Annotated in this window: 49 protein-coding genes (2 of these 49 running past the window's edge); 22 read left to right on the top strand and 27 right to left on the bottom strand. The window is 73.6% G+C overall.

Annotation, left to right across the window (positions count from 1 at the left end):
* From ACH4J0_RS06665 to ACH4J0_RS06675, 3 genes are all read right to left on the bottom strand, one after another.
* Positions 1 to 126 carry the 5' end (the start) of an SGNH/GDSL hydrolase family protein gene (locus ACH4J0_RS06665; RefSeq protein WP_396236901.1) on the bottom strand. The gene continues 672 nt to the left of window position 1, outside the view, so only the first 126 of its 798 coding nucleotides appear in the window; the start codon lies at positions 124 to 126; the stop codon falls past the left edge of the window.
* Between the two features lie 308 nt (positions 127 to 434).
* On the bottom strand, positions 435 to 1,073 hold the full coding sequence (locus ACH4J0_RS06670) for a hypothetical protein (RefSeq protein WP_396236903.1): 639 nt from the start codon (positions 1,071 to 1,073) through the stop codon (positions 435 to 437).
* Between the two features lie 190 nt (positions 1,074 to 1,263).
* Positions 1,264 to 2,178, bottom strand: coding sequence for a hypothetical protein (locus ACH4J0_RS06675; protein ID WP_396236905.1), 915 nt, complete (start codon positions 2,176 to 2,178; stop codon positions 1,264 to 1,266).
* Positions 2,179 to 2,818: 640 nt separating this feature from the next.
* Between ACH4J0_RS06675 and ACH4J0_RS06680 the strand changes: the two genes are divergently transcribed.
* Positions 2,819 to 3,988 carry an exonuclease SbcCD subunit D gene (locus tag ACH4J0_RS06680; protein ID WP_396236907.1) on the top strand — a complete coding sequence of 390 codons (1,170 nt, stop codon included), beginning with the start codon at positions 2,819 to 2,821 and terminating at the stop codon, positions 3,986 to 3,988.
* Positions 3,985 to 7,029, top strand: coding sequence for an AAA family ATPase (locus ACH4J0_RS06685; RefSeq protein WP_396236909.1), 3,045 nt, complete (start codon positions 3,985 to 3,987; stop codon positions 7,027 to 7,029). Before ACH4J0_RS06680 ends, ACH4J0_RS06685 begins: the two co-directional genes overlap by 4 nt.
* A gap of 41 nt (positions 7,030 to 7,070) precedes the next feature.
* On the opposite strand, the gene ACH4J0_RS06690 is transcribed toward ACH4J0_RS06685, so the two are convergent.
* On the bottom strand, positions 7,071 to 7,274 hold the full coding sequence (locus ACH4J0_RS06690) for a hypothetical protein (RefSeq protein WP_396236911.1): 204 nt from the start codon (positions 7,272 to 7,274) through the stop codon (positions 7,071 to 7,073).
* 178 nt (positions 7,275 to 7,452) lie between these two features.
* Between ACH4J0_RS06690 and ACH4J0_RS06695 the strand changes: the two genes are divergently transcribed.
* Positions 7,453 to 8,010 (top strand): DUF1990 family protein, encoded by a 558-nt coding sequence (locus ACH4J0_RS06695; protein ID WP_396236913.1) that lies wholly within the window; start codon positions 7,453 to 7,455, stop codon positions 8,008 to 8,010.
* 75 nt (positions 8,011 to 8,085) lie between these two features.
* Here ACH4J0_RS06695 and ACH4J0_RS06700 read toward each other — a convergent pair whose 3' ends face one another.
* Together ACH4J0_RS06700 and ACH4J0_RS06705 are read right to left on the bottom strand one after the other, a co-directional pair.
* The gene (locus tag ACH4J0_RS06700; protein WP_396236915.1) at positions 8,086 to 8,541 is read right to left on the bottom strand and encodes a YjbQ family protein; all 456 of its coding nucleotides are present in this window, start codon (positions 8,539 to 8,541) and stop codon (positions 8,086 to 8,088) included.
* A gap of 205 nt (positions 8,542 to 8,746) precedes the next feature.
* Positions 8,747 to 9,016: a hypothetical protein gene (locus ACH4J0_RS06705; protein ID WP_380609447.1), complete on the bottom strand. Its 270-nt coding sequence runs from the start codon at positions 9,014 to 9,016 to the stop codon at positions 8,747 to 8,749.
* 810 nt (positions 9,017 to 9,826) lie between these two features.
* On the opposite strand from ACH4J0_RS06705, the gene ACH4J0_RS06710 reads away from it, so the two are divergent.
* On the top strand, positions 9,827 to 12,076 hold the full coding sequence (locus ACH4J0_RS06710; RefSeq protein WP_396236917.1) for a CDP-glycerol glycerophosphotransferase family protein: 2,250 nt from the start codon (positions 9,827 to 9,829) through the stop codon (positions 12,074 to 12,076).
* A 63-nt stretch (positions 12,077 to 12,139) separates the two neighbouring features.
* Here the strand turns inward: ACH4J0_RS06710 and ACH4J0_RS06715 are convergent, their stop codons facing one another.
* Positions 12,140 to 12,352 (bottom strand): EF-hand domain-containing protein, encoded by a 213-nt coding sequence (locus ACH4J0_RS06715; RefSeq protein WP_030283062.1) that lies wholly within the window; start codon positions 12,350 to 12,352, stop codon positions 12,140 to 12,142.
* Between the two features lie 176 nt (positions 12,353 to 12,528).
* Here ACH4J0_RS06715 and ACH4J0_RS06720 point away from each other — a divergent pair, with 176 nt between their 5' ends.
* The gene (locus tag ACH4J0_RS06720; protein WP_396236920.1) at positions 12,529 to 13,197 is read left to right on the top strand and encodes a lysophospholipid acyltransferase family protein; all 669 of its coding nucleotides are present in this window, start codon (positions 12,529 to 12,531) and stop codon (positions 13,195 to 13,197) included.
* A 66-nt stretch (positions 13,198 to 13,263) separates the two neighbouring features.
* On the opposite strand, the gene ACH4J0_RS06725 is transcribed toward ACH4J0_RS06720, so the two are convergent.
* From ACH4J0_RS06725 to ACH4J0_RS06735, 3 genes are all read right to left on the bottom strand, one after another.
* A complete protein-coding gene (locus tag ACH4J0_RS06725; protein WP_396236922.1) occupies positions 13,264 to 15,099 on the bottom strand; it encodes an ABC transporter ATP-binding protein in 1,836 nt (611 codons plus the stop codon).
* 248 nt (positions 15,100 to 15,347) lie between these two features.
* Entirely contained in the window at positions 15,348 to 16,121 is a 774-nt protein-coding gene (locus ACH4J0_RS06730) for an SDR family NAD(P)-dependent oxidoreductase (protein WP_396236924.1), read from the bottom strand.
* Between the two features lie 325 nt (positions 16,122 to 16,446).
* Positions 16,447 to 17,127: a LysE family translocator gene (locus tag ACH4J0_RS06735; RefSeq protein ID WP_396236926.1), complete on the bottom strand. Its 681-nt coding sequence runs from the start codon at positions 17,125 to 17,127 to the stop codon at positions 16,447 to 16,449.
* Positions 17,128 to 17,225: 98 nt separating this feature from the next.
* Here ACH4J0_RS06735 and ACH4J0_RS06740 point away from each other — a divergent pair, with 98 nt between their 5' ends.
* Complete coding sequence (locus ACH4J0_RS06740; protein ID WP_396236928.1) at positions 17,226 to 18,551, top strand: PLP-dependent aminotransferase family protein; 1,326 nt, start codon at positions 17,226 to 17,228, stop codon at positions 18,549 to 18,551.
* A 135-nt stretch (positions 18,552 to 18,686) separates the two neighbouring features.
* Here the strand turns inward: ACH4J0_RS06740 and ACH4J0_RS06745 are convergent, their stop codons facing one another.
* From ACH4J0_RS06745 to ACH4J0_RS06755, 3 genes are read right to left on the bottom strand one after another with little or no spacing between them, the layout of a single operon-like run.
* Positions 18,687 to 19,592, bottom strand: coding sequence for an SDR family oxidoreductase (locus ACH4J0_RS06745; protein ID WP_396236930.1), 906 nt, complete (start codon positions 19,590 to 19,592; stop codon positions 18,687 to 18,689).
* Positions 19,589 to 20,599: an alpha/beta fold hydrolase gene (locus ACH4J0_RS06750; protein WP_396236932.1), complete on the bottom strand. Its 1,011-nt coding sequence runs from the start codon at positions 20,597 to 20,599 to the stop codon at positions 19,589 to 19,591. The genes ACH4J0_RS06745 and ACH4J0_RS06750 overlap by 4 nt, the downstream gene beginning before the upstream one ends.
* Positions 20,596 to 22,257, bottom strand: a complete 1,662-nt coding sequence (locus tag ACH4J0_RS06755) for a flavin-containing monooxygenase (RefSeq protein WP_396236934.1) — start codon at positions 22,255 to 22,257, stop codon at positions 20,596 to 20,598. Before ACH4J0_RS06755 ends, ACH4J0_RS06750 begins: the two co-directional genes overlap by 4 nt.
* 225 nt (positions 22,258 to 22,482) lie before the next feature.
* Between ACH4J0_RS06755 and ACH4J0_RS06760 the strand changes: the two genes are divergently transcribed.
* Together ACH4J0_RS06760 and ACH4J0_RS06765 are read left to right on the top strand one after the other, a co-directional pair.
* On the top strand, positions 22,483 to 23,271 hold the full coding sequence (locus ACH4J0_RS06760; RefSeq protein ID WP_396236936.1) for a MerR family transcriptional regulator: 789 nt from the start codon (positions 22,483 to 22,485) through the stop codon (positions 23,269 to 23,271).
* Positions 23,272 to 23,418: 147 nt separating this feature from the next.
* Positions 23,419 to 23,901 carry an ABC transporter substrate-binding protein gene (locus tag ACH4J0_RS06765; protein WP_396236938.1) on the top strand — a complete coding sequence of 161 codons (483 nt, stop codon included), beginning with the start codon at positions 23,419 to 23,421 and terminating at the stop codon, positions 23,899 to 23,901.
* Positions 23,902 to 24,055: 154 nt separating this feature from the next.
* On the opposite strand, the gene ACH4J0_RS06770 is transcribed toward ACH4J0_RS06765, so the two are convergent.
* Positions 24,056 to 24,721 (bottom strand): NADPH-dependent F420 reductase, encoded by a 666-nt coding sequence (locus ACH4J0_RS06770; RefSeq protein ID WP_396236940.1) that lies wholly within the window; start codon positions 24,719 to 24,721, stop codon positions 24,056 to 24,058.
* Between the two features lie 98 nt (positions 24,722 to 24,819).
* Between ACH4J0_RS06770 and ACH4J0_RS06775 the strand changes: the two genes are divergently transcribed.
* Positions 24,820 to 25,224 carry a winged helix-turn-helix transcriptional regulator gene (locus ACH4J0_RS06775; protein ID WP_396236942.1) on the top strand — a complete coding sequence of 135 codons (405 nt, stop codon included), beginning with the start codon at positions 24,820 to 24,822 and terminating at the stop codon, positions 25,222 to 25,224.
* A gap of 373 nt (positions 25,225 to 25,597) precedes the next feature.
* Here ACH4J0_RS06775 and ACH4J0_RS06780 read toward each other — a convergent pair whose 3' ends face one another.
* The 5 genes from ACH4J0_RS06780 to ACH4J0_RS06800 all read right to left on the bottom strand — a co-directional run bounded on the left by ACH4J0_RS06780 (position 25,598) and on the right by ACH4J0_RS06800 (position 31,881).
* Positions 25,598 to 27,193: a M4 family metallopeptidase gene (locus tag ACH4J0_RS06780; protein ID WP_396237471.1), complete on the bottom strand. Its 1,596-nt coding sequence runs from the start codon at positions 27,191 to 27,193 to the stop codon at positions 25,598 to 25,600.
* 551 nt (positions 27,194 to 27,744) lie between these two features.
* Entirely contained in the window at positions 27,745 to 28,011 is a 267-nt protein-coding gene (locus tag ACH4J0_RS06785) for a glutaredoxin domain-containing protein (RefSeq protein ID WP_396236944.1), read from the bottom strand.
* Positions 28,008 to 29,933, bottom strand: a complete 1,926-nt coding sequence (locus ACH4J0_RS06790; RefSeq protein WP_396236946.1) for a protein kinase — start codon at positions 29,931 to 29,933, stop codon at positions 28,008 to 28,010. Before ACH4J0_RS06790 ends, ACH4J0_RS06785 begins: the two co-directional genes overlap by 4 nt.
* Positions 29,934 to 30,038: 105 nt before the next feature.
* Entirely contained in the window at positions 30,039 to 30,971 is a 933-nt protein-coding gene (locus tag ACH4J0_RS06795) for an alpha/beta fold hydrolase (RefSeq protein WP_396236948.1), read from the bottom strand.
* Between the two features lie 148 nt (positions 30,972 to 31,119).
* The gene (locus ACH4J0_RS06800; RefSeq protein ID WP_396236950.1) at positions 31,120 to 31,881 is read right to left on the bottom strand and encodes a dienelactone hydrolase family protein; all 762 of its coding nucleotides are present in this window, start codon (positions 31,879 to 31,881) and stop codon (positions 31,120 to 31,122) included.
* Positions 31,882 to 31,985: 104 nt separating this feature from the next.
* On the opposite strand from ACH4J0_RS06800, the gene ACH4J0_RS06805 reads away from it, so the two are divergent.
* Positions 31,986 to 32,294: a DUF6191 domain-containing protein gene (locus ACH4J0_RS06805; RefSeq protein WP_396236952.1), complete on the top strand. Its 309-nt coding sequence runs from the start codon at positions 31,986 to 31,988 to the stop codon at positions 32,292 to 32,294.
* A 16-nt stretch (positions 32,295 to 32,310) separates the two neighbouring features.
* Here ACH4J0_RS06805 and ACH4J0_RS06810 read toward each other — a convergent pair whose 3' ends face one another.
* Positions 32,311 to 33,141, bottom strand: a complete 831-nt coding sequence (locus ACH4J0_RS06810) for a (2Fe-2S)-binding protein (RefSeq protein WP_396236954.1) — start codon at positions 33,139 to 33,141, stop codon at positions 32,311 to 32,313.
* Between the two features lie 231 nt (positions 33,142 to 33,372).
* Here ACH4J0_RS06810 and ACH4J0_RS06815 point away from each other — a divergent pair, with 231 nt between their 5' ends.
* The 10 genes from ACH4J0_RS06815 (at position 33,373) to ACH4J0_RS06860 (ending at position 45,626) form a co-directional block, all read left to right on the top strand.
* Entirely contained in the window at positions 33,373 to 34,338 is a 966-nt protein-coding gene (locus ACH4J0_RS06815) for a FecCD family ABC transporter permease (RefSeq protein WP_396237473.1), read from the top strand.
* Between the two features lie 80 nt (positions 34,339 to 34,418).
* Complete coding sequence (locus ACH4J0_RS06820; RefSeq protein WP_396236956.1) at positions 34,419 to 35,432, top strand: FecCD family ABC transporter permease; 1,014 nt, start codon at positions 34,419 to 34,421, stop codon at positions 35,430 to 35,432.
* Positions 35,432 to 36,319 carry an ABC transporter ATP-binding protein gene (locus tag ACH4J0_RS06825; protein WP_396236958.1) on the top strand — a complete coding sequence of 296 codons (888 nt, stop codon included), beginning with the start codon at positions 35,432 to 35,434 and terminating at the stop codon, positions 36,317 to 36,319. The genes ACH4J0_RS06820 and ACH4J0_RS06825 overlap by 1 nt, the downstream gene beginning before the upstream one ends.
* A gap of 46 nt (positions 36,320 to 36,365) precedes the next feature.
* The gene (locus ACH4J0_RS06830; RefSeq protein ID WP_396236960.1) at positions 36,366 to 37,364 is read left to right on the top strand and encodes an ABC transporter substrate-binding protein; all 999 of its coding nucleotides are present in this window, start codon (positions 36,366 to 36,368) and stop codon (positions 37,362 to 37,364) included.
* A 163-nt stretch (positions 37,365 to 37,527) separates the two neighbouring features.
* Entirely contained in the window at positions 37,528 to 38,727 is a 1,200-nt protein-coding gene (locus tag ACH4J0_RS06835) for an acetyl-CoA carboxylase biotin carboxylase subunit family protein (protein ID WP_396236962.1), read from the top strand.
* Positions 38,724 to 40,448, top strand: coding sequence for an IucA/IucC family protein (locus ACH4J0_RS06840; RefSeq protein ID WP_396236964.1), 1,725 nt, complete (start codon positions 38,724 to 38,726; stop codon positions 40,446 to 40,448). Before ACH4J0_RS06835 ends, ACH4J0_RS06840 begins: the two co-directional genes overlap by 4 nt.
* Positions 40,445 to 41,632: an MFS transporter gene (locus tag ACH4J0_RS06845; RefSeq protein WP_396236966.1), complete on the top strand. Its 1,188-nt coding sequence runs from the start codon at positions 40,445 to 40,447 to the stop codon at positions 41,630 to 41,632. Before ACH4J0_RS06840 ends, ACH4J0_RS06845 begins: the two co-directional genes overlap by 4 nt.
* The gene (locus ACH4J0_RS06850; protein WP_396236968.1) at positions 41,629 to 43,383 is read left to right on the top strand and encodes an IucA/IucC family protein; all 1,755 of its coding nucleotides are present in this window, start codon (positions 41,629 to 41,631) and stop codon (positions 43,381 to 43,383) included. The genes ACH4J0_RS06845 and ACH4J0_RS06850 overlap by 4 nt, the downstream gene beginning before the upstream one ends.
* On the top strand, positions 43,380 to 44,654 hold the full coding sequence (locus ACH4J0_RS06855) for a type III PLP-dependent enzyme (RefSeq protein WP_396236970.1): 1,275 nt from the start codon (positions 43,380 to 43,382) through the stop codon (positions 44,652 to 44,654). The genes ACH4J0_RS06850 and ACH4J0_RS06855 overlap by 4 nt, the downstream gene beginning before the upstream one ends.
* Positions 44,655 to 44,807: 153 nt before the next feature.
* Entirely contained in the window at positions 44,808 to 45,626 is an 819-nt protein-coding gene (locus ACH4J0_RS06860; protein ID WP_396237475.1) for an inositol monophosphatase family protein, read from the top strand.
* 76 nt (positions 45,627 to 45,702) lie between these two features.
* Here the strand turns inward: ACH4J0_RS06860 and ACH4J0_RS06865 are convergent, their stop codons facing one another.
* The 4 genes from ACH4J0_RS06865 to ACH4J0_RS06880 all read right to left on the bottom strand — a co-directional run bounded on the left by ACH4J0_RS06865 (position 45,703) and on the right by ACH4J0_RS06880 (position 51,377).
* Positions 45,703 to 47,229, bottom strand: coding sequence for a pyridoxal phosphate-dependent decarboxylase family protein (locus tag ACH4J0_RS06865; RefSeq protein ID WP_396236972.1), 1,527 nt, complete (start codon positions 47,227 to 47,229; stop codon positions 45,703 to 45,705).
* Complete coding sequence (locus ACH4J0_RS06870; protein ID WP_396236974.1) at positions 47,226 to 48,641, bottom strand: diaminobutyrate--2-oxoglutarate transaminase; 1,416 nt, start codon at positions 48,639 to 48,641, stop codon at positions 47,226 to 47,228. Before ACH4J0_RS06870 ends, ACH4J0_RS06865 begins: the two co-directional genes overlap by 4 nt.
* A 244-nt stretch (positions 48,642 to 48,885) precedes the next feature.
* On the bottom strand, positions 48,886 to 49,605 hold the full coding sequence (locus ACH4J0_RS06875; RefSeq protein WP_396236976.1) for a response regulator: 720 nt from the start codon (positions 49,603 to 49,605) through the stop codon (positions 48,886 to 48,888).
* Positions 49,602 to 51,377: an ATP-binding protein gene (locus ACH4J0_RS06880; protein WP_396236978.1), complete on the bottom strand. Its 1,776-nt coding sequence runs from the start codon at positions 51,375 to 51,377 to the stop codon at positions 49,602 to 49,604. Before ACH4J0_RS06880 ends, ACH4J0_RS06875 begins: the two co-directional genes overlap by 4 nt.
* A 185-nt stretch (positions 51,378 to 51,562) precedes the next feature.
* On the opposite strand from ACH4J0_RS06880, the gene ACH4J0_RS06885 reads away from it, so the two are divergent.
* Positions 51,563 to 52,975 carry a cation:dicarboxylate symporter family transporter gene (locus ACH4J0_RS06885; protein ID WP_396236980.1) on the top strand — a complete coding sequence of 471 codons (1,413 nt, stop codon included), beginning with the start codon at positions 51,563 to 51,565 and terminating at the stop codon, positions 52,973 to 52,975.
* Positions 52,976 to 53,101: 126 nt separating this feature from the next.
* Here the strand turns inward: ACH4J0_RS06885 and ACH4J0_RS06890 are convergent, their stop codons facing one another.
* Entirely contained in the window at positions 53,102 to 54,067 is a 966-nt protein-coding gene (locus ACH4J0_RS06890) for a hypothetical protein (protein ID WP_396236982.1), read from the bottom strand.
* Between the two features lie 112 nt (positions 54,068 to 54,179).
* Entirely contained in the window at positions 54,180 to 54,773 is a 594-nt protein-coding gene (locus tag ACH4J0_RS06895; protein ID WP_396236984.1) for an RNA polymerase sigma factor, read from the bottom strand.
* Between the two features lie 224 nt (positions 54,774 to 54,997).
* Here ACH4J0_RS06895 and ACH4J0_RS06900 point away from each other — a divergent pair, with 224 nt between their 5' ends.
* Entirely contained in the window at positions 54,998 to 55,369 is a 372-nt protein-coding gene (locus ACH4J0_RS06900; RefSeq protein WP_396236986.1) for a hypothetical protein, read from the top strand.
* 131 nt (positions 55,370 to 55,500) lie between these two features.
* Here the strand turns inward: ACH4J0_RS06900 and ACH4J0_RS06905 are convergent, their stop codons facing one another.
* On the bottom strand, positions 55,501 to 55,937 hold the 3' portion of the coding sequence (locus ACH4J0_RS06905) for a GTP-binding protein (protein WP_396236988.1). It continues 205 nt past the right edge of the window; only the last 437 of its 642 coding nucleotides appear in the window; its start codon lies off the right edge, out of view; the stop codon is at positions 55,501 to 55,503.

A 55,937-nucleotide genomic window follows, 5' to 3' on the forward strand; every position in this document is an offset into this window, starting at 1 on the left:
ATAAGAGTCCCCGAGGGCGACGTAGTTGACGCCGGCCGCATTGGCGGCTGACGCCGCGAAGAGCGTCGTCATGGTGAGACCGGCCGCTATTGCGGCGACGGACAGGGCACGGGCATGGCGGAGCATTGCACCTCCTGGTATGACGCGGGTCACAGAAGGGATACCAGGCGGTAGCCGAACGCGGAAGCGCTCATGCCAAGACCATTGACGGTCAGTCTGATAGCGGAAAAGTGAACTGGCCCCGACGCAGCGTGAGTTAGCGCAGGTGGGTGTGGGTGTATGTCGACGCTCGTCGGTCATCGCGTGTAGACGAAAAACTTTCGAGAAGTCAGCTCGCCGTCAGCCGACGGTCAGCGTGCGGCCGCCGGCGCGTCAGTTCCGCGGCGTCGTAAGGTTCGTGCGCCGGATCCGGAACAGCCCTCCGAGGGTGCGGCTCAGCATCCCGGGGAGCGTCCGCCGCCCGGGTACACCGGGCCGGGGAAGACCGTGCACCCCTCGACCGGCAGTTCCTCGATCGTCTCGTTCGCGGCGGCGGGCACGCCGAGCCAGTGGACGGCCGTGGCGACCGCCGCCCGGGCCTGGCGCAGCCCGGGCGCGCCCCAGCCCAGCAGCTCGACCGCGAGCCCCGGCGCGACCAGCAACCGCCGGTAGTGCCGGCCCGAGGCCGGGTCGGCCTCACTCGGCCCGACCGCCCGCAGCGCCGCCGCCATCCGGACCCGCGCGCACTCGTGGCCGCCGTTCGCCGAACCGACCCGGTCGTAGAGGTAGCCGAGGTAGTACGGCCGGCCGATCACGGCCTGCGCCTCCTCGCCCGCCTCCCTGGCCAGCGCGGCGGCAGGGTCCCCGGCGTCCTCCGGCTCCAGCGAACCGCCGGGCAACGAGCAGATCCCGTCCTTGGGGTTCACCAGGGTCAGCACCCGCCCGTCCGGGGCGAACAGCCACCCCCAGGACTGTTTCGTCGGCAGCCCGTCCGGCACCTGCTCGCCCGGCCGCCATGGCCAGCCCGCCGTGGGACGCCGGCGCACCTTTCCGAGCAGCTCGGCGATCTCCGCCGTGAACTCGATCCGGCCCATGCCGCGCGTCCCCCCTCTCGCTGTCGGGCTCGCCGGACCTGCGGAGCACGGTTCGGAGCGGAGCGGCCGGAGCGGCGGCGTGGGGTACCGCACACTCCTGCTGTTGATCTTCTCCGATCTTCCCCGAACAGGCGGTCGATGAACAGTCCCCGGCGCCGCATGGTGGATGCGGAAGCCGCGAACGCCCTGATCACCCCAGCGGCCCACCTCCGCCCCCGGCCTCCGGGAAGCCCGGCAGCGGGAACCCCGGCTGCGGAACCACACCGGGCGGGAAGGGCAGCCCGCGCGCCGCGTCATCGGCCAGCTCGTCGAACACCTCGTGGGCGGTCATCGGCCGCAGCCGTCCACCGGCCAGCGCCCAGCCCCTCACCCGCGGCCCGGACCTCGCCGCGCCCGCCGACCCGCCCGCCGGGCCGCCCGGGGACCCGTCAGGCGGGCCGTCCGCGGGAGGCGTGGACGGATCGCCGTGCAGCAGCAGCGCCCCCTCGCCACCGGAGGCCACCCCCGCCGCGAGCGTGACGCAGAACGCCTCCGCGTCCCGCCCGGCGGGGCGCAGACGCCCCTCCTCCACACAGACGTCCACCGCGGAGGTGAGCTCCTCGCCGTCCTCCGGACCGTGGCAGCGCAACGTCAGCAGGTGGCAACCCTCCCCCGCGCCCTCGGCGAGCGCCAGGTAGACCGAGGTGACGTACCGCATCACCGCCGCCATCCGCCGCTGCCCCACCGGGTCGTCGCCCAGCGCGCCGAGCAGCGCCGCACAGGCGACGGACATGCGCACCCGCGCCCGGTGGTCGTCCAGCAGGACCGGGACGAGCTCGGCCAGCGGCTCCCCCGCGTAGACGAAGGGCTCCCCGGCCAGCTCCGGATCCCCCGCGTACGCGACCCGGGCGGCCGGGGCCCGGGGATCGAGCCCGAGCGCCGAGCAGTAGTCCTCGAAGTCAGCCGCCTCCAGCACGCGCAGATGCACCTCCAGCCCGTGGTCGTACAGGGCCGTCAACTGCTCCTCCGCCCGCAGCAGGTACTCCTGGTGCCCGAGCGCACCGAACAGCCCGTACTTCGCCAGCCCGGCGAAGTCGGCCGCCTCCACGGCCAGCGCGACCGCCACCGGCTGCGGTGGCGCGCCCCGGGCCCGGCCGCCGCGCCGTCGGCGCGCACCGGCTCCACCGGATCCGACGGCTGCACCGGCCCCGACGGCCCGTCCGCCCGACGGTCGGCCACCTCCGGGCGGCGCCGCCCCACCGGGCCCGCCGACCGGCAACCCGCCGGCTCCACCCCCGGGCCTGCGCCCGCCAAACAGCAACGCCCGCGGACCCCTCGGCGCCCTCGGCCCAGCGAACACCCTCGCCTCCCGCAGCGACCGTCGCCGCACCACCACGACGCCCAGCACCTCGTACACCGACTCCCGCACCGCCATGGGTTTCCTCCCTTTCACTCGGCCAGCACGAACCAGCACGAACCGGCACCGACCGCCCCGACTCCCGGGGCCGCCGACGCCACGGAACCTACACAGAGCCACTGACAATCCACTCCAAGTAATCGAACACCGGCGTCAGGAGCCCGCCAGGGGTCCACAATTAGCCCGCCACTCGCCCGAACCGCACCCTCTCCGGCCGCCTGCGGAACACCGTGCGCCCGGCCCTGCCAGCGGCCCGTCAGCGCAACCGCGGACGACCCCGCCCGCCCGGCACCCCCGTGGCCACCGGGCCCGCCGAGATTGTCAGCGGCGGGCGTTAGGGTCGGGGACCATGCGACTGCTGCATACCTCCGACTGGCATCTCGGGCGTTCGTTCCACCGGGAGAGCCTGCACGACGCCCAGCGCGCCTTCCTGGACCACCTGGTGGCGGTGGTCCGGTCCGAGGACGTGGACGCCGTGCTGGTCGCCGGGGACGTGTACGACAGGGCGCTGCCGGGCCTGGACGCGGTCGACCTCTTCGACGACGTGCTGCACCGGCTGGCCGACCTCGGCGTGCCGACGGTCTTCATCAGCGGCAACCACGACTCGGCCCGCCGCCTCGGGGTCGGCGCCGGACTGATCGGGCAGGCCGGGATCCACCTGCGGACGGACCCGGGCGAGTGCGCCGAGCCGGTGCTGCTGGCGGACGAGCACGGGCCGGTGGCGGTGTACGGGCTGCCGTACCTGGAGCCGACGCTGGTGCGCGAGCGGTTCGGGCTGGCCAAGGGTGGCCACGCGGCGGTGCTCGGCGCGGCCATGGACCAGGTCCGGACCGATCTCGCCACCCGCCCCGGGGGGACCAGGGCGGTGGTGCTGGCACACGCCTTCGTCACCGGGGGCGCGCCGAGCGACAGCGAGCGGGACATCGCGGTCGGCGGGGTCGCCGCCGTACCCGCCTCGGTGTTCGACGGGGTCCACTACGCCGCGCTCGGCCACCTGCACGGCTGCCAGACCCTCGCCCCGCACCTGCGCTACAGCGGCTCCCCGCTCGCCTACTCCTTCTCCGAGGCGCGCCAGCGCAAGACCATGTGGCTGGTCGACCTCGCGGCCGACGGTGCGGTGACGGCCCAGCGGGTCGACTGCCCGCAGCCGCGCCCGCTCGCCACCCTGCGCGGCACGCTGGAGGCGCTGCTCACGGAGGAGGAGTACGCGGAGCACGAGCAGTCCTGGGTGCAGGTCACCCTCACCGACCCGGCCCGCCCGAGCGAGCCGATGGAGAAGCTGCGCCGCCGCTTCCCGCACACCCTCCAACTGCTGTTCGACCCGGAGGACGGCGGGACCGAGCCGTCCCGGTCGTACGCGGCCCGGGTCAGCGGCCGGGACGACCTGGAGATCGCCGAGGGCTTCCTGCGGCACGTCCGTCCCGGTGCCGAGCCGGAGCCGGACGAGCTCGGCTGGCTGCGCGAGGGCTTCGAGCGCGTCCGCGAGGGTGCCGACCGGAAGGCGGACCTGCCCCGATGAGGCTGCACAAGCTCACCGTCACCGCCTTCGGCCCGTTCGCGGGCAGCGAGACGGTTGACTTCGACGCGCTCGCCGCCGGCGGACTGTTCCTGCTGCGCGGCGCGACCGGCGCCGGCAAGAGCAGCGTGCTGGACGCGGTCTGCTTCGCCCTGTACGGCGAGACGCCGAACGCCCGCCGGGCCAACCGGCTGCGCAGCGACCACGCCGACCCCGGGCGGCTGACCCAGGTGGAGCTGGAGCTGACGCTGGGCGGGCGGCGACTGCAGATCACCCGACTGCCGGAGCAGCGTCGGCCGAAGAAGGTCGGCACCGGCACCACCGTCGAGCGCCCGCAGACCCTGTTGCGCGAGTGGGTCGCCGACACGGGCGACGGCACGCCCGGCTGGCGACCGGTCAGCAAGTCGCACCAGGAGGCCGGGGAGGAGATCCACCGGCTGATCGGCATGAGCCGGGAGCAGTTCTGCCAGGTGGTGCTGCTGCCCCAGGGCGACTTCGCCCGCTTCCTCAAGGGCGACTCGGAGGAGCGCGGCAAGCTGCTGCGCCGCCTGTTCGACACCGAACGCTACGGGCTGGTCGAGGCCTGGCTCGCCGAACAGCGCCGTGCCCAGGAGAGCGCCGTCCAGTCCGGCCGGCGCCGGCTGCGCGACCTCACCAGCAAGGCCGAGCAGGCGGCCGGGGCCGCCGCCGAGCCCGCCGGGGAGTGGGTGCCGACCGAGGACGGCGACGCGGACCTCACAGCCGGGGTGCTCGGCTGGGCGGCGATCCTGCGCAGCGGCGCGGCCGAGCAGCTCGCCGTGGCCGAGACCGCACTCGCGGGCGCCGAGGCGGTGCAGCGGACGGCCCAGCACGAGCGCGAGGCCGCCGAGGAGCTGGCCGGGCGGCAGCGCCGGCACCGGGAGGCGCTGGCCGAGGCCGAGCGGCTGGCCGGGTTCGAGCAGGCCGCGGCGCGGGACCGCCGGCGCCTGGCGGCCGCCCACGCGGCGGTCGGCGTGGAGTCCGCACTGCGGCTGCGGGAGAACGCGGCCGAGGCGCTCGGCCGGGCGCGCGAGGCGGAGCAGCAGCGCCGCGAGGCGCTCGCGCGGGCGGCCGACGAGGGGTGCCTGCCGGCCGGAGCCGGGGCCGGCGCCGCCGAGCTGGCCGAGGCCGAGCTGCGGCTGCGCGCCGAGGTGGTCCGGCTGGAGACGGCTCGGACGGAGGAGCGGCGCTGTACCGAACTCGCCCGTGAGCAGCGCGCCGTGGCGCAGGACCGGCGCGGCGCCGAGCAACTGGCCGAGGAGGCCGAGGACTGGCTGGCCGAGTTCGACGGTGAGCTGGGCCGGTTGGAGGAGCAGCAGTCACGGGCCCAGGCGGCGAGTGCGCGGGTCGAGCAACTGGACGGCCGGCGGACCGAGTTGGCCGCGCGCCTCGGCGCGGCCCTGGAGCGGGACGGCCTACTGGCCGAGATCGCGGCCGCCGAGCCGAGGGTCGCCGAGCTGCGAACGGCCGCGCTGGACGCCCGCGAGTTCAGCCTGGACCTACGGGACCGCCGCCTCGCGGGCATGGCCGCCGAGTTGGCCGAGCAGCTGCGCCCGCACGAGGCCTGCCGGGTCTGCGGCTCGCCGGAGCACCCGGCGCCCGCCGAGGCCGCCGAGGGCGGCCGGGTGAGCGCCGAGGACGAGGAGCGGGCCCGCCTGGCCCAGGCCGCCGCCGAGCAGGTCTGGGGCGCCGCCGACCAGGCGCTGACCGCGCTGCGAGTGCGCGAGGCGACCGCCGCCGGTGCGGCCGGGCCGGAGAGCACGGACGTGCTGGCGCGATCGCTCGCCGAGCTGGAGCACGAACACCGCACCGCGCTGCGCGAGGCCGAGGCACTCGGCCGGGTCGGGCAGGAGATCGCCCGGCTGTCCCAGGACCGTGCCCGCCGGCTGGCGGAGCTCGGTGAGGCCAGGGAGCGCGCGGCCGTGCTCACCGACCGGCTGGCGAAGCTGGACGACGAGCAGCGGGAGCTGACCGCCAGGGTCGCGGCCGCCCGGGGCGAGGCCGCCTCGGTGGCCGACCGGGCCGCGTGGCTGGCCGGGCTCGCCGAGGCGGTCGCCGCTGCGACCGCGGCCGCCCGGACGGCGTCGGAGGCGCGGGCGCGGTTGGACGGGGCGGAGGAGGAACTCGGCAAGGCCGCCGCCGCGGCCGGCTTCCCGGACGCCGGGGCGGCGCTCGCGGTGCTGCTGCCGCGCGAGGAGCGGGAACGGCTGGAGGCCCGGCTGGAGCGGCACCACGCGGAGTCCGCCGCAGTCCGGCACGAACTGGCGTTGCCCGGACTGGCCGAGGCCGCGGCCCGTCCGCCGGTCGACCTGTCCGCCGCCGCGGCCGCGCTCTCCGCCGCCACCGACCGGCTCGGCCGGGCGCACGCGGCCCGGTCGGCGGCCCGGGAGCGCTGCGCGGCGCTGGCCTCGATCGGGCGGCAGCTGGGCCACCTCGCCGCCGAGCTGGCCCCGGCGCTGGAGCGGTACGGGCGGATCAACCGGCTCGCCGCACTGGCCGCCGGGACCTCCACCGAGAACCGGCTGCGGATGCGCCTGGAGTCGTACGTCCTGGCGGCCCGGCTGGAGCAGGTCGCGGCGGCGGCCAGCGACCGGCTGGTCCGGATGTCGGGCGGCCGCTACACCCTGGTGCACAGCGACGACCGGGGCACCGGCAGCAAGCGCTCCGGCCTGGCCCTGCGGGTGGTCGACGCCTGGACGGGCACCGAGCGGGACACCGCGACGCTCTCCGGCGGCGAGAGCTTCTTCGCCTCGCTCTCCCTCGCCCTCGGCCTGGCCGACGTGGTCGCCGACGAGGCGGGCGGGATGCCACTGGACACCCTGTTCATCGACGAGGGCTTCGGCACCCTGGACGAGCAGTCCCTGGAGGAGGTGATGGACGTCCTCGACGGCCTGCGCGAGCGGGACCGCGCGGTCGGCATCGTCAGCCACGTCGCCGATCTGCGCAGCCGCATCCCCGCGCAGCTGCTCGTCCGCAAGGGCCGGCGCGGCTCCACCCTCGCCCTGGCCGGACGGGAGGACGCGTAACGGCGGCGGCCCCGCCGCCGGTTCTCCGGCTGTCGGGCCCCTCAGCCCGAACAGGCGATCCGCTGGGCCTGCTGCCAGGCGCAGGTCGGGCACAGTGTGCTGCCCGGCTGATCGGCGGGCAGCACGGTCGGCTCGCCGCACAACACGCAGTCGGCGCGCGGCCCGGTCGCCGCCGGGTCCTCGCGCAGCGCCGACTCGGCCGAGTCGGCGGGCGCCGGCTGGCAGACCGCAGCGTTCTCGCTCACAACGGCGTCGTTCGTCGCGCTATCCCTCATGCCGCCTTCCTACTCCGCGCCACCGCCCCGCCGCAAGACGCCCCCGACCGGGCCGCCGACCGCGGGGGCTCCGCGCCGCCCCGCCGCCACCGGGCCCCGACCGCCCCCGCCGGAAGCGCTCCCCGCACCCCCGACTACCGTGGCCGACATGGTTGGCGATCTGCAGCAGCGACTCCGAGCCGCCCGGGCAGCCGAGCCCACCTACCCGGAGGTCGGGGCCACCCTCGGAGCGCGGCTGCCGGACGGGTACGCGCACCTGCGGCGGCGGGTGCACCTCGGGCGGGGGCCGGAGGTCCTGGAGCGGGCCGGGCAGTACGTGCTCGGGTGGGGCAGTCAGCTGGGGACCGGGTTCGCGGTGTACCCGGGCGGCCCCGCCCGGGAGGGGGCCACCGTACTGCTGCGGCTCCGCCTGTCGGGCAGCCGGTGGCCACGGCTGGTGATCCCCTGCCGGGTGGCGTGGACGGTGGCCGAGCCGGACCGGATGGGGTTCGCGTACGGGACGCTGCCCGGGCATCCGGAGTGCGGCGAGGAGTCGTTCCTGGTGTCGATGGACTCCGAGGGCGAGGTGTGGTTCGAGGTCGCCGCGTTCTCCCGGCTGTCCGCCTGGTACGCCCGCCTGGGCCGTCCGGTCGCGTTGCTCTGCCAGCACCTGGCGATCGAGCGCTACCTCGCCGCCGTGGCCGACCGCGTCGCCGGGCGCCGCTAGGGCCTGTCCGGCAAGATCCGCCGGACAGGCCTGCCGCAGTGGAGCCGTCCGCCCCGGGACCGCCGGGAGCGCGGCTCAGCCGAGGAAGGACAGCCGGACGGTGCGGCGCGGGTTGTCCCCGTTGGTGTCGATCAGCACCACCGACTGCCAGACGCCGAGCGCCAGTTGACCGCCGAGCACCGGCAGGGTGGCGTGCGGGGCGACCAGACCGGGCACCACGTGGTCCCGTCCGTGGCCGGGGCTGCCGTGCCGGTGGCGCCAGCGGTCGTCGGCCGGGAGCAGGTCACGCAGCATGGCGAGGAAGTCGTCGTCGCTGCCCGAGCCGGTCTCCAGGACGGCGATCCCGGCGGTGGCGTGCGGGACGAAGACGTTGAGCAGTCCGTCGCGCCCGGGTGCCCGCTCGTTGAGGAACTCGACGCAGCGGTCGGTGATGTCGAGCGCGACCTCGCGGTTGCCGGTGGTGATCTCCAGGGTGGTGCTCTGGAAGGCGCCGGTCGACCCGGCCGACGTGGAGTGGTTGTTGTCCGCCATGCCGCCATCCTGACCCAGGCCAGCGGGTCGGGCGTACTGCCTCGCCGACTGGGCGCGCCGGGGCGTCGGGCTCGCATAGGGTGAGAGGTTCAGACCAAAACGGGCCTCCGGCGTCCGGACACGCCGACGACCCGACGGACCGGGTGGTCCGACGGGTCGCTCAGGGACGGCCGCTGGGCCCGGGGCCGCACCCCGGGACCGGCCGCTAGCCGCGCCCGCCGAAGAGGCTCCGCCGCAGCCGGCGCAGCGGCGCCAGCAGCGAGACGCGGGTGTGGCGACGGCGGGCCGCCGCCGGGGCGTCGGCGCCGCGCGGCGTCAACTCCCTTATCAGCCCGAGCGCCTCGGCGGTGTCCACCGCCGAGAGCGCGGGCGCGCCGAGCACGGCCAGGTGTCGGTCGATCCGGCGGCCGGTCGCGCCGACACCGCACTGGATCGCCGGCACACGGGGCCGGGTCCGCACTTGCATGTGTTCCATCAGTTCTTCCCACCCCTACGAGGCGCCAGGGCCGTGAGGCGAAGACTATCCGTGAGGGACGGCCTTCGCGCAACCGTCCTTGGTGTTGTGCCACCGTACCGTGCGACGTCAACTGACGGTGCACCAGGGGCCGCCCGAGCGGTCACGACTGGGCATCAATGATGGTGCACGACCAGCCGTCCGTCATCAGGACCAGGAGGCACGGGCCCGGCGCCCGCGCCCGCGGCATGCGCCGGGCGCACGGGGGCGGGTGGACGGGTAGACGACCGTGTCGACGAATCACCCCGGGACTCACCTCGGAAAGCGCCCCGAGAAGGCCCGGGGCACCACGGTGAGCAGCCCCTCGCGCGGCGCCCCATATAGGGGACAGCCGCCACGTCGACAAAGCGACCGCTGCGTCACCATCTGACTTCATGAAGTGAACGTATTCGAGGGATTGACTCCCGCCAATCCTCCAAGCAATATCTGATGCACACCCGCAGGTGCCCGCACCGCACCATGCGCGTGTTCGAGTGATGAATGACATGAAATGACTCGAGAAGGAACTCCGGCTCCTGCGGGCCACTGCCCGGCCACCTCGACGCTGCGGTGGCCAGGCCCGCGTGGTGCCCGGACCGGCGGCCGGCCGTAGAGGGTCGGCGGGCCGCCACCAGACTGCCGGTGCCGCCCCGCTCGGGGCCCGGCACCGGCGGTTCCGGGCCGGCCTCGTCGCCCGCCCCACGGCGCTCCTCGCCACCTCCCGCCGCGCCCGCCCTCCGCAGCCGGACGTCCCCGCAGGTCGCACCGTGTGGATCGGTAGACTCGGCCAGCGTGTCCCTCCTCCTCAGCATCGTGCTTCCGGTCCACGGCGTGGAGCGGTACCTGCCGCGCTGCCTCGACTCGATCCTCGGCGAGACCCCCGCCGCGGAGACCCGCTTCGAGGTGATCGCGGTCGACGACCTCTCCCCCGACGGCTGTGGCGCGATCCTGGACGCCTACGCCGCCCGCGACCCCCGGCTGCGTGTGATGCACCTCACCGAGAACCAGGGCCTCGGCGGCGCCCGGGCCGCCGCTCTGCCGCAGGCGCGCGGCGAGTACGTCTGGTTCGTGGACAGCGACGACTGGCTGCCCGAGCGGACGGTCGGCGTGATCCTGGACGAGCTGGCGCAGGAGCGCCACCGCGAGGTGCCCGCCGACGTGCTGCTCACCGACTTCACCCACGTCTACCCGGACGGCGGGAGCGAACCCAACCCCTGGCGGAACGTGCTGGTCGGCTCCCCGCTGGTCGAGGGCTGCACCCTGGCCGAGCACCCGGCGCTGTTCCAGACCGTGATGTCGGTGTGGAACAAGGTGTTCCGCCGCGCCTTCCTGGAGGGCCTCGGCGTCGCCTTCGGCCGCGGCTACTACGAGGACATCTCGGTCACCTACCCCGCGCTGCTGGCCGCCGAGCGGCTGCGCTACCTCGACCGCCCCTGCTACTTCTACCGGCGCGGCCGGGACGGCGCGATCACCGCGACCGCCTCCCCCAAGCACGCCGACGTGTTCGCCCAGTACGACGCCATCTTCGCCTTCATCGACCGCTGCAACCGCCCGGACGGCCAAGCCGGCCCCGGCGGCCAAGGTGCCCCGCGCCGCCCCGGCCGCCCCGTCCCCGAGTCGCTGCGCACCCTGGTCTTCGACCGGACCGTCCGCCAGGCGCTGAACGTCTACGACACCCCCGGACTGGTCCCGGTCGCCCGGCGCAAGGACTACTTCCACCGGGTCGCCCTGCATTTCGAGCGCCACCGCCCCTCGGACTACCGCTTCCCCGGCGGGGTGCGCGGCGTGCAGTACCGGCTGGCCGCCCGCGGCGCCCGGATCGCCTACGCCGAGCTGCGCCGGACCGGCCGGCTCCCGCGCGAACTCAAGCGGGGCGCACGTGCGGTGGCCCCCGCGGTGAAGAAGGGCGTGCGCAGCGGCGCCCGGTTCACCGCGTACAACGCCTTCCGCCGGCTCCCGCTGGACGAGCACCTGGCGGTCTACGCCGCGTACTGGCACCGGGGTTACGCGTGCAGTCCGGCGGCGATCTACGAGAAGGCGAAGGAACTCGCCCCGCAGATCCGGGGGGTGTGGGTGGTGGAGAACCGGCGGCAGGCCGACGCCATGCCGGCCGGAGTCCCGTACGTGATCGTCAACACCCCCGCCTACCTGAAGGCGATGGCGACCGCCAAGTACTTCGTCAACAACGTCAACTTCCCGCGCACAATGGCGAAGCGCCAGGGCACGGTGCACGTCCAGACCCAGCACGGCACCCCGCTCAAGGCGATGGGCATGGACCTGCGGGGCCGCCCCGAGGCCGCCGAGGGGATGGACTTCGACCGGCTCCAGGAGGCCATCGACCGCTGGGACTTCCTGGTCTCCTCCAACCCCCACACCAGCGAGCACTTCGCCCGGGCCTTCCCCGGCCGGTACGAGATGCTGGACACCGGCTACCCGCGCAACGACCGGCTGGCCAACACCACCCCGGAGGAAGTCCGGGCGATGCGCGAACGGTTCGGGCTGCGCCCCGGCACCACGGCAGTGCTGTACGCCCCGACGCACCGCGGCGGCAAGGGCGGCTACGTGCCGCTGCTGGACGTGGCGGAGCTGGCCCGGCGGCTCGGTCCGCGGTTCACGCTGCTGGTGCGCACCCACTACTTCCACACCGACGGCCCGGGCGACCTGACCGCCGGTGAGGACGCGGCGGAGATCCTGGACGTCTCGGCGCACCCGGTCGTGGAGGACCTCTACCTGGCGGCGGACGCGCTGGTGACGGACTACTCGTCGATGATGTTCGACTACGCGGTTCTGGACCGGCCGGTGGTGATATTCGCGCCGGACTGGGAGGAGTACCAGCGCGAACGCGGCGTCTACTTCGACCTGTTCGCGGAGCCGCCGGGCGCCGTCACGGTGGACGTGGACGGGCTGGCGCGGGCGCTGCGCGCCGGCGATCCGGAGCCGGCGGCACGGGCGCGGTTCCGGGCGAAGTTCTGCGTCTGGGACGACGGCGGGGCGGCGGAGCGGGTGGTGCGCCGGGTGTTCCCGGTGGCTCCGGCGCAATAGCGGGAAGCCTTCGGACGGGGCCGGGGCCGCCGGACCGGTGGCTCCGGCCCCGTCCGCGCGGGCTCAGCGCTGGCGGGCCGCCAGGAACTCCTCGAAGTCCAGGAAGCCCTGGTGACGGGTGTCCATCGCGTGGATCAGAGCCTCGGCCATCGAGATGGTGACGCTGTGGTCGCCCATCTCGTTGGCGGCCAGCGCGTACTCGGCAGCAGTGATCTTGCCGTCGCCGTTCTTGTCGAAACGGTCGAACATCTCCTTGATGGCCTCGACGCTCTCCATCGTTTCCTCCTGGGTACTGCGGGGTCTTGCTCGGTTCGGACGGCCGTACCCTACCCGGCCGTGGTGTTCGCCACGGTCTCCGGGAGTGGACGCACGGAGGGGTGGGTGTCGTAGTCTGCGGGTCTGATTGCTGACCCGGGCGCCTCCCGGGCGGTCGTTCGTCCAGGGAGGGAACCGTGCTCGACCTCGCCACCAGGCTGGTGCTGAAACCCGTTTCGCGGGGCATCTGGCGCCCGGTCATCGAGGGCATCGAGAACGTGCCGCGCAAGGGCGGGGTGATCCTGGCCAGCAACCACCTGTCGTTCATCGACAGCGTGGTGATCCCGCTCACCGCCCCGCGCCGGGTGCACTTCCTCGCCAAGGCCGAGTACTTCACCGGCACCGGGCTCAAGGGCAGGGTCTCCAAGGGCTTCTTCGAGGCGATCGGCGCGGTGCCGGTCGAGCGCGGCACCTACCGTTCCGCTCAGGCCTCGCTGGAGTCGGCGCTGGAAATCCTGGAGGACGGCAAGGCGTTCGGCATCTATCCCGAGGGCACCCGGTCGCTGGACGGCCGGCTCTACCGCGGCAAGACCGGCGTCGCCTGGCTCGCGCTGACCGCGGGCGTCCCCGTGGTGCCGGTGGCCCTGGAGGGCCCGGAGCAGATCCTGCCGGTCGGCAAGCGCGTGCCGCGGATCAAGAAGGTGACCGTCCGCTTCGGCGAGCCGCTGCACTTCGACGCGTTGCACGGGCAGGCCCGTTCGCTGAAGGCCCGTCGGCAGGTGACCGACGAGGTGATGGCGGCGATCCAGCGGCTCTCCGGCCAGGAGGTCGTGGACAGTTACAACGAGGTCCCGAAGGCGGCCTGACCGCCCTTCCGCCCGGTCACGCGTGACCGGGGATCACAGGGCCACGCGTGGCCGAGGGCCACGGGATCACGCGTGACCGAGGGCGGCGTCCGACAGGGCCGCCGCCTCCGGTGCCTCCCGGCGCAGCAGTGCCGCGTACCGGCCGTCCAGTTCCACCAGTTCCTCGTGGGTGCCCAGTTCGACCACCTCGCCGTGGTCGAGCACGGCGATCTGGTCGGCGGAGCGGACGGTGGACAGCCGGTGCGCGATGGTGATGGTGGTGCGACCGGCGGCCAGGGTGTCCACGGCCTGCTGGACGGCGCGTTCGGTGCGGTTGTCGAGCGCGCTGGTGGCCTCGTCGAGGATGAGCACCGGCGGGTTGCGCAGGATCGTACGGGCGAGCGCGAGGCGCTGCTTCTCGCCGCCGGAGAAGCGGTAGCCGCGTTCGCCGACCATGGTGTCGTAGCCGTCGGGGAGGGCGGCGATGGTCTCGTGGATCTGCGCGGCCCGGGCGGCCGCGACCAGTTCGGCGTCGTCGGCGCCGGGCTTGGCGAAGCGCAGGTTCTCGGCGACCGATGCGTGGAAGAGGTAGGTCTCCTGGGAGACCACGCCGACGGCGCGGGCCAGCGTGTCGAAGGACAGCTCGCGCACGTCCACGCCGTCGAGGGTGACCCGGCCGCCGGCGACGTCGTACAGCCGCGGCACCAGGTAGCTGAGGGTGGTCTTGCCCGAGCCGGTCTCGCCGACCACGGCCAGCGAGGTCCCGGCCGGGACCTTGAGCTCCACGCCGGTCAGGGTCGGACGCTCCTGCCCGGGGTCGTAGCGGAAGTCGACGGCCTCGAAGCGGACCTCGCCGCGGATGTCGGTCAGGCCGACCGGCCGCGGCGGTTCGGCGATCTCCACCGGCAGGTCGAGGTACTCGAAGATGCGCTGGAAGAGCGCCAGTGAGGTCTGCATGTCCACGCCGGTGGACAACAGGCTGACGGTCGGGCGGAACAGGCCCTGCTGGAGGGTGACGAAGGCGACCAGGGTGCCGACCGAGACGATCGGCGCGCCGGCGGCGGAGGTCAGCCCGGCCGCCCAGTAGATCAGCGCGGGCATCGCGGCCATCACGATCATGATGGTGTTCATACGCCAGCGCCCGGCCATGCTGGCCCGCACCTCCAGGTCGGCGAGCTGGTCGGACTGCTCGGTGAACTCCCGGGCGAGCGAGTCGGAGCGGCCCATGGTGCGGCCGAGCAGGATGCCGCTGACCGACAGCGACTCCTGGACCGCCGAGCTCATCGCGGCCAGCTGCTTCTGCCGCTCGGTGGTGATCTTCTTGCGCTCCCGGCCGACCCGCCGACTGATCCAGACGAACAGCGGGAGCAGGAGCAGTGAGACGACGGTCAGCCGCCAGTCGAGGGCGACCATGGCGACGATCGAGGCGATCACCGAGGTGAGGTTGGAGACCAGACTGGTCGCGGTTGACGTCACCGTGGACTGCATGCCGCCGATGTCGTTGGCGATCCGGGACTGCACCTCGCCGGTGCGGGTGCGGGTGAAGAAGGCCAGCGACTGCCGCTGGAGGTGGCCGTAGACGGAGGTGCGCAGGTCGTGCATGACCCGCTGGCCGACAGTGGTGGAGATCAGCGTCTGCAGCACGTTGAAGACGCTGTTCACCACGGCGGTGAGGATCATCCCGAGTGCGAGCAGGCTGAGGAGCCCGGTGCGGCCCTGCGGGATGGCGGTGTCCAGCACGGCCCTGAGCAGGAACGGGGAGACGACGGACACCACGGCGGAGGCCGCGACCAGCAGCCCGACGGTGGTGAGGCGGCCCCGGTACGGGCGGAACAGCGCGAGGATGCGCCGCCACTGGGCCGGCGGGCGGGGATCGCCCTCGGCGCGCTCGGGCGGGGTCCAGTCGATGGCGGCGGGCCTCAAGAGCGGGCCTCCCAGGATCGGGCGCGCGGGGGCGTGGGCGCGGCGGCGGGCATGGCGGTCGGTCGGGTCTCAGCATAGCGAGCGTAGCTCATAGTTAGGCGACCTAATAGTGAGGGTGACTCTATTCCCTCGGCCATGCCTCCTCCGGCCATGCCGCCTTCGGTCATGCTGCCTTCGGTCATGCCGCTCCCGGCCATGGCGTCTTCGGCCGACCGCGCCACCCGCCGACCGCCCAGCCCCCGGGCGCCTCAGTTCGTCCGGTAGGTGCGTGCCGCCTTCGAGGAGAGGCCGCCGAGCTTGCCGGACGGCAGCACCCGGGCGATCGCCACGGCCAGCTTGTAGCGCTTGCCGGGCACGGACACCGAACGGCCGCGCGCGAGGTCACGCATCGCCTCGTTCACCACCCGCTCGGCCGACAGCCAGGACCAGGACGGGATGTTGCCGGTGCCCATGCCCGCCCGCTGGTGGAACTCGGTCCGGGTGAAGCCGGGACACAGCGCCATCATCCGCACGCCCGTTCCGCCGAGGTCGCGCAGCACGCCCTGGGTGAAGCTCACCACCCACGCCTTGCTCGCCCCGTACGTACCGCGGGGCAGGAAGGCCGCCACCGAGGCGACGTTCACGACCGCGCCCCGGCCGCGCTCGCGCATCCCCGGGAGGGCCGCGGTGGTCAGCCGCAGGATGGCCTCGATGTGCACCTTAAGCATGTCCAGTTCGTCCTGGAGCGGGACGGTCCCGAAGGCGCCCTTGTTGCCGAAACCGGCGTTGTTGATCAGCAGGTCCACCGGGCGCTCGGCGTCGGAGAGCCGCGCCTCGACGGCGGCGATGCCCTCGTCGGTGGCGAGGTCGGCGGTCAGCACCTCCGCCTCGGTGCCGTACTGGGCGTGCAGGTCGGCGCTGGCGCGCTCCAGGCGCTCGGTGTCCCGGGCCACCAGGACGAGCCGGTAGCCGCTGCGGGCGAGCCGGCGGGCGAACGCGGCTCCGATGCCAGCGGTCGCGCCGGTGATCAAGGCTGTGGTCATGCCCCCGACCGTACCGACTCACCGCAGCCACGCCCACACCCAGGGCGACTCGCGATCACCGACCCGCTGGAGACCTTCACCCACTTCGCCCGGGCGGGCTACCGCCACGCCGCCATGGAGGAGCCGCTGGACGCGCTCGGCCGGCCCGGGCCGTCCACGCCCTCGAAACGCAGGGAAGCCGTAGTCGGTACGGCTATCCAGTTAGTCGGTGCGGCTACTCCAGTACGGAACCGGGCTCCTCGGGCGCGTGCTCGCCGAAACGGGCTGCCCTACGAGGTGCCGCGGGTGGCTGGCTGCCCGGGCCGATGAGGAGGCCGCGGCCCGGTTACGCCGCCACCGCCCTGGCACGGTCGGCGGCGATGCGCACCGCGAGGCCGGCGAGGACGGTGCCCATCACGTAGCGCTGGACCCGCAGCCAGGCCGGGCGGCGGTTGAGGAAGCCGGCGATGCTGCCCGCGCTCATCGCGATCAGGCCGTTCATACCGACCGCGATCGCGATCTGGACCAGACCGAGCACGAGGCTCTGGACCGCGATGTGGCCGCGCTCGGGCGCCACGAACTGGGGCAGCAGGGAGATGTACATGATGGCGATCTTGGGGTTGAGCAGGCAGGTGAGGAAGCCCATCGCGAACAGGCGGCGCGGCGGGTCCGGGGGCAACTGCTGCGGGGCGAAGACCGCCGTGCCGCCGGGCTTGACCGCCTTCCAGGCCAGCCAGAGCAGGTAGCCGGCGCCGGCCAGCTTGATCACCGTGTAGAGGACGGGGACCACCGAGAAGACCGCGGCCACCCCGGCCGTCACCGCGACCAGGTAGACCAGGAAGGCGGCGGCGACGCCCGTCAGGGACACCAGTCCGGCACGGCGGCCCTGGGATATCGAGCGCGAGACCAGGTAGATCATGTTCGGCCCCGGCGACAGCACCATGCCCAGCGCCACGGCGGCGATGCCGAGCACCGCGTGGCCGTCCACGGCGTGCAGGGCGCCCCCGGCGTTCATCAGCTCGTCCATGCGTCGAGGCTAGGGCGCGGGATGATCTCGATGCAATGATGACTTTGCGCTCGGTGCAATGGCGAGCTCGGTACGGACGGGTGAGGGGTTGGTTCGCGATGGACGACTACCGGCTGATCGCGGACGAGATCGCCGCCGACATCACCGGCGGACGGCTGCGGCCCGGCCAGCAGCTGCCCACCCAACGCGCCTTCGCCCGTCGCCGGGGCATCGCCGCCTCGACGGCGGGGCGGGTCTACCGCGAACTGGTCCGGCGCGGGCTGACCGTCGGGGAGGTCGGGCGGGGCACCTTCGTCCGGGCCGGGCGGTCCGGGGAGGACGGGCGGATCGCGCTGGCCGAACCGGCCACCGCGCCGATCGACCTGGAACTCAACTACCCGAGCGTGCCCGGGCAGGCCGAACTGCTGGCCGGCGGGCTGGCGACCCTGCTGCGGGCGGACGCGCTGGGCGAGGCGCTGCGACCGGTCGGCTCGGCCGGGACGGACGCGGCGCGACAGGCCTTCGCCGGACTGCTGGCGACGGGCACGGGCGGGTGGGAGGTCGACGCTCGGCGGCTGCTGTTCGCGGGCAACGGGCGGCAGGCCGTCGCGGGGGCGCTCGCCGCACTGGTGCCGCCCGGGCGGCGGCTGGGGGTCGAGGCGCTGACCTACCCGGTGGTCAAGGCGGTGGCGGGGCAGCTGGGGATCCGGCTGGTGCCGCTCGCGGTGGACGAGCACGGGCTGCGGCCCGACGCCTTGGCGCAGGCCCACCGGGCGGCGCCGCTGAGCGCGGTGTACGTCCAGCCCCGGTTGCAGAATCCACTCGGCGCCAGCCTGCCGCCCGAGCGGGCCGTCGCGCTGGCGGAGGAGCTGCGCCGGCTGGACCTGCCGGTGGTCGAGGACGCCGTCTGGTCCTTCCTGCGCCCCGAGCTGGCACCGCTCGCCGCGATCGCACCGGAGCGGACGGTGCTGGTCGACAGCCTCTCCAAACGGCTCGCGCCGGGGCTGACCACCGGGTTCGCGGTCGTCCCGGAGGGGCTGCGCGAACGGGTCGCGTGCGCGCTGCGGACCGGCGGGTGGACGCCGGGCGGCTTCGCCCTGGAGGCGGCGGTGCGCTGGATCGGGGACGGGACGCTGGCGGCGGTGACGGCGGCGAAGCGGACGGACGCGGCGGCGCGGCAGGCGCTGGCCCGGGAGGTGCTCGCGGGCCAGCGCCTCCGGGCGGACCCGTGCTCGTACTACCTGTGGTGGGAACTGCCGGGCGCCTGGCGGGCGGAGACCTTCGTCGCCGCGGCCGCGCGGGCGGGGATTTCGGTGACGCCCGCGGCGGCCTTCGCGGTGGACCCGCGGAGCACGCCGTCCGCGGTGCGGGTGGGGCTGGCCTCGCCGCCGATGCCGGTACTGGCGTGGGCCCTGCGGGTGCTGGCGGGGGTTGCGAAAAGCTGACGGATGACAGATGACGGATAACAGATGACAACTTTCAGATTTCAGATTTCGAACTCTGTCATCCGTCCGCTGTCAGCTGTTCGTCGTCATCCGTTCGCCGCCGACCGTCAGCCGTCCCTCGTCAGCCGTCCCTCGTCAGCCGTCCGCCCCTGACCGGCTCCCCCGCGCCGCCGTGTCCGCGGCACCGCCGGCCCCGACGGCGCGCAGCCGGGAGGCAGCGGTGGCCGCGAGCTGCGGGGCGAGCTTGGCCACGTCCCGGGAGCCGACCACCGCGATCAGGCTCGGCAGCAGCCAGCGCACCGGCTGCATCCCGCGCAGCCAGGCCTGGGCGTACACGTGGGCGGACCGTCGGGCGATCCCGGCGACGATCCGGTCCACCGCGGGCTCCAGCGGATAGGTCTTGTTGGCCGGCCACGGCAGCCGGCCGCGCATCTGCTTCAGCACGGCGTCCTCGTCGGCGCCGCGCACCATGTCGGTGTCCGTCCAACTCAGGTAGCCGACGCCGACCTTGACCCCCCGGTAGGCGACCTCGGCGCGGATCGAGTGGGCGAAGGCCTCCACCCCGGACTTGCTGGCGCAGTACGCGCTCATCAGCGGTGCGGGCGTCAGCGCCGCGAGCGAGGCGATCTGCAGCAGGTAGCCGCGGCTCTCGGTGAGCGCCGGAAGGAAGGCGCGCGCGGTGGCGACGCTGCCGAGCAGGTTGACCTCGATGACCCGGCTGAACGCCCGGTGGTCGCTGTCGGCCAGCGGTCCGCCGATCGCGATCCCGGCGTTGGCGACCACGGTGTCGACCCGTCCGTAGTGCTCCTTGATCCGGTCGGCCGTGTCGGTGAGCGCCTCCAGGTCGGTGACGTCCACCTCCCACGCGGTGGCGGCCGCGCCGCACTGTGCCGCGACTGCCTTCAGCTCCTCCGGCTCCAGGCCCAGCAGTGCGACCTTGGCCCCACGCCGGGCCAGCTTGCGGGCCAGCGAGGCGCCGACCCCCCGGGCGGCCCCGGTGACGACGACGACCTGCGCGGACAACGGCGGGATGGCGTTCATGCGGCGGTGGTCCTCTCAGCGACGGAAGCAGCGACGGGGGCAGCGGCCGGAGCGACGATGGGAGCAGCGGCCGGAACAGCAGCAGTGGGGGCGGCTCCGGTCAGGTGCGCGGCGGCCATCCGGTGGATCTCGGCGGCGACCTCCGCCGGCCGCTCCAGCGGCGCCATGTGCCCGACACCGGGCAACAGCAACAACCCCTGGGAGTCAGCGAGTTCGGCGACCATCCGGTGGGCGTGCACCGGCGGGGTCAGCCGGTCCGCGGTGCCTACCACCACGGCCGTCGGCGCGGCGATCCGGCCGAGCCCGGCCCGTACGTCCAGCCGGTCGAGCACCCCGGCCCAGTGGAAGCGGACCCCGGCGGGGCAGGCGTGCACGATCCGGGCCGTCGCCTCGACCTGACCGGCGGCTGAACCCGGCCCCATGGTCGCGTACTTGAGCACGGCCCGGCTGACCGCCGAGACCGGTCCGAGCGGCATCCTGGAGCGCAGCAGCTGCCGGTGCAGGAAACGCCGCAGGCCCGGGGCGCGGACGGCGTCCGGCAGAACGGTGAGTTCGGCGACCAACTCGCTCGGGCCGGTGGAGATCAGGACGACGGCGGCGGTGCGCTCGGCGACCTCGGGCCGGCCGCCGGCGGCCATGATGGTCATCCCGCCCATGCTGTGCCCGGCCAGCACCGCCCGCTCCCCCGCCGGAACCGTCCGGGCGAGGACGGAGGCCAGGTCCTCGGCGAGCGCCCGGGGGGAGTAGCGGGCCCGGCTGGGCGGGATCTCGCTCTGCCCGTGGCCGCGCTGGTCGTAGGCCACCACCCGGTAGCGGTCGGCGAGTTGCCGGATCACCGGGGCCCAGAACGCGGTCGAGCAGGTCCAGCCGTGGGAGAGCACCACGGTGGGCGCGCCCGGCCGGCCGTGCGCCTCGGCGTGCAGCCGGATGCCGTCCGCCGAGCGGATGCTCAACTCCTCGACGGGCGTGGGCGGTACGTACTCGGCGGGGAGCTGGACGGACGTCATGCGGTGGCCTCCTGGACGGTGCGGGCGGCGGTCGGGGCGGTGCGCATGATCAGCTCGTACTCGCCGAGGTCCACCCTGCGGGTGGCGCGCCGGAAGGAGGTCGTGGAGCCGGGCCAGAGCACGGTGTTCTTGCCGCTCGGGTCCAGGTACCAGCTGCGGCAGCCGCCGGTGGTCCAGACGGTGCGGTCCATCCGGTGCTGCAGTTCCAGGTTCCACTGCCGCTGGGCGCGGACGGTGGGATGCATGGCGGCGGCACCGACCGAGTGGAGCGTGGTCAACGCGTCGATCATGTAGTTCAGTTGGGACTCGATCATGAGGATCATCGAGCTGTTGCCGAGGCCGGTGTTGGGACCGATCACGAAGAAGAGGTTGGGGAAGCCGTGCACGGTCGAACCGCGCAGCGCCTCCATGCCGTCCTTCCACTCCTCCGCCAGGCTCGTCCCGTTCACCCCGAACACCCGGGCACCGATGGGCATGTCGGTCACGTGGAAGCCGGTGCCGAAGACGATGGCGTCCACCTCGTGCTCGCTGCCGTCGGCGGCGACCAGGGTGGAGCCGCGCAGTTCGCGCAGGCCGGAGGAGACGACCTCGGTGTTGGCGGCGGCGAGCGCCGGGTAGTAGGTGTTGCTGAGCAGGATGCGCTTGCAGCCGATCCGGTAGTCCGGGGTGAGCTTGGCGCGCAGTGCCGGGTCGGCGACGCCCTGGGCGATGTGGCGTTCGGCGAGCTGCTGGACGAGGCGCAGCAGTCCGGGGCGGCGCACGAAGGCGTCCACCTGGAGCTCGCGGAGTGCGAACAGGGTGCCCCGGCGGATCTTGGCGGTGACCGGCAGCCGGCCGTGCAGCCACTTCTCCAGCTGGGTGATCTCCCGGTCACGGCGCGGTAGGACCCAGGCCGGGGTGCGCTGGAAGACCGTGAGCTTGCCGGCCTTCGGCTGGATCGACGGGATGATCTGGGCGGCGGAGGCGCCGGTGCCGACCATCGCGACGCGCTTGCCGGTCAGGTCGTAGTCGTGGTCCCAGCGGGAGGAGTGGAACACCTTGCCGGGGAAGGTGGCCAGGCCGGGCAGGTCGGGGATCTGCGGGTCGGCGAGCGGTCCGGCGGCGGAGACGACGGCGTCGGCGGTCCACTGGCCGGCCGAGGTGGTGATCCGCCAGCGGGTCTGCTCGCTGTCCCAACGAGCCTCCAGCACTTCGGTGTTGAAGCGCAGGTGCGGGCGGAGGCCGAAGACGGTGGCGACCTTCTCCAGGTAGGCGCGGATGTCCGGCTGACCGGAGAAGCTGCGCGGCCAGTCGGGGTTGGGCGCGAAGGAGAAGGAGTAGAGGTGCGAGGGCACGTCGCAGGCGCAGCCGGGGTAGCTGTTGTCGCGCCAGGTGCCGCCGACGGAGTCCGCGCGCTCCAGGACGACGAAGTCGGTGATCCCGGCGCGGCGCAGCCGGACGGCCGCCCCGAGGCCGCCGAAGCCGGAGCCGATCACCGCCACCCGCACGTGCGGTACGGCCTCCGCCGCAGCGCCGGTGTCGGTCGCCGTGCCGGTGCCGGTCGCCGCGCCGGTGCCGGTCGCCGCGCCGGTCTCGGTCGCCGCGCCGGTGCCGGTCGCCGCGCCGGTCTCGGTCGCCGCGGACGCGCCGGAGCGGGGGCGCTTGCTGCTGGATGCCATGCGGCCTCCTCCTGAAGGGTGGGGCGGTGGTCGTCACTCTCTTCCGGGGATCGCGGACCGGGAACCTCCCGGGGCTTTCCCCGGAACCCTGCCAATCGCGCCAGTAATCACTGGCATGGTTGGCAGGGTAGCCCTTGCTGACACCGGATGGAAGAAGCCCGACAGCCCGGATTCACCGGAAGTTCCCGGACTTCCCGGAGGCTCCCCCGTCGGGGTGACGGATCTATGCTGATCGCCGTGGACAAGGTCAGGGCTGCTGCGGACGACAGAAAACGCGAGTACCGGGTGGAGGAACTGGCCGAGGCGGCCGGGATCACCACCCGAACCCTGCGCTTCTACCGCGAGCGCAAACTGCTCCAACCGCCCCGCAAGGAGGGCCGGATCGCCTGGTACGGCGAGGAACACCTGGCCCGGCTGCGGATGATCGGCGAACTGCTCGAACGCGGCCACACCCTGGGCGGGATCGCCGAACTGATCGGCGCCGGTGAGAGCGGCCGAGACGTCGCCGGACTGATCGGGCTCGAGGCCGCGATCGTCGCCCCCTGGTCGGACGAGGTCCCGGTACGACTGGACTGGGAAGAGCTCAAGACCGCCTTCGGGGACCAGCTCACCGAGGAGAACACCGCCGAGGCCATCGCCCAGGGGTACATCTCGATCGAGGACGACGGGATCACCCACGTCAGCCGGCGGCTGATGGACGCCACGACCGAGTTGGTCGCCGAGGGCGTGCCGCTCGCGGCGGTGCTGGACGCCAGCCGGCGCACCCGGGAGTACGTCGACGCCATCGCCGAGATCTTCATCGAGGTGGTCGGCGAACACCTGCTCAGCGCACTCTCCGGCGACACCCCGCTGCCACCCGGCGAGGCGGCCCGGCTCACCGAGCGCATCCTGCGGGTCCGCCCGCTCGCCCGTACCGTCGCCGACGCGCAGTTCACCCTCGCGATGGACCGCCGGGTGCGGGCCGAGTACGCCGAACTGCTGCGCCAGCGACGGGAGTACGGCTCGGAGGCGTAACGGGCCTGCCGGGCGGGCAGGGTTCCCGCGTCCCGTCCGGCCGCCAGCAGCGCGCGCTCCAATCGCGGCGGGGGCCGCCGTGGAGGCGTCCGCCCGTGGGAGGTGTCCGTCCCGTGGGAGGTGTCCGTCCCGTGGGAGGAGTCGCCGATGTCCCGAACCCTCAGCCGCCGTGCCGCGGAGGCCGGGGCGGCGGACGCGGCGTACCGGACGAAGCTGCGGGACGTGGTCACCGCGCTGGGTGGGCCGGCCAAGGCGGCGGCCACCCGGGTCGAGATGGCCCGCTTCCTGGCCGGCGCGCCCACCCGGCTCTACCTCGACGACACCTTCGTCAGCTCGCTGTTCAAGGACCTCGGGCTCGGCCGCCCGGCCAACCAGGACAAGTCCGGGTTCTCGCTGGAGATCAGCCCGGAGCAGGTGGACCAGGCGGCGGCCGACGTCATCTTCTACTCGGCGTACGGGGACGCGGCCAAGTCCGACCGCACCAGGATCACCGAGGGCACGCTCTGGAAGAACCTGGACGCCGTCCGCAACGGTCGGGTGCACCAGGTGGACGACGACCTGTGGATGCTCGGCATCGGCTATTCCGGAGCCGGGCTGATCCTGGACCAGATCCGCAAGGACCTGGCGTGACGTCGGACGGGTGCCAGGTGCCGGATGCCGGGTGCCGGGTGTCGGATGACGCGGCCGCATGACGGGGGCACAGCTGACGGTTGACAGATGACAGATTTCATCCTCTGTCATCCGTCGGCTGCCACCCGTCATCCGCTCCCCGTCCCACCGCCTCCTACTCCGCGTCATCCACCGCCCCCGGCGCCAACGCGGGCGACGGCAAAACGTGCCGGGCCTCGCCGCCCGACCACCACACCCCGATCGCGAACACCGCCACCGCCTCCAGCAGCCCGGCCCGGTCAAGACCGCCGCAGTGCACCGGCAGGCAACCCATCGAGCCCACCAGATCAGCGGTCAGGTGACCAGCAACCCGGTCGTCCGCGCAGTACGGGACACCGAGCGGTGCGCCCTCGAAGCTCGGCCGCGGCATCGACCAGATGCTCTCGTGGCAGATGCCGAACACCTTCGACACCCGTGCCGCCGGAGCCGCCGAGGCGAGCTGCCGGGCGACGGAATCCGTGGCTCCGCCCGTGGTCAGGGCCGGTCCGTCCGCGCCCGGGGCCATCGGCACCGTGCAGTCCAACAGCACCCGCCCGGCCAGTTCGCCGGCCAGCGAGCCGACCACCGGCACCGCCGCCCCGGCCGGCAGCGCGACCAGCACCGCCTCCCCGAACCGCGCCGCATCAGCCGGCTCACCGCCACCCGCGGCCCCGATCTCCGCGGCCAGTCTCCGGGCCGCCGCCACGTCACGCCCACCCACCCGCACGTCGTGCCCGGCCCGCACCCATGCCCCGCCGAGCGCGGCCGCCATGGAGCCCGTACCGAGAATGCCGATCCGCATGGTCCGTCCACCTCTCATCCCGTCCGATGTCGTGCTCCGGACGCTAGACGGGACGATGCACACCGCCCGGTACGCATCGGATCGGGCAGGATGACCGCATGCGGACCGAGGACGTCATCGAGGACCGGACGAAAGACGACCTGGGCGGCGAGCCGTTCGCCGCGGACTGTCGCGCCCGGCTGGCCTTCGAGGTGATAGCCAACCGCTGGGACAGCGTGGTGGTGTACGTCCTGGGCGAGCGCGCGCCGATGCGCCCGAGGGCGCTGCTGGACCGGATCGGCGGACTCAGCCCGAAAGTGCTCAACGAGACGCTGCGCCGGCTGGAGTACAACGGCCTGGTGGAGCGTCGCCGTTACGCCGAGGCCCCGCCGCGCGTCGACTACACCCTGACCGAGGCGGGCACCGCCCTGATCGGACCGATCCGCGCCCTCGGCGCCTGGGCCGCCGTTCACGGCGACGCCGTCCTGGAGGCCCAGGACAGGCACCGCGCCGGGAGAAGCTGATGCAGCCTCAGCGAAGCGCGCCACTCTGGCGCACCCCACGACCCAACAGGCCGCCCGGGGCCTCGCGTTGCCGAACGGACCGGTGGACCGACCGTGGGGGCGGCGGTCGGCGAACGGCGCACGGCGGCGTTCGCCGCCCCGGCGGGCCACGTGCGGCAGGCCGCACAGGACCTCACCTGACCAGCAGGGCCCCGGCGCGGCGGAGGCACACAGGACGGCGGAGGCGCACAGGACGGCGGGGGCGACGGTGGTCCGCACACCGTCACCCCCGCCCTCGGGCCCGGCCGTTCGGCACCCACAGTCCGACCGGTCCCCGCTCGGACGCGCCCCGGGCGGGCCTGTCCAACTCAGGCCCACCCGGTTCAGGCCCGAGTCAGTTGACGTTGACCGCGGTCCAGGTGGCCGCGACCGCGTTGTACTCGGCGCTGTTCGCGCCGTACAGGTCCGACGCCGCACTGAGGGTGGCCGCACGGGCGCCCGCGTAGTCGGTCGTCGAGGTGAAGTACACGGTCAGCGCGCGGTACCAGATCTGCGCGGCCTTGTCCCGGCCGATGCCCGCGAGCGAGGAGCCGTCGGCCGTCGGGCTGTTGTAGTCGAACCCGTTGATCGACTTCGCGCCGCTGCCCTCGGACAGCAGGTAGAAGAAGTGGTTCGCCACGCCGGACGAGTAGTGCACGTCCGAGTTGCCGACGTTCGGGTCCCAGTAGTCCGCCGAGGAGCCGTCCTTGCTCGGCTGGTCCATGTAGCGCAGCGGGCTGCCGTTGCCGTTCAGGTTGATCAGCTCGCCGATCCAGTAGTTCGGCGGGTTGGAGGGCAGGTTGGCGTACCACTCGACCATCGTGCCCATGATGTCGGAGGTGGCCTCGTTGAGGCCGCCGGACTCGCCCGAGTAGTTCAGGTTGGCGGTCGCCGCGGTGACGCCGTGGGACATCTCGTGGCCCGCCACGTCGAGCTCGGTGAGCGGCGCGCTGTTGTTGTTGCCGTCGCCGTACGACATGCAGAAGCAGTCGTCGCTCCAGAACGCGTTGACGTAGTTGGAGCCGTAGTGCACCCGGCTGAGGGCGCCGACGCCGTCGTTGCGGATGCCGTTGCGGCCGAAGGTGTTCTTGTAGAAGTCCCAGGTGGTGGCGGCACCGAACTGGGCGTCCACGGCGGCGGATTCGCGGCTGTTGTTGGTGCCGTCACCGAAGCTGTTGCTGGTGTTGGCGAACAGCGACCCACTGCCCGACTCGCCGTTGCTCATGTCGGTGGTGTACTGGCCGCCGCGGCTGGTGTCCTTGAGCTCGAACTGCGAGCCGTTCTGGTTGGTGTTGAGCGGGACCTGGCCGACGAAGATGCCGTTGCCGGTGCCGGCGGCGGTCTCGATCTTCTCGTGGGTGGAGAGGACCTGGCCGCTGGCCGCGTCGGTGACGAGGATCTGCGCGCTCGGGGTGCCGTCGGCGCGGGTGCCCTCGACGGTGGTCCGGTAGGCCAGCCGCGGGTTGCCGTCGGTGGCCCAGACGACCAGCTGGGCCTGGCCGGTCTGGTGGACGTCGACCAGCGGGGACTCGTCGGAGTCGATGGTCTGGCCGACGGTGGCCTTGACCGCACCGGAAGCCTGGTCGGCGGCCTTGTCCGCCGGGATCTTCGGGGTCAGGCTCGGCAGCGCGATCTGGGCGGAGACCGCCTTGTCGACCGACTTCACCGCGCCGTCCGCCTTCTGGTGGACGACCAGGTCGCCGCCGATCACCGGCAGGCCGGCGTAGGTGCGCTCGAAGCGCAGGTGCCGGGTGCCGTCCTTGTCGACGACGGCGTCCTTGGCCACCAGCTTCTCCTGGCCGCCGAGGCCGAGCGCCTTGGCCAGCGGCGCGGACTGGCCGCCGGCCACCGCGAGCACGGCCTCGTGCTGCTGCGCGGCCTGCGCCTGCAGCGAGGGGGCCGCGGGGGCGGCCTGGGCGGTGGTGGCGACCTGGATCACACCGGTCAACATGGCCGTGGCCGAGAGTACGGCGACAGCAGCGAGCTTTCGCTTCACGAACGAGTCCTTCCGGGAAACCGCGTGTGGGCGCGGTCGCACCGCGTCCCGGGGGCCGGGGTCGGCACCTGTGGGGCGGAACGGGCGCTGACGTGCTGGAACCCCGTGCGGTCGAGCGGCTCGCCACCGAGGGGTGGGGGTGGGGGCTACCGCTGGGGGATGACCAGAAGCATGACAATCCAGCAGGTGAATTGACAGGTCTGCCTCAGTTATTGGCCAGGTCCCGCCAGTAGGTAAAGGGAGTCAAGTGGTGGTCAAATCGGCGCAATCCACCCCGCCTTGCAGTGGGTTCCCACTCGAACCACGGCCGACCGCCTGCACTGACGGCCGATCGGCCGCCGGCTGCGGATCCGGCGATCGGAAACGATCAACGATCGATCGACTTTTACATCTCTGTAGAACTTTCCATACACACCCTTGACGGCAGGGTGGCGAGGTCCCGCCACCGGCCACCCTTGCCCTGCGAATGGAGGTCTGATAGCGAAGCCCATCCGGTGAGCAGTCGCTCACACGCCGTATTCCCTTGTGGCATCCAGCAGTTGACGCAGCGAGGGGTTCACCATCGGGCGCCCGTCCACGGTCACCGTCGGGACGGTCTCCTGGCCGTCCGCGACCGAGCGGACGAAGGCGGCGGCGTCCGGGTCCTTCCAGATGTTCACCCGGGTGAAGCGCCGGCTGTAGCGGAGCCGGGTGAAGAGCAGACCGAGGCACAGCTTCATGCAGTAGCTGCACAGCGGCCTCCAGTAGAGCACCACGCCGTCGTTCTCCGTCATTGCAACCGCCATTCCTGGGCCGGGTTCCCGGGCGTGCACGCGACCATGGTGAGGTCGTTGCCGGGCCCGTTGTCCGTCATGCAGGACTGGTTCTGGTAGTCGGCCAGGGTGTACGAGCCCGCGGTGCTCCCGTTGCGGACCGTCCACCTGGTGAGGAAGCTGAACCCGTTGCTCAGCACGACCTTGCCGTCCATGGTCTGCACGAGTTGCGGGCCGCCGTTGTTGCAGGCGTTGAACAGGATCCAGCTGCCGGGGTCGGTGGAGCGCACCCAGCCGTACTGTGCGGCGCCGCCGAGGACGATCGGGTTGTCGCCGTTCAGGTTGTCGTTGCGCATCCCGATCGGGCGACCGTCCTTGACGCTGACGATGGTGCTCCAGCTGTCGCCACCGCAGGAGGCGGGCCGGGCGGGGGTCTGCGGGGCAGGCGGGTTGCCGCCGGAGGACGGACCACCGGAAGTGCCACCCTGGGAGGTGGAGCTGCCGGGCTTGGCAGGGGGCTGGTTCGCCGAACCGCCTCCGCCCGCGGGCTGGTTGGCCTGCCCGCCCGAGGAGCCACCCGACGAGCCACCCGACGAGCCGCCGTTCGAGCCCCCGCCGCCGTGGCTTTGGGCCCCGCCGCTCCCGCCGCTCCCGCCGTTCACGCCCTGCGCCGGTGCCGGTACGGGCGGTTGGCCGCCGGCCGGCTGGTCGGCGGCCGGGGTGGCCGACGGGGTGTCGGACGGCTGCGCGGTCGCGGACGCGGGGCCGGTGGCGGCCGGGGTGGTGGTGCCCGGGGCCGCCGGCACGGTCACCACCACGGTCGGCTGGGCGGCGGGCGGCGCGGCCGCGGTGGAGCTGCCGGGGCCGCGGTCGATCAGCAGCGCGGTGGCCGTGCCCATCGAGATGACGACCGGGACGACGATCGGCAGCAGCAGCGTACGGCGCGAACGGCGTCCGCCCGGCTCGGTGTCACCCTGCGGGTCCACCTTCACCACCTGGTCCGGCCCGGCCGGAGCACCGGCCCCGGCCGGGGCCGCCACGGGCCCCGCTTCCGCCCCCGGCCGCAGGTCGATCGTCCCGCTGTCCGCCGTCCGCCGCGCCGCCCCCGGCAGGCCGATCGCCACCCGGGCCGCTGCCGCCATCCCGGCGGCGCTCTCGAAGCGGTCCTCGGGTCGCTTGGCCAGGGCGGTGGCGACCAGCGCCCGCACCGCCGCCGGGAAGGTCTCCGCCAGTTCCGGCACCGGCTGGTTGACGTGCTTGAGCGCGACCTGCAGCGGCCCTTCCCCCAGGTACGGCACCTTCCCGGTCAGCAGCTCGTAGCAGACCACTCCGATCGAGTAGAGGTCGGAGGCCGGTCCGGTGCTCTCCCCCGAGGCCTGCTCCGGGGACATGTAGGCCGCGGTGCCGATGATCGCGTACGGTGCGGTGAGCTTGGTGCTGGCGACGGCCCGGGCGATGCCGAAGTCGGTGATGACCACCCCGCCGTCCTCGCGCACCATCAGGTTGGAGGGCTTGAGGTCCCGGTGCACGATCCCGCGCCGGTGTGCGGCGTGCAGCGCGTCCAGGGCGTCGGCGAGCAGACCGAGGGCGCGCTCGGCGCTCATCGGACCGTCGTCCTTGAGCACCCGGTCCAGCGGACGGCCCTCGATCAGGTCCATCACGATGTAGGCGCAGCGCTCGTCGCCGTCCCCACCGCCGCCGCTCTCGCCGTAGTCGTGCACGTCCACGATCCCGGGGTGGTCGATCGCGGCGACCAGCTGGGCCTCGCGGCGGAAGCGCTGGACGGCGGTGTCGTCCTCGAACAGGTCCGCGCGCAGGATCTTGACGGCGACCGGCCGGGCCAGCACCTCGTCATCGGCCCGCCAGACCGCGCCCATCCCCCCGCCGCCGATCTTCTCGACCAGCGTGTACCGCCCGCCGAGCACCGTGCCCACGCTACTCATCCGCCCGCCCCCAGGTGTCATGACCCTCCCCGCCGGGTCGTCGGCACACAGTGTGCCAGAGGGTGCCGCAGGCCCATCAGGCGCTGTGCGGAGGGAGGTTGGGGATCAGTGTCCGGCGTTCCGGGCGTTTCGGGCGGGGTCGGACACCTCCCGGACGGCCGCCGCGACCACGAGCGGCCGGTCGGCGTGGACGTAGTGACCGGCGCCGGGCACCACGGTGTGGACGCCCTGGCCGGCACCGGCCGCGATCCGCGCCTGCACCGCGGTGAAGCGGGCGCGCGGGGCGCGGGGCAGCCCCTCGGTCGCGCTCAGCACGGTGACCGGTACCTCGGGCAGCGGGGCGGCGGCGCGCCGACGGCGCAGCACCGGTACGGCGAGACGGGTCAGCCGGTGCTCGGCGAGCACGGCGCGCCGCTGGTAGGGGTGGGCGACGGCCGCCGCCGCGGCCCGGGCCAGGGCGTCGCCGCGCTCGGGCGCGGCGGGTGCCAGCGCCGCCCGCAGCAGGGAGAACCGGAGCAGCGCCGCCTCGGCGACGGCGATGGCCCGCGGCCGGAACTCCTCGTGCGCCGGATCCACCAGCACCAGACCGGCCACCAGCTCCGGCCGCTGCCGGGCGAGGAGTTGGGCCAGCTGACCGCCCCAGCTGTGCCCGACCAGTACGGCCGGTCCGGCGTCCAGGTGCCGTACCAGGGCGGCCAGGTCCTCGACCTGCGCATCCAGGGTGAGGACCGGGGTGCGGTCGGGTGCGCTGGCGCCGAGCCCGGCCCGGTCGTACGCCATGACCCTTCCCAGAGCGGAGAGTTCGGGCAGCAGCGGGGCCCAGGTGAGCGACGAATCGCCGCAGCCGGCGATCAGGACGATCGGCACGGTCGGCACGCCTTCGCCCGGTCCCGTCTCGATCCAGCGCAACGCCCTCCCGTCGCGGTCGAGTTCACCGAACCGCACGCCGCCGGGAGTGCGCTCGGCCAGGGCCTCGGCGATGAGCTCCCGGACACCGCCGAATGCGCGGCCGGTTCGGTTGTTCCTGTCGTTCGGCACGTTCCGGTCCCCCCGTGGCTGCGTCGACGGGGCCCGCCGGTCCGCTGCGGCCGGGCGACCGGTGTCCTCCCCCCGGCCACGCCCGCAGGCCCGGCACCCACTCTACGGCGGGTGGCTCGGGACCCGACGGGCCGGACCCCGGGCGGGGTTACGCGGGCAGGTTGCGCTTCAGCAGGTCGAACAGCGCGGCCCAGTGCCGGGCGTCGCCGACCGCGTCGTAGCGGGTGGTGTCGGCCTGGGTGAAGCCGTGCCCGGCGCCCTGGTACACCTCTGCCCGGTGGCGCACGCCGGCCGCGCTGAGGGCCTCGTCGAGCCGGGAGACCTGCTCGGGCGGCATCGCGTCGTCCTGGTCGGCGTGGCCGAAGTACAGCTCGGCGGTGATCCGTCGGGCGTCCAGGTGCGGGCTGTCCGGACGGTCGGTGGCGAGATGGCCGCCGTGGAAACAGGCCGCGGCTGCGACCCGGTCCGGGTGGCTGATGGCGGTGCGCAGGGCGAGGAAGGCGCCGAGGCAGTAGCCGGTGGCGCCGATCGGGCCGTCCTGGACGAGCGGGGACTCGTCGAACCAGGCCAGGTAGGCGTCCGCGTCGCGGGCCGCCACCTCCGGCGCGGTTGCGCCGATGAGCAGCGGGCCGAGCTGGGCGTAGATCTCGCCGCACTGCTCGACGTCGATCAGCTCGGGCAGTTCGACCAGCGGCGCGCGGCCCTTGCGGTAGTAGGCGTTGGGGACGAGGACGGTGTACCCGGCCTCGGCGATCCGGTCGGCCATGGCCTTCAGGTGGGGCCGGAGGCCGAAGGCGTCCTGGTACAGCAGCACGCCGGGGTGGGGGCGGCCGTCGTCGGGGTGGGCGAGGTAGGCGTCGGCGGTGCCGTCCACCGTCGGGATGTCCATGAGGGTTCCGCGCACGGTCATGGTGGGAGTTCTCCTTAGGGTCCTCGGGCAGCGTAGCCGGTGGGGCCGAGGATCCGGGAACGCCTGTGCGGCCGTGCGGCGTTGGGCTGAACATGGGGTTCATCGTGGGTGTCGGGTGCGCGGTCGCGGCGGTGCTCGGGCTGGTGGCGCTGGCGAGTTGGCAGGTCCGGTCGGAGTCCTCGCCGCGCCGTCGCGAGCGCACACCGGGAGTCGGGGTGGGCGGCGGCGGTGGACTGGACGAGCTGCACGCGATGTTCAGCCCGGGCAAGCGGATCCAGGTCGAACAGCGGCGGGAGCAGGCAACGCGCCGGGACGACACCCAGGCCGGGGCTCCGCCGCACTTCGGGGTGGACCTGGACCGGGGCGTGGCGGTGCTGCGCCCGGCCGAGGGCAGCGCAGAACCGCGGGAGTAGGTGGGATGAGCGGACGTCAGAGCCGCCGCAGCCGCTCCTCGTCGCCGGTGCGCGGGCAGGTCAGGCAGGCGACGGCGCCGGGCTTGACGGCGTAGTAGAGGCAGCAGCCGAGCCGGGTGCGGGTGTGGTGGTCACGGCCGTCCGGGGTGCGCAGCCGGCGGAAGTCGGCGGCACCGGGCAGCGGCAGGGTGCCGCCGGGCAGCAGGGCCCCGGCGGCGGAGACGGCGGCGTCCTCCCCCGTGGCGTCCCCGCCCTGGATGTCGAGCATCCGGCCGAGGTACCAGACGGCGGAGGCGAGGTCGTCGGTCACCATGCCCCAGAGGGCCCGGTCGCGGCGCCGCGTCGCTCCCGCGAAGGCCGCGAGCACCGGTTCGAGGTGCGCGACCACGGCGGCACGCAGTTCGGCACGCAGTTCGTCGTCGCCGGGGCCGGCGACGTGTCCGCGCGGGCGCAGCGCGAGTTCGCCGGTGGGGGCGTGCAGCCAGAGGTCGGCGGGGTCGACGGCGGGGACCCGTCGGGCGAGGTGCCAGGGGCCGGCGACGAGCAGGCAGAGGGACCAGACGTAGTGGTGGAGCAGCCGGGAGGCGGTGACGTGCGGGCGCGGCGCGCGGCCGTGCTCGGCGGTGATCCGGGCCTCCTCGCCTGCCAGGACGGTGGCCAGTGCCTGTTCGTCAGCGGCGAGTTGGGCCCCCGAGTACCAGCCGTCCGAGGCCGACGGGTCGGGCTCGACGGGGTCGAGCAGGTGCAGTCGGAGCGCCGGGCACAGCCCGCGCAGCCGCTCGTAGTCGCCGGTCAGGGCGACGCCCCGCCCCCGGGGGAGAACGGGCAGGGGTGTTCCGGGGACCATTGGCGCTCCCGAGATCGACTCCGAGTGATCGATTAAGGTGAGGCTCACCTTACAATGCCTCAGGGGGTGCACCAACCACCCTTTCGCACGAACGGGCGATCCCGTCCGACCGCCGGATCGACCTTGACGAACTTAGGCAAACCTAACCTAAGATGTCGACTCGTGCTGAGAACCCATCCGCCGGCCGCCACAGCCCCGGCCACGCCTCGTTCCTCGGCGGTCAAGCGGCCCCTGCTGCTGGTCGCCGGGGTGGGTGCGCTCGTGCTGTGTGCCGCCCTGAGCCTTGCGCTGGGCTCCCGATCCATCCCGCTGTCGACCGTCGTCGACGCCCTCACCGGCGCCGTCCACGGCGGTGACGCCGACGTGGTGACGGGCCTTCGGGTCCCGCGCACGCTCATCGGACTGGCGGTCGGGGCCGCGCTCGGCGTCGCGGGGGCCGTCGCCCAGGGCGTCACCCGCAACCCGCTGGCCTCGCCGATCACCCTCGGCATCAACGCCGGCGCGAGCCTCGCCGTGGTCGCCGCGATCTACACGCTGGACCTCTCCCGCCCCTCCGAATACGTCTGGTTCGCCTTCGCCGGGGCGGCCGTCGCCGCCGTCGCCGCGTACGCGATGTCCCGGCGCGGCGGGGACCTCGACCCGGTGCGGCTCGCGCTCGGCGGCACCGTGCTCACCGTGGTGCTCACCTCCTGGACCTCCGCTCTGATGCTGGCCAGTCACCGCACCCTGGACGAGGCGCGGTTCTGGCTGGCCGGCTCGATCGCCGGGCGGCACCTGGACACCCTCACCCCGGTGCTGCCGTTCCTGGTGCTCGGCCTGCTGGGCGCCCTCGCCATCTCGCCCGCGCTCAACGCACTGGCCCTGGGCGACGAGACCGCCCAGTCGCTGGGCGTTCCGGTGGCCCGGATCCGGGTGGTCGGCGGACTGGCCGTGGTCCTGCTCGCGGGCAGCGCGGTCGCCGTGTCCGGACCGGTGGCGTTCATCGGACTGGCCGCGCCCCACCTGGTCCGTCCGCTGCTCGGCAACGACCACCGCTGGCTGCTGCCCGGCTGCCTGATCACCGGGCCCCTGTTGCTGCTCGCCGCCGACGTGCTCGGCCGGCTCGTGGTGCAGCCCTCCGAGATCGAGGTCGGCATCGTGACCGCCTTCCTCGGCGCGCCGCTGCTCGCGGTGCTGGCCCGGAAGGTGGCCAAGTGAACGCGCCGACCACGCCGACCGGGCTGCCTCCGGGAAGCGCACGGACCGCACGGACCGCCCGGACCGTACGGACCGCGCCGATGGGCGCGATCACCCGCCGCCGGGCCCGGACCGCCGCCTGGTCGCTGCTCGCCGTCGCGCTGCTGGTGCTGCTGACCGGCGTCGCCCTCGGCACCGGTCAGGTGGACATCTCCGTCTGGGACGCGCTGCGCGCCCTGTTCGGTCAGGGCGATCCGGGCAACGTCCTGGTGGTGCAGCAGTTCCGGGCGCCACGCGTGGTCTCCGCGCTGATCGCGGGCGCCGGGCTGGCGATGGCCGGTTCGATGCTGCAGCGACTCTTCCGCAACCCGCTGGCCGCCCCCGACACCCTCGGCATCACCGGCGGCGCCTCCTTCGGTGCGGTGCTGATGCTCGCCACCGGCGCCTCGCAGCAGCTGATCCCGCTGGCCGCGGTCGGCGGCGGACTGCTCGCCGCGCTGCTGCTCGGCGGCTTCGCCTGGCGCTCGAAGATGGCCGTCACCCGGCTGGTGCTGGTCGGCCTGGCGGTCCAGCAGGGCCTGGCCGCCGCCGTGAACCTGATGATCGTACGGTTCCCGGCCGAGCTGGCCTCCTCCGCGATGCAGTGGACCACCGGCTCGCTGTACGGGCGCAACTGGACCGAGGTGTGGATCGGCGGCACCGCGATCGCGCTGACCGCCGCGGCCCTGCTGCTCTGCCAGCGGCGGGTCGCCGTCCTCGACCTCGGCGACGACTCGGCCGGCGGCCTCGGTCTGAACCCCGCCCGGGACCGGCTCTGGCTGCTGCTGCTCACCATCACGCTCGCCTCGCTGGCCGCCGCCCTCACCGGACCGGTCGCCTTCGTCGCGCTCGCCGTCCCGCACCTGGTCCGGCTGCTCGCCGGGCCGCCGACCCCCGGCACGCTCGGCCTCACCGCGCTCACCGGCGCCGTGCTGCTGCTCTCCGCCGACCTCCTCGTACTGCACGTGATCCCCGTCCACGGCCTGCCGGTCGGTGCCGTCACCGCCACCCTCGGCGCGCCCTGGCTCCTGGTGCTGATGATCCGCCAGGGCCGGCTTCCCCAGAGGAGCAGCTGATGACGTCCCCCTCGACCGGCCCGACCCTTCCGACCGGCCCGACCGTTCAGACCGGGAACCGGCTCGCCGCCCACGGCCTCGGGCTGCGCTACGGCGAGCGGACCATCGTCGACGGGCTCGACCTCGAGCTGCCCGGCCGCGCCGTCACCGCGATCGTCGGACCGAACGCCTGCGGCAAGTCGACCCTGCTGCGCGGCCTCGTCCGGCTGCTCGACCCGGCCGCCGGCACCGTCACCCTGGACGGCGCCGACATCCACCGGATGCCCGCCCGGACGCTCGCCAAGCGGATGGGCCTGCTGCCGCAACAGCCGGTCACGCCCGAGGCGGTCACCGTCGAGGCGCTGGTGCGGCTCGGGCGCTACCCGCACCAGCGGATGCTCAGCCCGTGGTCCAGGGCCGACCAGGCCGCGGTCGAGGAGGCGCTGATCCGCACCGGCACCGCCGAACTGCGCGACCGGCAGGTCGACCGGCTCTCCGGCGGGCAGCGCCAGCGGGTCTGGATCGCGCTCGCGCTCGCCCAGGAGACCGACCTGCTTCTGCTCGACGAACCGACCACCTTCCTCGACCTGCGGCACCAGCTCGACGTGCTCGACCTGGTCGCCGACCTGCACTCCGAGGCCGGGCGCACCGTCGTCATGGTGCTGCACGACCTCGGGCAGGCCGCGCGGTACGCGGACCACCTGGTGGTGCTCAAGGACGGACGGCTCGCCGCAGCCGGTCCGCCCACCGAGGTGCTGACGGCCGGGCTGGTGGAGTCCGTGTTCGGCGTGCCGTGCCGGGTGGTGCCCGACCCGGAGACCGGGACACCGCTGGTCGTACCGAGGGCGCGTGTGCGGGCCTCGGCCGCCACCTCTTCCGCCTCGGCCTCCGCCTCCGTCCCCGCGTGAACTTCCCCTTTTCGTCCCCCTGTTCAACCCGATCCAAGGAACCACGATGAACCGCCGACTCCCCGTCGCCGTCCTCGCCGTCACGCTGTCCGCCACGCTCCTCGCCGCCTGCGGCAGCAACGGGGACACCGCCGCGTCGGGCGGTGGCTCCGCGTCCTCCGCCGCCTCGGCGGGCACCGCCGCCGGGTTCCCGCGCAACGTCAAGCACGCCGCGGGGACGGCCCGGATCAAGTCGCAGCCCAAGCGCGTCGTGGTGCTGGACAGCGGCGAGCTGGACGACGTCACCCTGCTCGGCATCACGCCCGTCGGGGCGGTGTCCCCGCACATGAAGACCGAGGGCGGATTCCCGAACTACCTCAAGGACAAGATCAAGGACACCAAGGACGTCGGCCCGATGAACGAGCCGAACCTGGAGCTGATCGCCTCCCTCAAGCCAGACCTGATCCTCTCCTCCAAGGTCCGGCACGCCAAGGTGTACGACCAGCTGAACGCGATCGCGCCGACCGTGTTGGCCGAGACCACCGGCTTCCCGTGGAAGGAGAACCTCGCGCTGTACGCCCAGGCGCTCGGCAAGGAGGACGAGGCGAAGAAGGCGCTGGCCGACTACGAGGCGCGGGCGCACACGCTGGGCGGGGCGATCAAGGCGAAGTACAACGGGACGATGCCGACCGCCTCGGTGGTCCGCTTCGTGGCCGGTCCGACCCGCCTGTACGCCAAGGCCTCCTACAGCGGTGTGGTGCTCAAGGACGTGGGCCTGACCCGCCCGGCCTCGCAGGACGTGGACAAGAACATCATCGAGGTCAGCGCCGAACAGATCAACCAGGCCGACGCCGACCTGGTGTTCGTCACCACCGCCGACGACCCGTCGAAGACCAAGGAGAGCGAGGTCCAGCAGACGCCGGTCTGGCAGGGCCTGAACGCCGTCAAGAACAACAAGGTCTTCACCGTGCCGGACGAGACCTGGATGTCCGGCATCGGCGTCCAGGCCGCGGACGCGATGCTCGTCGACATCGCGAAGGCGGCGGGCGTGGACACGCCCCAGTAGCCGTTGCCCGCCGCCCGCTGCTCGCCTGCTCGCCTGCGAACAGCGAACAGCGAACAGCTGACGGCAAACAGATAACAGAGAACAGATGACAGATTTCGAACTCTGTCATCTGTCAGCTGTTCAGCGTCCTCCGTCCCTCACCCCGCCCCCCAAGGACACTCCCATGCGGCTCTACCTGCTCGCCCTCAACCCCACCGACTCGGTCACCCGCGGCTTCCTGCCCGCCGCCGCCCGGCTCGGGCTCGACGTCACCGTCCTCACCGACCACGTCGAGGCCCATCAGCGCGCTTACTCGAACGAGGAGTTCGCGTGCGAGGTGGTGGAGTGCGACGTCCAGGACTTCCGCGAGGTGATCGGGTTGATATCCCAACACCACGCGCCCGCCGCGGTGTTCAGCAACAGCGACCACCTCCAGACCCAGACCGCGCTGGTCGCCGAGTACTTCGGCCTGCCCGGGAAGGACTGGAGGGCCGCCCTGCGGACGAAGAACAAGGGTGAGCTGCGCCGCCACCTCGCCGAGTGCGGACTGGACCGTGTCTGGTCCGCCGAACTGGCCCCCGGGCAGGACCCGGGCGACCTCGCCCCGCCGTTCCCGTGCATCGTCAAGCCCCGCGAGGGCGTCGCCAGCGAGGACGTCACGCTGGTCGCCGACGCCGCCGAACTCGCCCGGCGGGTCGAGGAGATCCAGCGCCGCCGCCCCGGCGCCACGCTGGTGGTGGAGGAGTTCCTGGTCGGCGAGCTGTGCACCCTGGAGACCCTCGGCGACGGCCGTGACCGGTACGTCCTCGGCGGCTTCCGCACCCGGCTCTCCCCGCCGCCGGACTTCATCGAAGAAGTACTGACCTACGTCCCGGCGCACGCCCGGCCGGTGGTCGACCAGGTCCTCGACCAGCTCGACGCCCTCGGCGTCGGACTCGGCGCCTGCCACACCGAATTCGTCCTCCAGCCGGACGGTCGCGCCCGCATCATCGAGGTCAACTACCGCGCCATCGGCGACCAGTGCGACCTGATGCTGGCCGAGATTCTCCGGATCCCCTACTTCGAGCTGGTGCTGCGCACCCACCTCGGCGACGCCCTGCCCGCCGACCTCGGCGCGCGCACCGACCAGCGGGCCCGCCACGAGCGCGTCTGCGCCGAACGGGCCGGCACCCTGACCGCCGCTCCCGAGCCGCGGTTCGAGCGCCGCGCCGACGGCGTGGTGCTCTCCTACCGCCCGGTGCGCGAACTCGGCGCACACCACGAGCTCTACCGCACCAACCGCGACTACCTGGGCATCGTCTGGGCGGTCGGCCCGGACCAGGGCGCGGTGGACGCCGCCGTGGCCGAGTACATCGCCGCCAACCGCTGGGAGATCGCCTCATGACCCCGGCTGACGCGACCGCCCCCGCCCCCGACACCGCCCCCGGCACCGCACCAGTCGATGGAACCGCCGCCGAGCGGTTGACCCTGCGGGTCCTGTCCGCCCTGCTGCGCGAGGACGTGCTCGGTCTGCGCACCCGCGGCGTCCTGGAGCACCGGCCCGACGGCCCCTGGCTGAGCGACGGCGCGCTCGCCCTCCCCGTCACCCCCGAAGGCTTCCAGGCCGATCACGCCGCCCGGCTGCCGGAGCTGGAGACGAGCGGCACCCGCCTCACCGAACTGTCCGCCGTCCTCGCCCACCTGGCGGACGGCGCCGATCCGCTGGACCGCCCGGGCTACCTGGCCTTCGCCGAAGAGTGCCGGCAGACCCTCGCCACCATGGAACTGCACGACCGGGCGCTGCCCGAGGTGCACGCCGAGCTCGCCGAGCGCTACGGCAAGGACGTGGCCGACTGGACCGGCCCGCGCGCCTCGCTCGGCTTCGAGGCCCTGGCCGCCTTCCTGGACCACCCGGTGTATCCGACCGCACGCGGCCGCTCCGGCCTGACCGAGCCGCAACTGCGTGCCTATGCGCCGGAGTTCCATCCCACCTTCCAGCTGCGCTGGCTCGCCGTCCCGGCCGGGCGCCTGACCGTACGCGGCGCCGGACCGCTGCCCGCCTGGTGGCCGAGCGCCGAACAGCTCGGCGTCCCGGGTGAGTTCCTGACCGTCCCGGTGCACCCGCTCAGCGCGGGAGAGGACTTCGGCCGGATCGCCCTGGGCTCGGTACTCGCTCCCGAACCGTACCTCGAAGTGCTGCCGACGCTGTCCATGCGCACCGTCGCCGTCGTCGATGACCCGGCCTGCCACCTCAAACTGCCGCTGGCCACCGCCACCCTCGGCCTGCGCAACCGGCGCACCATCAAGCCGGCCACCCTGGTCAACGGGGCGGTAGGGCAGCGCCTGGTGGAGGCCGTGGTCGCCCGCGAACCGCGTTTCACCGGGCGGGTGCTGCACGCCGACGAGCAGCGCTACGCCCACGCCGACGACGAGCTGCTCGCCGTCCTGCTGCGCCGCTACCCGGACGGCCTGGACGACGCCGTCACCGTACCGCTGGCCGCCCTGCTCGCCGAGGCTCCTGACGGGCGGCTGGTGATCGACCGCCTGGCCGACCGGTTCCACCAGGGCTCCGTCCTCGCCCTGTACGAGGAGCTGCTGCGGCTGCTGGTCGACTGGCAGACCACCCTGTTCGGCCACGGCATCGCCCTGGAGTCGCACCAGCAGAACACCTCCCTCGTCCTGGACGGATCCGGCCTGCGACTGCTCTACAAGGACAACGACGGTCCCCGGATCAACACCGCCCGGATCGGCGAACTGGCCGGACTGGCAGCGGAGTTCCGTGACCCCAGGATCCTCGCCGAGCAGGACCGCGCGCTCACCGACCTGTTCACCACGATCACCGGCCACCTGTGCACCGCCTCACTCGCCTTCGGCCTCGCCGCGCACGGCCGGGTGCCGCTGGCGCGGAGCCTGGAGCTGCTGCGCAGCGTCCTCAGCGAGGCCGTCGACCGCCTCGGGCCGGCCGGGCAGCCACTGCGCATCGACCTGCTGGACGCCCAACGGCTTCCGGTCAAGGCCATGGTGAGCGCCGGCACCCTGCTGAGCAAGGAGCGCAGCGGCGCCGCCGACATCAACAAGCACTACACCGACGGCCCCAACTACCTCCTGCCGAAGGACCGTTCATGACCATCGTCGAGCCGGTGCCACGACCGGCCGGAACGGTCGGACTGGACCGGCGCCAGGTGCGCGCGGTGGCGGCCTGCTACTTCGTCGCCTCCTTCGCCGCCCTCGGCCTGCCGCCCTACCTGACCGAGATCCTCCCGGGCCTCGGCGACCACGACGGGCACTGGGCCGGCCTGCTGTACGTCGTGCCGACCGTCTTCACCGCCCTCGGCGCACCGCTGTGGGGACGGCTGGCCGACCGCTTCGGCCAGAAGCGGCTGCTGCTGCGCGCCCAACTCGGCCTCGCCGCCTCCTTCCTGCTCGCGGGGGCCGCGGACAGCCTGCCCGCCTTCACCGTCGCACTGGTCTTCCAGGGATTCCTGGGCGGTACCTTCTCCGCCACCAACGGCTACCTCGCGGCCGCCCTGGACGGCTCCCAGCTCTCCAGGGCGCTGACCCTGATGCAGGGCAGCGCCCGGGCCGCCCTGGTGGCGGCACCGGTCCTGGTCGGCGCGCTGTCGCCGTGGATCGACCCGCATCGGCAGTACCTGGTTCTGGCGGTGCTGCCGCTGACCGCCGCGGCGCTGCTCAACTTCCTGCCGGAACCCGTCCGGCCGGCCGCCGCCCAGGCCGGCCACGACCCGGCGAAGAACGACCCGCCGGGCTCACTCAGGCTGCTCTACACCTTCGAGTTCGCCTTCGTCTTCGCCACCATCATCTCCTTCCCGTACCTGATCACCCTGGTCCAGCAGCGGCTTCCGGGCGTCAACGGCACCGTCGCGGGCCTCCTGTTCGCTCTGCCGCACCTGGTCTACCTGGTCGGCGCCGGGCGGGTGCACGCCGCCGTCGAGGCGCGCCCCCGGACCGGACTGGCCCTGGGTTTCGCCCTGGTCGCCCTCGGCCTGGCCGGCCATGCCCCGGCCCACTCCCTGCTCACCTTCGCCCTCACCCGGGCAGTGCTCGGGCTCGGCATGACCTTCGGCCTGGTCTGCCTCGCCGTCCTCGCCGCCGAAGCCGCCCGCGGCCGCGCGCCGGGCCGGATGTTCGGCACCCGCGAAACCGTCTCCAAGTGCGGTGCCGTCGCCGCCGGACTCGCCGCCGCACTCGCCAACGGCACCAGCGGCCCGGCCGCCCCGGTCGTCACCGGCACCGTCGCCGCACTGGCCGCCGCCCTGCTCGCCCTCCTGACCCGTAGGAGTCCCCGATGACCGCCCGGCCCGCCACCCTCTCCGCCGCCCTTCCCCTCGAAGCCGCCGCCGAACTGCCGAGCACCGACGAGGCGGTGGCCCACACCCTGCTCAACTGCCTCCTGCGCGAAGTCTCCGCACCCGAGCACCAGACCGCCGTCGCCGACGGCCGGCTGCTGCTGCGCCTGCCTCGCCGCGGCACCCTGCTGCGGGTCACCCTGCGGCGCACCTCCCTGCTCGGCGCGCACCGCTTCACCGGCCCCGTGTACGAGGAAACAGGCGACGGCTGGCGCGAGTTGGGCTGGCGCCAGCTGGCCGGGTACGCCCAGGACGAGCTGGAGCTGCGCACCGGAACGGTGAACGAGGAGTTCCTCGACCAGGTGGCGTCCAGCCACCAGGGCGTCGGCGCGGGCCTGACCGAACGTCCGGCCGCGGGGGTGGACCGCTACCTGGAGTCGGAGCAGGCCCTGCTGTTCGGCCACCGCTTCCACCCGGCCCCCAAGTCCCGCTCCGCCGCCCGCGGGGACTGGCGCCACTACGCGCCCGAGTCCCGCGCGTCGTTCCCGCTGCGCCACCTCGCCGTCCGCGCCGAACTGCTGGCCGAGGAGTCCCTGGACGAGGGCGCGAGCGCCGTGCTGGACGGCCTCGGCGACGTACCGGACGGCTACCGGTTGCTGCCCGCCCACCCCTGGCAGTACCAACTCATCGGGGACCACCCGCTGTTGCGCACGGCTCTGGCACGCGGCGACGTCCTCGACCTCGGCCCGCGCGGCGAACGCTTCGCCGCCACCGCCTCGGTGCGCACCCTGTACGGCGCGGACGCCTTCCTCAAGTTCAGCCTCAACGTCCGCATCACCAACTGCCTGCGCAAGAACGCCGCGTACGAGCTCACCGGCGCCGTGGCGCTCACCCGGCTGCTCGACCCCGCGCTCACCGACCTCGCCCGGCGCTTCCCCGCAGCGGCCATGCTGCGCGAGCCCGCCTTCCGCACCCTCGCCCTCCCCGGTGCCGACGGCCGCCCCGAGCGGGCGCTGTACGAGGGCTTCGGCCTGATCCTGCGCGAGGGGTTCGACGGCCTGCTGCGGCCCGGTGTCACCCCGTTGCTCGCCGCCGCCGTCGCCGATGAGCACCCCACCAGCTCGGCGCACATCTCCCGGCTGCTGGACGGAAGTCCGGACGGCACGGCGGCGCTCGACTGGTGGCGCGACTACCTGCGGCTCCTCCTCCCGCCGACGCTGGCCGCCTACTTCGACCACGGTGTGGTGCTGGAGCCGCACCTGCAGAACGTGCTGATCGGCGTCGATGCCGAGGGCCGCCCGGCGCAGGTGCTCTTCCGCGATCTCGAGGGCACCAAGCTGGTCCCCGAGCAGAACGCCGACATCCTGGCCGCCCTGCCGCCCGAGGTGGCCGGCCCGATGACGTACGACGCCGAGCGCGGCTGGGACCGGGTGGTCTACTGCCTGCTGGTCAACCACGTCGCCGAACTGCTCGCCGCACTCGCCGACCGCCACCCCGAACTGGAGGGCGCGCTCTGGCAGGCCGTCCGGGACGTCCTGGAGGAGTTCGCCGCCGCGCACGGTCGTCCGCCCCGGCTGAGGGCGCTGCTGGCCGGCGTCCCGCTGCCTGCCAAGGCCAACCTGCTGACCCGCTGGGAGCGCAAGGCCGACCGCGAGGCCGGGTACGTCCGGCTGCCCTCCCCGCTGGCCGGCTCGGTGCTCGCCGAGGCCACCCGGATGACCGCCCACCGTCCCGCCGGGAGCGCCACCCGATGAGCACCACCGTGAACAGCAGCGTGAACAGCAGCGCGAACAACACGGTGAACAGCGCCGTGAACAGTGCCACGAACGGCGTTGTCCACCGCCATGTCGCCTCACTCGCACCAGAGGAACTCCCCGCCTACGTCTACGACTTGGCTGCGCTGCGCACGCACGCGGCCGGCGTCCGGGCCGCGCTGCCCGAGCGGGTCGAGCTGTACTACGCCGCCAAGGCCAACCCGGAGGTGCCACTCCTGACCGCACTGCGCGCGGCCGTCGACGGCTACGAGGTCTCCAGCGGTGGCGAGTTGGCGCACGTGCGGGCCGCCGTGCCGGACGCACCGCTGGCCTTCGGCGGGCCGGGCAAGACCCCTGCCGAGATCGCCGCCGCCGTGGACACCGGGGTGCACCGCTGGCACGTCGAGAGCGAGCAGGAACTGCACCGGCTCGCCGCCGTGCTGGCAGAGCGGCCAGGGGAGGCGGTGGACGTGCTGCTGCGGGTGAACCTACCGGTGGTCACCGACGCCCTGGACGCGGTGCCGCTGGCGATGGGCGGACGGCCGACCCCGTTCGGGCTCGATCCGGACCGGGCCGAGGAGTGCGTCCGGCGGCTCACCGACGGTGGTCCGCTCGGTCGGCAGCTGCGTCTGCGCGGGGTGCACGCCCACCTGGCCAGTGGACTGGAGGCGGCGGAGCAGCTGGCGGTAGCCGAGCAGATCGTCACCTGGTCGGCCGAGCTGGCCGAGCGGAACGGCTTCCCGCTCACCGAGGTCAACATCGGCGGCGGAATGGCGGTGGACTACGACGACCCGGCGCAGCGCTTCGACTGGACGGCCTTCGGCGAGGGCCTGGCCAAGCTCCTCGACGCCCATCCCGGGCTGACCCTGCGGATCGAGCCCGGCCGGGCGCTGACCGCGTACTGCGGCTGGTACGCGACCGAGGTGCTGGACGTGAAGCGGAGCCACGGCGAGGACTTCGCGGTGGTCCGCGGCGGCACCCACCACCTGCGCACCCCCGCCACCCGGGGGCACTCCCAGCCGTTCACGGTGCTCCCGGTGGACGCCTGGCCGCACCCCTGGACGCGCCCCGCCGCCGGCACCGGCCGTGCCACCCTGGCGGGGCAGCTGTGCACGCCGAAGGACGTACTCGCCCGGGCCGTGAGCGGCGCGGCCGACCTGCGGGCGGCGGACCGGGTGCTGTTCGCGATGGCGGGCGCGTACGCGTGGAACATCTCGCACCACGAGTTCCTGATGCACCCCCGCCCGGGATTCCACTACCTGGACGGCTGAGGGCGGACACTCGGGGCTGGACGGCGAACGGATGACAGATGACAGATTTCGAAATCTGTCATCTGAACTCTGTTCGCCGTCACCCGTCCGCCGACACCCCCTTCGCCCACTCGTGCGAAAGTGGGTAACGGCGAAGGGAGCGCGAACGTGCTGATGGACAAGGTGGCGGACATACTCGCCGAGGCTTCGGCCGAGGCGGTGGAACCGCGCTTCCGTGCGCTGACCGCCGGCGAAGTGATGGAGAAGGCACCCGGCGAGATCGTGACGATCGCCGACCGCGAGGCCGAGGCGATCATCGCCCGCCGTCTGCACGAGCTGCTCCCCGTCCCGGTGGTCGGCGAGGAGGCGGTGGCCGCCGAGCCGTCGCTCGCCCAGGCCATCCACGACGAGCCGGCCGTCTGGCTGGTCGACCCGGTGGACGGCACCTCCAACTTCGTCGCCGGACGCCCCGACTACGCCGTGATGTGCTCCCTGGTCCGCACCGGCCGTACGGTCGCCGCATGGATCTGGCAGCCCGCCACCGCCACCGGCTACCGCGCCGAACTGGGCTCCGGCGCCTGGCGCGACGGCGAGCGACTCTCCCGCCCGCCGGCACCCGCCGACGCCGGGAAGCTCACCGGCATCCTGAAGAGCCGCTTCCTCGCCCCGGAACACCGCCACCGCCTCGAAACCGGCTGCTCGGCCTTCGGCGAGATCTCCCCCGGCCGCAGCGCCGCCGGGGTCGAGTACCCGGACGTCGTCGAGGGCCGGACCGACTTCATCTTCTACTGGCGCACCCTCCCCTGGGACCACGCGCCGGGCTCCCTCCTGCTCACCGAGGCCGGTGGCCTCGCGGCCCGCTTGGACGGCACCCCCTATCAGCCCGAGGCCCCCGGCTGCGAGGACGGCCTGCTGGTCGCCGCCGACCCCGATACCTGGGAACTCACCCGCGGCATCCTGCTGAACCCCCGACCCGGCCCGGACCGCACCTGACCCACCTCGGACCGCACCCCCGTGCCCGCCCCCACCCGCGTGGTGGGCACGGACCCGTCCAGCCCCGCCCCCGCCCCTACCCCTCCCGCCCCTCCCGCTCCCCCGCGACCTTGCGCCCCGCGCCGACCACCTCTCGGAGCAGCGCGCCCACCTCCCCCACCGTCGTGTGCGGATTGAGCAGCGTGAGTTTCAGCCGCACCCGCCCCGGGCCGTCCCCCGGCAGCTCGGTGCGCCCGACCACCGCACGCCCCGTGCGCAGCAGCAGTCGGCGCAGTTGGCCGTTCAGCTCGTCCACGGCGGCCTCGTCCGTCAGCCCCGCCGGCCGGTACCGGAACAGCAACGCGGTGAGGACCGGCTCGGAGTGCAGTTCGAGCGAGGGTTCGGCCCGGACGGCGGCGGCCGCCGCCAGCGCCAGTTCGTGGCAGGTGTCCACCAGCCGGCCGAGCCCCTCGCGGCCGAGGGCGCGCAGCGTGACGGCGAGTTTGAAGGCGTCGGCCCGCCGGGTGGTGCGCAGCGAACGACCGAGCAGGCTCGGGTAGCCGGCCTGTTCGTCGTCCACCGGGTTGAGGTACTCCGCGCGCCGGGCGAGCGAGACGTACGTCTCCGCCCGTCGGACCAGGAAGACCCCGGCAGCTGCGGGCTGCCAGCCGAGCTTGTGCCAGTCGAGGGAGATCGAGTCGGCGCGGGCGATGCCGTCGAGCAGCGGGGCGAGCCGGTCGGAGAGCAGCGCGCCGCCGCCGTACGCGGCGTCGACGTGCAGCCAGGCGCCGTAGCGTCCGGCCAGGTCGGCGGCGGCGTCGAGCGGGTCGATCTCGCCGGTGTCGGTGGTGCCGGCGGTGGCGACGACGGCGATCGGGGTCCGCCCGATCCAGCTGGCCTCGGCCAGTGCCCGTTCCAACTCCTCGGGCGCCATCCGGAGCCGGCGGTCGACGGGGACGGCGATGACGGCCCGCTCGCCGAGCCCGAGCAGGGCGGCCGAGCGCTGGACGGAGAAGTGCGCGGCCTCGGAGGCGAGGATGCACGGCCGTACGTCCGCCGGGATCCCGTCCAGTTCCACGATGCCGTCGAGCTTCTGGTCCCGCGCCAGCATCAGTCCCATCAGGTTGGACTCCGTGCCGCCGGAGGTGAGCACCCCGGCCGCGCGCGCCGGGTCGTAGCCGACGAGCGCGGCGAGTTCGGCGATCAGCGCGGTCTCCAGGGCCGTCGCGGCGGGGGCCTGGTCCCAGGAGTCCTGCGAGGGGTTGAGCGCGCTGACCGCCAGGTCGGCGGCGGTCGCGACGGCCAGCGGCGGGCAGTGCAGGTGGGCGGCGCAGGCCGGGTCGGCGGGGTCGGCGGCGCCGTAGGCGAGCAGTTCGGTGAGCCGGGCCAGCGCGTCTCTCCCGCGGGCTCCGGTCAGCCGGTCCGCGACCAGGGCGGCGATCTCGGCCGGGCTGCCGGCTGGCAGCGGTCCGGAGCGCAGTGCCGTGCCGGTCTCGAGCGCGTCGAGGACGGTGGCCAGCAGCGGTCCGAGCGCCCCGGGGCCGTCGGCGCCGCCCGCGAGCGCGTCCAGGGGGACGTCCTCGCCTGGCAGTTCCGGCACCGCACCGGACGACTCGGCGGTCATGCGCCGTCCCGGGCGGTCGGAGCGGACGCCGAAGCCGAGGCCGCCGCGATCGCGTCCGCCAGCCGCTCCAGAACCGCGGCGACCTGCTCGTCGGTGATGGTGAGCGGCGGCAGCAGCCGCAGCACCGCGTCGTGTCGCCCGCCGAGTTCGACGATCAGCCCGCGTGCGAGACAGGCCTCCCGGACCCGTACGGCGAGCGCCGGATCGGCCGGCCTGGCGCCGCAGGCGTCGGGCTCGGCGGCCGGGTCGACCAGTTCGACCCCGATCATCAGCCCCCGCCCGCGCACGTCGCCGATCGCCGGCAGTTCCGCGGCGAGTTCCCGCAGCCGGGCGGTCATCCGGGCGCCCGCCACGGCGGCCCGCTCGGCCAGCCCGTGCGCGGCGACGTACCGCAGGGTGGCGGCGCCGGCGGCCATGGCGAGGGTGTTGCCGCGGAAGGTGCCGGTGTGGGCGCCGGGCCGCCAGCCGTCGTAGTCGTCGCGGTAGACGACGACCGCGAGCGGCAGACTGCCGCCGATGGCCTTGGAGAGCACCATCGCGTCCGGGACGATGCCGCAGTGCTCGACGGCCCACATCGCGCCGGTGCGTCCGACGCCGGTCTGCACCTCGTCCACGATCAGCGGGATGCCGCGTTCGGCGGTGATCCGGCGCATCTCGCGCAGCCAGCCGTCGGGCGCGGGGACGACCCCGCCCTCGCCCTGGACGGCCTCCAGGATCATCGCGGCGGGCGGCACCACCCCGCCCGAGGGATCGTCGAGCAGCCGTTCCACGTAGGTCGCGCCGAGTTCGGCGCCCGTCTCGCCGCCGACCCCGAACGGGCAGCGGTAGCCGTAGGGGTAGGGCAGCCGGACGACCTCGCCGCCCCCGGGCAGCGGCTCCTTGACGGCGACGTTGCCGGTGAGCGCGAGGGCGCCGGCGGTCATGCCGTGATAGGCGCCGGTGAAGGCGAGTGCGCCGGCGCGGCCGGTGGCGGTCTGCATCAGTTTGAGCGCGGCCTCGACGGCGTCCGTGCCGGCCGGTCCGCAGAAGTGCACCCGGGCCCGGGCGGCGAACCCGGCGGGCAGGCTCTCGAACAGCGCGCTGGTGAAGTCGTCCTTCTCGGCGGTGGCGAGGTCGAGCAGGTGCAGGGGGGCGCCGCTGTCGAGGGTGCGGCGGATCGCCTCCAGCACGACGGGGTGGTTGTGGCCGAGGGCGAGCGTACCGGCGCCGGAGAGGCAGTCCAGGTAACGGCGTCCGTCCGCGCCCTCGACGGTCATGCCGTGGGCCCGGACCGGGACGATGGGGAAGGAGCGGGCGTACGTCCGGGCGGCGGACTCGCGGACGCGCTGGCGGCGCAGGATGGCCTCGCCGGAGGGCGGGGCGCCCGCGGCGGCCCCGGAGGCGGCCTGGGCGGGTACGGCGGCAAGCGACAAGGCGAACCCCCAAAAGAAGTTAGGTAAGGCTAACTTTATCGCCATTGACCTGGGGGAATGCCCCGGTGTCACCCAGAACCACCCGAGCGGGTGAACCTCCCCCGGTATCGCTTCCACCAGCCCCCGGTCAGCCCAACGACGGATCCCCCGGGAGGTCACGCCGCCGACCACTCCTGACCGGATCCGTCCCGACAGGACCGGACAGGCCCGAACAAGACCGAACCCGATCGACCGGCCCGGAACGTCACCGCCCCTTCCAGCGGTAGCAGAGCTCCGGTCGCCCGACGCTCCCGTACTGCGGCTCGCGCACCGCCCGCCCGGTGTCCACCAGGTGTTCGAGGTAGCGCCGCGCGGTGATCCGGGACACCCCGGCGGCAGCTCCGGCGGCCGCCGCCGACAGCCCGGTCGAGGCCTCCCGCAGCACCGAGGCGACGGTGTCCAGCGTGGGCGCGCTCAGCCCCTTGGGCAGCGAGCTGCGCTCGGGCGTGCGGAGCAGGGCCAGCGCCTGGTCCACCTCGTCCTGGCCGGTCGCCTCGCCGGTGCGGCCGAGACTGTCCCGGTAGCGGGCGTAGCGCTCCAGCCGGTCGTGCAGGGCCGCCGCGCTGAACGGTTTCAGCAGGTACTGCACCACCCCCGCCGAGACCGCCTGCCGGACCATCGCGAGGTCGCGTGCCGAGGTCACCGCGATGACGTCGGTGCCGTGCCCGGCTGCGCGCAGCGTGCGGCACAGCTGGAGGCCGTGGCCGTCAGGCAGGTAGAGGTCGAGCAGGGTGAGGTCGACGGGCGCCCCGGCCGCGCGCGCCCGCTCCAGGAAGCGCAGCGCGTCGGCGCAGCTGTGGACGGTGCCGACGGCGTGGAAGCCGGGCTCGCGCTCGACGTACAGGGTGTGCGCGGCGGCGGCCACCGGGTCGTCCTCCACGACCAGGACCGAGATCCCGCCGCGGGCCTCGGCGGCGGCGGTCATGCCGGAGCCCCTTCGCGCTCGCCCACCCGGCCGGCCAGCGGCAGCCGTACGGTGAGCACCGCGCCGCGGTCGCGCCCGACCTCGACCGTCCCGCCGTTGCGCCGGGCGGCCTGGGCCACCAGCGCCAGCCCGAGGCCGTGCCCGCGCCCGTCCTGCTTGGTGCTCCAGCCGCGCCGGAACACGTCCTCCACGGCGCCCGGGTCGATCCCCGCTCCGGTGTCGGCGACCCGCAGCAGCAGGCAGGCGTCCGGGGCGCCTTCCCGGCCGGTTCCGGCGTCGCCCGCGCCCGCACCCTCGCCGCCGCCGTCGCCCGCGCCCTCGCCGTCCCCGCCCTCCCCGCCGTCATGCCGCGGGTCCTCGATCCGTGCGGTGACGGTGACCTCCGGTGCGACCGGGCTGTGCGCGGCCCCGGCGATCGCGGCGTCCACCGCGTTGTCGATCAGGTTGCCGAGGAGGGTGATCAGGTCCCGGGGGGAGAGCCCGGGCGGCAGTACCCCGTCGTCGATCCGGCTGTCCTCGGTGAGGGTCAACTCCACGCCCCGTTCGGCTGCTTGGGCCGCCTTGCCGAGCAGCAGCGCCGCAAGCACCGGCTCGCTGACCGCCGCGACCACCCGGTCGGTGAGCTGCTGGGCGAGGGCGAGTTCGGCGGTGGCGAACTCCACCGCCTGTTCGTGGCGGCCGAGTTCGATCAGCGAGACGACGGCGTGCAGCCGGTTGGCGGCCTCGTGCGCCTGCGCTCCGAGCGCCTCGGTGAAGCCGCGCACCGAGTCCAGTTCACCGCTGAGCGCCTGCAGTTCGGTGTGGTCGCGGAGGGTCACCACCCGGCCGAGGCCGGTGCCGATGGTGGAGGTGTTGAGCACCACGACCCGCTCGACGGTCAGGTGCACCTCGTCCCGCACCGGCACCTCGCCGAGCACGGCCGTCACCAGGGCCTCCGGCAGTCCCAGCCCGGCCACCGGGCGCCCGTCCAACTCGCCTTCCAGTCCGAGCAGTTCGCGGGCAGCGTCGTTGCACAGCACCACCCGGTGCGCGCGGTCGAGCAGGATCAGGCCCTCCCGCACCGAGTGCAGGGTCGCCTGGTGGTACTCGTAGAGGTGGCTGAGCTCGTCCGGCCCCATGCCGTGGGTGTGCCGCCGCAACCGGGAGTTGGCGAGGTAGGTGCCCGCCCCGCCGAGCGCCAGGGCGCCCACCGCGACCCCGACCAGGGCGAGCAGCGGTCCGCTGAGCTGGGCGGAGATCGACTCCAGCGTCAGCCCCACACTGACCAGCGCGACCACCCGGTGCCGGTCGTCCCACACCGGCGTGACCACCCGCACGGACGGGCCGAGCGTGCCGGTGTACGTCTCGCTGCGGGTCTGGCCGGCCAGCGCCCAGTCGATGTGCCCGAGGTAGCGCTTGCCGATCTGCTCGGGCAGCGGGTGGGTCCACCGCACCCCGTCGGTGTCCATGACGGTGATGAAGGAGACCCCGGTGTCCTGGCGCACCTGCTCGACGTACGGCTGGAGCACCGCGGTCGGGTCGGTCCCGCCGACGGCGGAACGCACGGTCGGCGAGTCGGCGACGGCGTGGGCGACCGAGGTGACCTCGCGACGGGCCGCGCCCTCGGTGCGCTCGGCGGTGAACAGGTACGCGAGCACCGCGCCGCCCGCGACCACGGCGGCGACGATGACCACCTGGACGACGAACAGCTGCCCTGCCAGGCTGCGGACCAGCCGGCGCGGCAGGGGGAACCACCGGTGGCGCGAGCGGGTGGGGGCGGTGCTCACGGACATGCCTGCCAGTGTGCACCACGGCCCGGGGCTCCCCCAGGGGCCGGACCGCACCCCCGGGGCCCGGACCGTTCCCGGCGCGCCATGAACTCTATGAACGCAAACGTGACCTCCGTCACGCCCGCCCCCCATAGTCGGAGCGGCCCACCACCCGGGGCCGCCAGGACTGCAGGGCGAAGGAGCCGCAGATGTCGACCACCGAGACCGCCACGGCGGGGGGACCCAGACGCAAGGACCGGACCCACTACCTCTACCTCGCCGTGATCACCGCGGTGGTGGCGGGCGTGGTGGTCGGACTGGCCGCCCCCGGCTTCGCCGTGGAGCTGAAGCCGGTCGGCACCGGATTCGTCAACCTGATCAAGATGATGATCAGTCCGGTGATCTTCTGCACCATCGTGCTGGGCATCGGCTCGGTCACCAAGGCCGCGAAGGTCGGCAAGGTCGGCGGCCTCGCGATCGGCTACTTCCTCGCCATGTCGACCGTCGCACTGGCCATCGGCATGGTCGTCGGCAACTTGCTCGAGCCCGGCGACGGCCTGCACCTGACCGCCGCGCTCGCCAAGTCCGGCCACGCCCAGGCAGCCGCCGGCGGCGCCCAGTCGACCGCCGACTTCCTGCTCGGGATGATCCCCGACACCCTGTTCTCGGCTCTCACCCAGGGCAAGGTGCTGCAGACCCTGCTGGTCGCGCTGCTGGCCGGCTTCGCACTGCAGGCGATGGGTCCGGTCGGCGCCCCGGTGCTGCGCGGGATCGAGCACCTCCAGCGGCTGGTCTTCCGGATCATGTCGATGATCATGTGGGTCGCGCCGATCGGCGCCTTCGGCGCCATGGCGGCGGTGGTCGGGGCGACCGGCGTCGACGCGCTGAAGAGCCTCGCCGTCATCATGATCGGCTTCTACGTGACCTGCGTGCTCTTCGTCGTCGTGGTGCTCGGGGCGCTGCTGCGCCTGGTGGCCGGGGTCAACGTGTTCGCGCTGCTCAAGTACCTCGGACGCGAGTTCCTGCTGATCCTCTCGACCTCCTCCTCCGAGAGCGCGCTGCCCCGGCTGATCGCCAAGATGGAACACCTCGGCGTCAGCCGCCCGGTCGTCGGCATCACCGTGCCGACCGGCTACAGCTTCAACCTGGACGGCACCGCGATCTACCTCACCATGTCCTCGATCTTCATCTCGGAGGCGATGGACAAGCCGATGTCGATCGGCGAGCAGCTCTCGCTGCTGGTGTTCATGGTGATCGCGAGCAAGGGCGCAGCCGGGGTCACCGGCGCCGGGCTGGCCACCCTCGCGGGCGGGCTGCAGTCGCACAAGCCGGCGCTCGTGGACGGGGTCGGCCTGATCGTCGGCATCGACCGGTTCATGTCCGAGGCCCGGGCGCTCACCAACTTCGCGGGGAACGCGGTCGCGACCGTGCTGATCGGGCACTGGACCGGCGAACTGGACGCCGAGCGCGCGCGCCGGGTACTCGGTGGCGAGCTGCCGTTCGACGAACTGACGCTGGTCGACACCCACGGTTCCACCGGCCCCGCGCCGAAGGCCGGCCCCGCTCAGGAGGCCGACCCCGCGCCGGAGGCCGTCCCGGCCGCGGCAACGGCCACCCGCTGAGCGACCACCCGCACTCCCCCGGTCCGGCGCCACTCACCTTCCCCCGGAAACGGCGCCGGACCGGGGGTTCCCCGTTGATCCCCCGGAACTCCGTGCAGCCGGGACTCCCGTTCCGCTGACCGCGGTTCACTGCTCCTGCGAGCCGCTGACCGCCCAGGCCACCCCGCTGGCCGGATCCTCCAGTGCAACGTGCAGATGGCGCAGCCCGGCGGCCGGCTCCTGCCAGGTGAAACAGCGCATCCGGGCCACCAGGGAATCCACCTCGGAGCGGTCCGGGCCGTTCGCGCCGACCATCGCGCCCAGCGCGCGCCAGAGCCGCAACCGCCCGTGCGCGCAACCGTGCGTCCGGCCCACCGCGGCGGCCTGCACCAGCGCCGGGTAGACGAGCGCGAACGGCAGGAACCCGCCGAGCACCCGCCGCCCCCGGGCCAGCACGGCGGCCGCCCGCGGCGCCGGGCCGCGGACGCAGACCACCTCCGCCCAGGGTGCCAGCGCGGACAGTTCGGTCAGACCCCGGGTGACCCGCGGCCCGCCCGGCCGGTCCGCCGCCTCCGGCAGGTCGACCTCGCCCAGACCCTCGCGGCTGGCCGGCAGGGTCAGCACCGCGCTGCGCGCTCCCCCGCCCGGCAGGTACTCGCGCACCCGCGTGGCCTCGTCCCAGCCCGCCTTCTCCCAGGGCTCCAGGCTCAGCGGCACGCCCTCCGGATCGGGCTCCGCCCCGTACGAGAGGTCCTCTCCGAGCAACACCCGGGTGTGCGCGACCAGGCGGCGCACCGGGGCCGGACCGAGCAGCGGAGCCAGCCGCAGCCAGGAGTGGCGGGTCGCCAGCACCTCCCAGAGCGGACCGGCGTCGTGGTCGGCCACCCCGGCGACCGTCCCCTCGCCGCCGTCCGCGTCGAACAGCCGGACGGCCAGTTCGGGCGGCGCCGCGTAGGCGATCAGATGGCCGAGCGGCGCGGTCAGGGCCACGGCGGCCTGTTCCCCGCCCTGCACGACGGCGGCCGCCCGGCCCTGCCGGTAGGCGGCGAGCAGCTCGGGCCAGCGGCCGTCCTCGGCCAGGGCGCGGAGGCTGTGGTCCTCGTACGTGATCACGATTTTCAGCGTACGGGCCGGGGTCGCGCATCAGCCGACTTGCCGTCGGCTCGGTGCGTCGGGGGCGCGGACGCCCCGGGCCGTCGGCGCCGACTCCGGGCCGCCGCCGACGTCAGGGGTCGTGCCGTCGCTCGCGCTCCAGGACGGCGCGGAGCCGGCCGTGGGCACGGCGGCGGGTGACGGCCAGGGTGCTGCGGTGCAGGCCGAGCAGTTCGGCGGCCTCGTCGACGGAGTAGCCGTCGAGGTCGACCAGCACCACGGCGCGGGCCTGCTTGTCGGTCAGGAATCCGAGCAGCCGGATCACCTCCCAGCGCGCCTGCAGCTCGGCCGTCCCGCCGTGCGGCGGATCGGGTGCGTCGCGGCCGTACTCCGCCGCCTCGGCGAACTCGGACACCTCGGGCAGCGCCACCCGGCGGCGCTCCCGGCGCCACTGGTCGCGCAGGATGTTCGCCATCGTGGTGAACACGTAGGCGTAGGGCTGGGGATGGCTGAGGAAGCGCTCGGGGCGCCGGGCGATCCGCAGGTAGGCGTCGTGGACGACGTCGCCGGCGGCGAGCGGATTGCCGGCGAGCATCACGGCCGCCTGCTGGAGCCTGGGCAGCAGGTCCGTGAACACCCGGTTGAAGTCGGTGGATTGGCGTTCCGTCGGCTCCGGACCGAAGTCCTTCCGCCGCCCGCCCGCGTACCGTCCGCTGCATTCCGCCACGCCGTTCTCCCCGGAAATCGGCATCCGAACGACCAGTTGGGTTGTGCCCGGCCCAACCGGACATGTTGTGACGCAGGTCACATGATAGGCCGTCCTCTCACTGTGCGCAGTCAATCGTGTGCAATTCGTCATCGGCTGAACGGGGACGGGAGTTCACTCTCCTTCGACCACCCCCCGGCCGGGGCATTCCGCCCGATGGGAAACGTTGAGCGAGGAGAACCACCATGCGAGGCTGCATCGCCAGAAGGATCGCCATGCTCGGGATGGCCGCCACGGCCGCCCTGGGCATGCTCGGGACCGCCACCCTGCCGGCCGCCGCGGCGCCGGCCGACGACCAGACCATCACCCCGGCCACGGCCGCGGCCTCGCCGCACGTCGCCGCCGCCCCCTACCACTGCGTCATCACGGCCAACTACGGCTGGCGCTGGGAGGGGTACTGCAACATCTACTCCGGCCAGCTGCGCACCATCACCTACTGCGCCAACGGCAGCTACTCCGTCGGCCTGTGGATCGGCGCCCGGCCCGAGGCATGGGCGGTCTGGGGCAACTGTCCGGGGTCGACCTGGACGAAGATCGTGTTCCAGTGGCACAGCTGAGCGGGTAGCGGCTGCGGGGAACCGAGACGAACAGCCGACAGATGACAGATTTCGAAATCTGTCATCTGTCGGCTGTTATCTGTAATCCGTCAGCTGTCACCCGTCAGTCGTCAGCCGTGACCTGTCGCCGGTCATCGGACCGGTGAGACCTCCGCCAGCAACCGGGCGGCGTGCACCCGGCCGGCGTGCTCGACCAGGTTGATCAGCACCTCCTTGCCGGAGGCGCGCCGCCGGGCGTCGCAGAGCACCACCGGCGTCCCGGAGTTCAGGTCCAGCGCCCGGGCGACCTCCTCCGGACCGTACTCACGCGTCCCTGAGAAACGGTTCACCGCGACGACGAACGGAATCCCGCGGTGCTCGAAGAAGTCGACGGCCGGGAAGCAGTCGGTCAGCCGACGGGTGTCGGCGAGCACCACCGCGCCGAGCGCGCCCTGCGCCAGCTCGTCCCAGAGGAACCAGAACCGGTCCTGCCCCGGGGTGCCGAACAGGTAGAGGGCCAGCCCCTCCCGGATGGTGATCCGGCCGAAGTCCATCGCCACGGTGGTGGTGGTCTTGCGCTCCACTCCGT

Origin of the sequence: Kitasatospora sp. NPDC017646 (assembly GCF_044329365.1) — a bacterium.
In the GTDB taxonomy this organism is placed as follows: Bacteria; Actinomycetota; Actinomycetes; order Streptomycetales; family Streptomycetaceae; genus Kitasatospora.

Bases quoted from the DNA above. Each gene is read 5' to 3' on its own strand.
- ACH4J0_RS06670 (WP_396236903.1), bottom strand. From the start codon at position 1,073: ATGGGCCGGATCGAGTTCACGGCGGAGATCGCCGAGCTGCTCGGAAAG.
- ACH4J0_RS06680 (WP_396236907.1), top strand. From the start codon at position 2,819: ATGCGACTGCTGCATACCTCCGACTGGCATCTCGGGCGTTCGTTCCAC.
- ACH4J0_RS06685 (WP_396236909.1), top strand. From the start codon at position 3,985: ATGAGGCTGCACAAGCTCACCGTCACCGCCTTCGGCCCGTTCGCGGGC.
- ACH4J0_RS06695 (WP_396236913.1), top strand. From the start codon at position 7,453: ATGGTTGGCGATCTGCAGCAGCGACTCCGAGCCGCCCGGGCAGCCGAG.
- ACH4J0_RS06700 (WP_396236915.1), bottom strand. From the start codon at position 8,541: ATGGCGGACAACAACCACTCCACGTCGGCCGGGTCGACCGGCGCCTTC.
- ACH4J0_RS06705 (WP_380609447.1), bottom strand. From the start codon at position 9,016: ATGGAACACATGCAAGTGCGGACCCGGCCCCGTGTGCCGGCGATCCAG.
- ACH4J0_RS06715 (WP_030283062.1), bottom strand. From the start codon at position 12,352: ATGGAGAGCGTCGAGGCCATCAAGGAGATGTTCGACCGTTTCGACAAG.
- ACH4J0_RS06730 (WP_396236924.1), bottom strand. From the start codon at position 16,121: ATGACCACAGCCTTGATCACCGGCGCGACCGCTGGCATCGGAGCCGCG.
- ACH4J0_RS06735 (WP_396236926.1), bottom strand. From the start codon at position 17,127: ATGGACGAGCTGATGAACGCCGGGGGCGCCCTGCACGCCGTGGACGGC.
- ACH4J0_RS06740 (WP_396236928.1), top strand. From the start codon at position 17,226: ATGGACGACTACCGGCTGATCGCGGACGAGATCGCCGCCGACATCACC.
- ACH4J0_RS06745 (WP_396236930.1), bottom strand. From the start codon at position 19,592: ATGAACGCCATCCCGCCGTTGTCCGCGCAGGTCGTCGTCGTCACCGGG.
- ACH4J0_RS06750 (WP_396236932.1), bottom strand. From the start codon at position 20,599: ATGACGTCCGTCCAGCTCCCCGCCGAGTACGTACCGCCCACGCCCGTC.
- ACH4J0_RS06755 (WP_396236934.1), bottom strand. From the start codon at position 22,257: ATGGCATCCAGCAGCAAGCGCCCCCGCTCCGGCGCGTCCGCGGCGACC.
- ACH4J0_RS06760 (WP_396236936.1), top strand. From the start codon at position 22,483: ATGCTGATCGCCGTGGACAAGGTCAGGGCTGCTGCGGACGACAGAAAA.
- ACH4J0_RS06765 (WP_396236938.1), top strand. From the start codon at position 23,419: ATGTCCCGAACCCTCAGCCGCCGTGCCGCGGAGGCCGGGGCGGCGGAC.
- ACH4J0_RS06770 (WP_396236940.1), bottom strand. From the start codon at position 24,721: ATGCGGATCGGCATTCTCGGTACGGGCTCCATGGCGGCCGCGCTCGGC.
- ACH4J0_RS06775 (WP_396236942.1), top strand. From the start codon at position 24,820: ATGCGGACCGAGGACGTCATCGAGGACCGGACGAAAGACGACCTGGGC.
- ACH4J0_RS06780 (WP_396237471.1), bottom strand. From the start codon at position 27,193: ATGTTGACCGGTGTGATCCAGGTCGCCACCACCGCCCAGGCCGCCCCC.
- ACH4J0_RS06785 (WP_396236944.1), bottom strand. From the start codon at position 28,011: ATGACGGAGAACGACGGCGTGGTGCTCTACTGGAGGCCGCTGTGCAGC.
- ACH4J0_RS06790 (WP_396236946.1), bottom strand. From the start codon at position 29,933: ATGAGTAGCGTGGGCACGGTGCTCGGCGGGCGGTACACGCTGGTCGAG.
- ACH4J0_RS06800 (WP_396236950.1), bottom strand. From the start codon at position 31,881: ATGACCGTGCGCGGAACCCTCATGGACATCCCGACGGTGGACGGCACC.
- ACH4J0_RS06810 (WP_396236954.1), bottom strand. From the start codon at position 33,141: ATGGTCCCCGGAACACCCCTGCCCGTTCTCCCCCGGGGGCGGGGCGTC.
- ACH4J0_RS06820 (WP_396236956.1), top strand. From the start codon at position 34,419: ATGGGCGCGATCACCCGCCGCCGGGCCCGGACCGCCGCCTGGTCGCTG.
- ACH4J0_RS06825 (WP_396236958.1), top strand. From the start codon at position 35,432: ATGACGTCCCCCTCGACCGGCCCGACCCTTCCGACCGGCCCGACCGTT.
- ACH4J0_RS06830 (WP_396236960.1), top strand. From the start codon at position 36,366: ATGAACCGCCGACTCCCCGTCGCCGTCCTCGCCGTCACGCTGTCCGCC.
- ACH4J0_RS06835 (WP_396236962.1), top strand. From the start codon at position 37,528: ATGCGGCTCTACCTGCTCGCCCTCAACCCCACCGACTCGGTCACCCGC.
- ACH4J0_RS06840 (WP_396236964.1), top strand. From the start codon at position 38,724: ATGACCCCGGCTGACGCGACCGCCCCCGCCCCCGACACCGCCCCCGGC.
- ACH4J0_RS06845 (WP_396236966.1), top strand. From the start codon at position 40,445: ATGACCATCGTCGAGCCGGTGCCACGACCGGCCGGAACGGTCGGACTG.
- ACH4J0_RS06850 (WP_396236968.1), top strand. From the start codon at position 41,629: ATGACCGCCCGGCCCGCCACCCTCTCCGCCGCCCTTCCCCTCGAAGCC.
- ACH4J0_RS06855 (WP_396236970.1), top strand. From the start codon at position 43,380: ATGAGCACCACCGTGAACAGCAGCGTGAACAGCAGCGCGAACAACACG.
- ACH4J0_RS06860 (WP_396237475.1), top strand. From the start codon at position 44,808: ATGGACAAGGTGGCGGACATACTCGCCGAGGCTTCGGCCGAGGCGGTG.
- ACH4J0_RS06865 (WP_396236972.1), bottom strand. From the start codon at position 47,229: ATGACCGCCGAGTCGTCCGGTGCGGTGCCGGAACTGCCAGGCGAGGAC.
- ACH4J0_RS06875 (WP_396236976.1), bottom strand. From the start codon at position 49,605: ATGACCGCCGCCGCCGAGGCCCGCGGCGGGATCTCGGTCCTGGTCGTG.
- ACH4J0_RS06880 (WP_396236978.1), bottom strand. From the start codon at position 51,377: ATGTCCGTGAGCACCGCCCCCACCCGCTCGCGCCACCGGTGGTTCCCC.
- ACH4J0_RS06885 (WP_396236980.1), top strand. From the start codon at position 51,563: ATGTCGACCACCGAGACCGCCACGGCGGGGGGACCCAGACGCAAGGAC.
- ACH4J0_RS06900 (WP_396236986.1), top strand. From the start codon at position 54,998: ATGCGAGGCTGCATCGCCAGAAGGATCGCCATGCTCGGGATGGCCGCC.